The organism is Streptomyces sp. NPDC088762 (assembly GCF_044750905.1).
Taxonomy (GTDB): Bacteria; Actinomycetota; Actinomycetes; order Streptomycetales; family Streptomycetaceae; genus Streptomyces.
In genome coordinates this window covers 223,942-280,287 of the sequence record NZ_JBIVKT010000006.1, presented here as the reverse complement: position 1 = coordinate 280,287, position 56,346 = coordinate 223,942, and the positions used below count along the sequence as shown (strand labels likewise).

The 56,346-nt window shown below is 69.4% G+C and carries 47 protein-coding genes and 4 pseudogenes (1 of these 51 only partly in view); 26 read left to right on the top strand and 25 right to left on the bottom strand.

Annotation, left to right across the window (positions count from 1 at the left end):
* From ACIP5M_RS17500 to ACIP5M_RS17485, 4 genes are all read right to left on the bottom strand, one after another.
* A protein-coding gene (locus tag ACIP5M_RS17500) for an STAS domain-containing protein (RefSeq protein WP_401197786.1) crosses the window boundary here: on the bottom strand, positions 1-486 show its 5' portion. 402 nt of this gene lie to the left of the window's left edge; the window shows 486 of its 888 coding nt (coding positions 1-486); its start codon is at positions 484-486; the stop codon falls past the left edge of the window.
* 362 nt (positions 487-848) lie between these two features.
* Positions 849-1,274, bottom strand: a complete 426-nt coding sequence (locus tag ACIP5M_RS17495) for a DUF6003 family protein (RefSeq protein WP_401197783.1) — start codon at positions 1,272-1,274, stop codon at positions 849-851.
* Positions 1,275-1,552: 278 nt separating this feature from the next.
* Positions 1,553-1,915: an STAS domain-containing protein gene (locus ACIP5M_RS17490; protein WP_401197781.1), complete on the bottom strand. Its 363-nt coding sequence runs from the start codon at positions 1,913-1,915 to the stop codon at positions 1,553-1,555.
* 413 nt (positions 1,916-2,328) lie between these two features.
* On the bottom strand, positions 2,329-3,291 hold the full coding sequence (locus tag ACIP5M_RS17485) for a helix-turn-helix domain-containing protein (protein WP_401197780.1): 963 nt from the start codon (positions 3,289-3,291) through the stop codon (positions 2,329-2,331).
* 233 nt (positions 3,292-3,524) lie between these two features.
* Between ACIP5M_RS17485 and ACIP5M_RS17480 the strand changes: the two genes are divergently transcribed.
* Both ACIP5M_RS17480 and ACIP5M_RS17475 read left to right on the top strand, forming a co-directional pair.
* The gene (locus tag ACIP5M_RS17480) at positions 3,525-4,085 is read left to right on the top strand and encodes a quercetin 2,3-dioxygenase (protein ID WP_401197778.1); all 561 of its coding nucleotides are present in this window, start codon (positions 3,525-3,527) and stop codon (positions 4,083-4,085) included.
* Positions 4,086-4,342: 257 nt separating this feature from the next.
* A complete protein-coding gene (locus tag ACIP5M_RS17475; RefSeq protein WP_356891372.1) occupies positions 4,343-4,774 on the top strand; it encodes a VOC family protein in 432 nt (143 codons plus the stop codon).
* Positions 4,775-4,779: 5 nt separating this feature from the next.
* On the opposite strand, the pseudogene ACIP5M_RS17470 reads toward ACIP5M_RS17475, so the two are convergent.
* The 5 genes and pseudogenes from ACIP5M_RS17470 to ACIP5M_RS17450 all read right to left on the bottom strand — a co-directional run.
* A pseudogene (locus tag ACIP5M_RS17470) lies at positions 4,780-4,923 on the bottom strand (IS5/IS1182 family transposase); the annotation flags it as partial.
* 387 nt (positions 4,924-5,310) lie between these two features.
* Positions 5,311-6,309 (bottom strand): L-threonylcarbamoyladenylate synthase, encoded by a 999-nt coding sequence (locus ACIP5M_RS17465; RefSeq protein ID WP_401197776.1) that lies wholly within the window; start codon positions 6,307-6,309, stop codon positions 5,311-5,313.
* Positions 6,310-6,648: 339 nt separating this feature from the next.
* Entirely contained in the window at positions 6,649-6,891 is a 243-nt protein-coding gene (locus tag ACIP5M_RS17460) for a hypothetical protein (protein WP_401197773.1), read from the bottom strand.
* On the bottom strand, positions 6,888-7,760 hold the full coding sequence (locus ACIP5M_RS17455) for an oxaloacetate decarboxylase (RefSeq protein WP_401197771.1): 873 nt from the start codon (positions 7,758-7,760) through the stop codon (positions 6,888-6,890). Before ACIP5M_RS17455 ends, ACIP5M_RS17460 begins: the two co-directional genes overlap by 4 nt.
* A gap of 343 nt (positions 7,761-8,103) precedes the next feature.
* On the bottom strand, positions 8,104-9,294 hold the full coding sequence (locus ACIP5M_RS17450; protein ID WP_401197770.1) for a helix-turn-helix domain-containing protein: 1,191 nt from the start codon (positions 9,292-9,294) through the stop codon (positions 8,104-8,106).
* Positions 9,295-9,530: 236 nt separating this feature from the next.
* Between ACIP5M_RS17450 and ACIP5M_RS17445 the strand changes: the two genes are divergently transcribed.
* Positions 9,531-9,779: a hypothetical protein gene (locus tag ACIP5M_RS17445; RefSeq protein WP_401197767.1), complete on the top strand. Its 249-nt coding sequence runs from the start codon at positions 9,531-9,533 to the stop codon at positions 9,777-9,779.
* Between the two features lie 430 nt (positions 9,780-10,209).
* On the opposite strand, the gene ACIP5M_RS17440 is transcribed toward ACIP5M_RS17445, so the two are convergent.
* On the bottom strand, positions 10,210-10,662 hold the full coding sequence (locus ACIP5M_RS17440; protein ID WP_401197765.1) for a hypothetical protein: 453 nt from the start codon (positions 10,660-10,662) through the stop codon (positions 10,210-10,212).
* A gap of 697 nt (positions 10,663-11,359) precedes the next feature.
* Here ACIP5M_RS17440 and ACIP5M_RS17435 point away from each other — a divergent pair.
* A complete protein-coding gene (locus tag ACIP5M_RS17435; RefSeq protein ID WP_401197763.1) occupies positions 11,360-11,722 on the top strand; it encodes a hypothetical protein in 363 nt (120 codons plus the stop codon).
* Between the two features lie 134 nt (positions 11,723-11,856).
* Here ACIP5M_RS17435 and ACIP5M_RS17430 read toward each other — a convergent pair whose 3' ends face one another.
* Positions 11,857-12,486: an RICIN domain-containing protein gene (locus ACIP5M_RS17430; RefSeq protein ID WP_401197760.1), complete on the bottom strand. Its 630-nt coding sequence runs from the start codon at positions 12,484-12,486 to the stop codon at positions 11,857-11,859.
* 444 nt (positions 12,487-12,930) lie between these two features.
* On the opposite strand from ACIP5M_RS17430, the gene ACIP5M_RS17425 reads away from it, so the two are divergent.
* Positions 12,931-13,989, top strand: coding sequence for a helix-turn-helix domain-containing protein (locus tag ACIP5M_RS17425; protein ID WP_401197757.1), 1,059 nt, complete (start codon positions 12,931-12,933; stop codon positions 13,987-13,989).
* Between the two features lie 37 nt (positions 13,990-14,026).
* Here ACIP5M_RS17425 and ACIP5M_RS17420 read toward each other — a convergent pair whose 3' ends face one another.
* Positions 14,027-14,914, bottom strand: coding sequence for a hypothetical protein (locus tag ACIP5M_RS17420; protein ID WP_401197755.1), 888 nt, complete (start codon positions 14,912-14,914; stop codon positions 14,027-14,029).
* A gap of 469 nt (positions 14,915-15,383) precedes the next feature.
* On the opposite strand from ACIP5M_RS17420, the gene ACIP5M_RS17415 reads away from it, so the two are divergent.
* The 3 genes and pseudogenes from ACIP5M_RS17415 to ACIP5M_RS17405 form a co-directional block, all read left to right on the top strand.
* Complete coding sequence (locus ACIP5M_RS17415) at positions 15,384-15,638, top strand: hypothetical protein (RefSeq protein ID WP_401197753.1); 255 nt, start codon at positions 15,384-15,386, stop codon at positions 15,636-15,638.
* 140 nt (positions 15,639-15,778) lie between these two features.
* Complete coding sequence (locus ACIP5M_RS17410; RefSeq protein ID WP_401197751.1) at positions 15,779-16,207, top strand: hypothetical protein; 429 nt, start codon at positions 15,779-15,781, stop codon at positions 16,205-16,207.
* Between the two features lie 418 nt (positions 16,208-16,625).
* Positions 16,626-16,974, top strand: a pseudogene (locus tag ACIP5M_RS17405) (transposase); the annotation flags it as partial.
* A 102-nt stretch (positions 16,975-17,076) separates the two neighbouring features.
* Here the strand turns inward: ACIP5M_RS17405 and ACIP5M_RS17400 are convergent.
* From ACIP5M_RS17400 to ACIP5M_RS17380, 5 genes are all read right to left on the bottom strand, one after another.
* Complete coding sequence (locus ACIP5M_RS17400) at positions 17,077-17,379, bottom strand: protealysin inhibitor emfourin (protein ID WP_401197749.1); 303 nt, start codon at positions 17,377-17,379, stop codon at positions 17,077-17,079.
* A 55-nt stretch (positions 17,380-17,434) separates the two neighbouring features.
* Positions 17,435-18,646, bottom strand: coding sequence for a M4 family metallopeptidase (locus ACIP5M_RS17395; protein ID WP_401197746.1), 1,212 nt, complete (start codon positions 18,644-18,646; stop codon positions 17,435-17,437).
* Positions 18,647-18,834: 188 nt separating this feature from the next.
* Positions 18,835-19,914 (bottom strand): trypsin-like serine peptidase, encoded by a 1,080-nt coding sequence (locus tag ACIP5M_RS17390; protein WP_401197743.1) that lies wholly within the window; start codon positions 19,912-19,914, stop codon positions 18,835-18,837.
* 30 nt (positions 19,915-19,944) lie between these two features.
* Positions 19,945-21,075, bottom strand: coding sequence for a trypsin-like peptidase domain-containing protein (locus ACIP5M_RS17385; protein ID WP_401197741.1), 1,131 nt, complete (start codon positions 21,073-21,075; stop codon positions 19,945-19,947).
* Positions 21,072-25,196 carry an AAA family ATPase gene (locus ACIP5M_RS17380; protein WP_401197738.1) on the bottom strand — a complete coding sequence of 1,375 codons (4,125 nt, stop codon included), beginning with the start codon at positions 25,194-25,196 and terminating at the stop codon, positions 21,072-21,074. Before ACIP5M_RS17380 ends, ACIP5M_RS17385 begins: the two co-directional genes overlap by 4 nt.
* A 1,042-nt stretch (positions 25,197-26,238) precedes the next feature.
* Here ACIP5M_RS17380 and ACIP5M_RS17375 point away from each other — a divergent pair.
* Positions 26,239-27,093, top strand: a complete 855-nt coding sequence (locus ACIP5M_RS17375) for a caspase domain-containing protein (protein ID WP_401197736.1) — start codon at positions 26,239-26,241, stop codon at positions 27,091-27,093.
* An 828-nt stretch (positions 27,094-27,921) separates the two neighbouring features.
* Here the strand turns inward: ACIP5M_RS17375 and ACIP5M_RS17370 are convergent.
* The 3 genes from ACIP5M_RS17370 to ACIP5M_RS17360 form a co-directional block, all read right to left on the bottom strand.
* Complete coding sequence (locus ACIP5M_RS17370) at positions 27,922-29,073, bottom strand: XdhC family protein (RefSeq protein ID WP_401197733.1); 1,152 nt, start codon at positions 29,071-29,073, stop codon at positions 27,922-27,924.
* A 167-nt stretch (positions 29,074-29,240) separates the two neighbouring features.
* Positions 29,241-32,033: a molybdopterin-dependent oxidoreductase gene (locus tag ACIP5M_RS17365; protein ID WP_401197731.1), complete on the bottom strand. Its 2,793-nt coding sequence runs from the start codon at positions 32,031-32,033 to the stop codon at positions 29,241-29,243.
* Positions 32,030-32,854: an FAD binding domain-containing protein gene (locus ACIP5M_RS17360; protein ID WP_401197728.1), complete on the bottom strand. Its 825-nt coding sequence runs from the start codon at positions 32,852-32,854 to the stop codon at positions 32,030-32,032. Before ACIP5M_RS17360 ends, ACIP5M_RS17365 begins: the two co-directional genes overlap by 4 nt.
* A gap of 233 nt (positions 32,855-33,087) precedes the next feature.
* On the opposite strand from ACIP5M_RS17360, the gene ACIP5M_RS17355 reads away from it, so the two are divergent.
* The 8 genes and pseudogenes from ACIP5M_RS17355 (at position 33,088) to ACIP5M_RS17320 (ending at position 41,100) form a co-directional block, all read left to right on the top strand.
* Complete coding sequence (locus ACIP5M_RS17355; RefSeq protein WP_401197726.1) at positions 33,088-34,605, top strand: PucR family transcriptional regulator; 1,518 nt, start codon at positions 33,088-33,090, stop codon at positions 34,603-34,605.
* Positions 34,606-34,863: 258 nt separating this feature from the next.
* Positions 34,864-35,097, top strand: coding sequence for a hypothetical protein (locus ACIP5M_RS17350; protein WP_401197723.1), 234 nt, complete (start codon positions 34,864-34,866; stop codon positions 35,095-35,097).
* 277 nt (positions 35,098-35,374) lie between these two features.
* Positions 35,375-35,794: a molybdopterin-binding protein gene (locus ACIP5M_RS17345; RefSeq protein ID WP_401197721.1), complete on the top strand. Its 420-nt coding sequence runs from the start codon at positions 35,375-35,377 to the stop codon at positions 35,792-35,794.
* 210 nt (positions 35,795-36,004) lie between these two features.
* Complete coding sequence (locus tag ACIP5M_RS17340) at positions 36,005-36,400, top strand: molybdopterin-binding protein (RefSeq protein WP_401197719.1); 396 nt, start codon at positions 36,005-36,007, stop codon at positions 36,398-36,400.
* Between the two features lie 9 nt (positions 36,401-36,409).
* Positions 36,410-36,803, top strand: a pseudogene (locus tag ACIP5M_RS17335) (extracellular solute-binding protein); the annotation flags it as partial.
* A 615-nt stretch (positions 36,804-37,418) separates the two neighbouring features.
* Positions 37,419-38,498: a hypothetical protein gene (locus ACIP5M_RS17330; RefSeq protein ID WP_401197717.1), complete on the top strand. Its 1,080-nt coding sequence runs from the start codon at positions 37,419-37,421 to the stop codon at positions 38,496-38,498.
* A 44-nt stretch (positions 38,499-38,542) separates the two neighbouring features.
* Positions 38,543-40,333, top strand: a complete 1,791-nt coding sequence (locus ACIP5M_RS17325) for an Ig-like domain-containing protein (RefSeq protein WP_401197714.1) — start codon at positions 38,543-38,545, stop codon at positions 40,331-40,333.
* Positions 40,334-40,653: 320 nt separating this feature from the next.
* A complete protein-coding gene (locus ACIP5M_RS17320; protein ID WP_401197713.1) occupies positions 40,654-41,100 on the top strand; it encodes a molybdopterin-dependent oxidoreductase in 447 nt (148 codons plus the stop codon).
* A 383-nt stretch (positions 41,101-41,483) separates the two neighbouring features.
* On the opposite strand, the gene ACIP5M_RS17315 is transcribed toward ACIP5M_RS17320, so the two are convergent.
* A complete protein-coding gene (locus ACIP5M_RS17315; RefSeq protein WP_401197711.1) occupies positions 41,484-42,302 on the bottom strand; it encodes a hypothetical protein in 819 nt (272 codons plus the stop codon).
* Between the two features lie 243 nt (positions 42,303-42,545).
* Here ACIP5M_RS17315 and ACIP5M_RS17310 point away from each other — a divergent pair, with 243 nt between their 5' ends.
* Entirely contained in the window at positions 42,546-43,166 is a 621-nt protein-coding gene (locus ACIP5M_RS17310) for a LysE family translocator (RefSeq protein WP_401197709.1), read from the top strand.
* Between the two features lie 171 nt (positions 43,167-43,337).
* On the opposite strand, the pseudogene ACIP5M_RS17305 reads toward ACIP5M_RS17310, so the two are convergent.
* From ACIP5M_RS17305 to ACIP5M_RS17295, 3 genes and pseudogenes are all read right to left on the bottom strand, one after another.
* Positions 43,338-44,216: pseudogene (locus tag ACIP5M_RS17305) on the bottom strand (IS5 family transposase).
* 161 nt (positions 44,217-44,377) lie between these two features.
* The gene (locus ACIP5M_RS17300) at positions 44,378-45,145 is read right to left on the bottom strand and encodes a DUF1963 domain-containing protein (RefSeq protein ID WP_401197707.1); all 768 of its coding nucleotides are present in this window, start codon (positions 45,143-45,145) and stop codon (positions 44,378-44,380) included.
* Between the two features lie 480 nt (positions 45,146-45,625).
* Positions 45,626-46,024, bottom strand: a complete 399-nt coding sequence (locus ACIP5M_RS17295; RefSeq protein ID WP_401197704.1) for a hypothetical protein — start codon at positions 46,022-46,024, stop codon at positions 45,626-45,628.
* 733 nt (positions 46,025-46,757) lie between these two features.
* Here ACIP5M_RS17295 and ACIP5M_RS17290 point away from each other — a divergent pair.
* The 7 genes from ACIP5M_RS17290 to ACIP5M_RS17260 all read left to right on the top strand — a co-directional run bounded on the left by ACIP5M_RS17290 (position 46,758) and on the right by ACIP5M_RS17260 (position 52,810).
* Positions 46,758-47,795: a sulfotransferase gene (locus ACIP5M_RS17290; RefSeq protein ID WP_401197702.1), complete on the top strand. Its 1,038-nt coding sequence runs from the start codon at positions 46,758-46,760 to the stop codon at positions 47,793-47,795.
* Entirely contained in the window at positions 47,785-48,525 is a 741-nt protein-coding gene (locus tag ACIP5M_RS17285) for a formylglycine-generating enzyme family protein (RefSeq protein WP_401197700.1), read from the top strand. Before ACIP5M_RS17290 ends, ACIP5M_RS17285 begins: the two co-directional genes overlap by 11 nt.
* Positions 48,526-48,529: 4 nt before the next feature.
* On the top strand, positions 48,530-49,231 hold the full coding sequence (locus ACIP5M_RS17280; RefSeq protein ID WP_401197699.1) for an HAD family hydrolase: 702 nt from the start codon (positions 48,530-48,532) through the stop codon (positions 49,229-49,231).
* Complete coding sequence (locus tag ACIP5M_RS17275; protein WP_401197697.1) at positions 49,228-49,962, top strand: adenylate/guanylate cyclase domain-containing protein; 735 nt, start codon at positions 49,228-49,230, stop codon at positions 49,960-49,962. The genes ACIP5M_RS17280 and ACIP5M_RS17275 overlap by 4 nt, the downstream gene beginning before the upstream one ends.
* On the top strand, positions 49,959-51,392 hold the full coding sequence (locus ACIP5M_RS17270; RefSeq protein WP_401197695.1) for an MFS transporter: 1,434 nt from the start codon (positions 49,959-49,961) through the stop codon (positions 51,390-51,392). Before ACIP5M_RS17275 ends, ACIP5M_RS17270 begins: the two co-directional genes overlap by 4 nt.
* Before the next feature lie 184 nt (positions 51,393-51,576).
* Positions 51,577-52,080 (top strand): GNAT family N-acetyltransferase, encoded by a 504-nt coding sequence (locus tag ACIP5M_RS17265; protein ID WP_073492597.1) that lies wholly within the window; start codon positions 51,577-51,579, stop codon positions 52,078-52,080.
* A 61-nt stretch (positions 52,081-52,141) separates the two neighbouring features.
* On the top strand, positions 52,142-52,810 hold the full coding sequence (locus ACIP5M_RS17260) for a transposase (protein ID WP_401197692.1): 669 nt from the start codon (positions 52,142-52,144) through the stop codon (positions 52,808-52,810).
* Positions 52,811-53,222: 412 nt separating this feature from the next.
* Here ACIP5M_RS17260 and ACIP5M_RS17255 read toward each other — a convergent pair whose 3' ends face one another.
* A complete protein-coding gene (locus tag ACIP5M_RS17255; protein ID WP_401197691.1) occupies positions 53,223-54,170 on the bottom strand; it encodes an AraC family transcriptional regulator in 948 nt (315 codons plus the stop codon).
* A gap of 143 nt (positions 54,171-54,313) precedes the next feature.
* Here ACIP5M_RS17255 and ACIP5M_RS17250 point away from each other — a divergent pair, with 143 nt between their 5' ends.
* A complete protein-coding gene (locus tag ACIP5M_RS17250) occupies positions 54,314-55,030 on the top strand; it encodes an SDR family oxidoreductase (protein WP_401197689.1) in 717 nt (238 codons plus the stop codon).
* The last annotated feature ends 1,316 nt before the right edge of the window (positions 55,031-56,346 follow it).

Here is a 56,346-nt window from a genome sequence, read left to right as displayed (position 1 = left end):
CTGCCGGCTCTGCCGCCGGATGATGTCCTCGCGGCCTTCGACGTAGGTCGCGAAGGACAGTGCGCCGGCGGCATCCAGGAGCTGGTTGATCAGCAGCGCCGCGGCGAGCAGTTTGTGAGCGTCGTCGACGGTCTCCTGGACGACACCCAGGAGGACCTCCTTCAGCGCCAGTACGGACAGCGAGATCGCGGTCGGCGTCGCACCGGCCCGTGCCCGCCGCAGCGAGAGGTCCCGGACCGCCTCGCGCAGTTCGCGGTGCTCGGTGACGACCTGGTCGACCGGCGACGGGCCGTCCAGACCACTCACGATCGCAGAGGCCAGCGTGTCGGCCTCGTAGCGCAGGTCGCGCTCGTTGTTCGCAGGGTCCATGGGTGCGCGCTCCAGCTGGAGCAGAACCCAGCGGTCAGCTATGTCGTCGGCCCGGCCCTTCAGCGACTCCACGACGAGACGTCGGACATCGGCCGCACCGGCCGTACTGCTGACCACGCGGGTCTCCCTTCACTGGCTGTGCCCGGCGCCCGGCGTGCGCCCCAGAGTTGATGCACGGCAATAGTTGTCGTACGGCAAATATACGCACAGCTGTCCCCGCCTGGGAACTCCGACAAGCCATTGCCCCGGGGAATTGCGGCTAATCAGGCCTGATCAGGCCACTCCTCGCCCAGCCGTACATGCGGTCGGCAGGCCAGCCCTCAACGCTCAAGCGCACGCCCGGGCGCTGCCGCTCGGGGAGGGGTGGGAGCGGCACACGCGCGGTGGCGCACCGGGGCGCTGCAGCGGGGCACGAAAAACCAGGAGAGCGGCAGACGGCCCCGCTCCGGCTGCCGCAGGCCTGCTCTCGCGCTGCCCCGTCAGGCTTGAATGAGCCGGGCGATCTCTCGGACGTCGAGACCGGTGAGCAGAGCGATGCGGGGGGCGGGAATCCCCGTGGTAAGTGCCCGCTGTACCAGGGCTTCCCACCCATCGGTGGCGTTCCGGAACTCGAGGAGTTCGGCTTCCACGTCCGTAACGGCCGAGGGAGCGCACTCTTGTTGGACGCGCGCCTCTTCCACGCTGCTCAGCGGAATGGGCAAGCGCTCCGCGTCCTCGGGGATCAGTCCACCGGACCCGGCCGGTACCACCCTGACCAGTTCTGACGAGGCTGAGACGCCGTGCGCCTGCAGCCACCCCCGCACAGCGGGAGTTTCCGCACACTCCAGCGCCCCCACAGAGCCCAAAGCAGCCCCGAGGCGCGGAAGCCCGGCCGGAAGGAGAAACAGATACGCCTCATCAGCCATGGGGAAACTTGCCTTTCCTCAGTCAGGCAACAACGCAGGAGGCGCTGATGCTACAGCTGCCCTGGGGCCTCCATGGTGCCGCCGCCCGGTGCTGCGTGACGAGCCATCAGACCCATCAGGTCCCCGGTCGAGGAGCCGAGCAGACGGGCCGGGCCTCCCCGATACGGCGCCGTCCGCCCCGCGAGCACGGCCGAGTACATCGCCGACAAGCCCGGCCGGCTCGTGGACGGAGCGGACGGTGTCGCGGGACGTGGCGCTTGAACCCAGCCCACGACCGCTCAGCGACGCGTCCTCGGAAGCGTGGTCGCCAGCGCCTCGGCCATGGTCGGAGCGAAGGCGAAAGCCAGGTCAGCCCCCGTGATCTCGAGCAGACGGGCCAGCCTGTCAGGGACCTCACCCACCAGAACTACCGGCCTGTTCAGTGCGGGTTGCAGCATGATGCTCAGCGCGGTGGAATCCGCGAAAGTCACCCCCGACACGTCCAGGACAAAGCGCGCGATCCCAGGTGTCTCAGGATCCAGTGCCGCCCGTAGCTCACTTACATTCTCTATGTCGAACTCGCCCGTCATCACGACGACACGTGTCTCCCGCTCCGAGCGCATCTCCACGTGGCTGCGAGGTTCGGCGTTCTCCGGATCCATGCTTCCCTCCTGGGTCTGGCGACGCAGACAGGCCCGGTTGCCTCCTCTCCTCGGTGGAGAGACCTCGGTCATGGGCCGTCTGGGATGGACGCACGTGCATCGCCACGTCGCTTTCGGTGCAGGTTAAACCTTGTCAGATCTCCGGACCCGACAAGAGTGCGGGGCCGGCGCAGGTGTCCCGGTATCACCTGAAGACGGCTCAGGGTCAGACCGGTGGCGGTGGTGGTGAGGCATCCGATGAGAGGGGAGCGAGCTCTGATGTGCCGTAGGCCTCTGCGGAGCGCGGGGCGAGGCGTTCGCCGGCCGATGGCTGGGAGTACGCCCCCGGGGCCGACTCGACCGGCCGAGAGGCCGGCCCGCGCATCCCAGCAGCCGACTGTCGCCAGGAGCGGCCCTTCCGGCGGTGACGACCGTTATGCAGGTGACGCGTGTACGGTGCGGCCCTCGATGGTGCCCGAATCCCCGGAGGCGGGTGTGCCGGCGGCGAGGGCGCGGAAGCCGGTGGGGGTGGTACCGGTGTGCTGTCGGAAGAAGGCGCTGAAAGCGGTCGCGTGCGTGAAGCCGACGCGGTCGCCGATCGCGGCAGGGGTCAGGCCGGTGTGGACGAGGAGGCGTTTGGCTTCCAGAAGTACCCGGTCGTCGATGAAGCGTTTGGCTCCGCATCCGGCGGCCGCGCGTGTGGCGCGGGTGAGGGTACGCACGCTGTAGCCGAGGCGGGCGGCGTAGTCCTCGACGCGGCGAGTCCGGGGGAAGTCCTGCTCGACGGCCTCGCGGAAGCGACGGAACGGCTCGCCGGCCGCACCCCCCATGACTGCGGCACCGTCCAGGTGGCCGAGACGAATCAAGAGGACGGACAGCAGGTGCCGCATCGTCGCGATGTGGGCCGTCAAGGGCAGGTCGGACAGGTGGGCGTATTCGTCTTCGAGCGCGCCGAGGATGCGGCACAGTGACTCGGCCTGCCGGGCGGCGGGGGTCATGTGACCGGATCGGATGCTTCCGGCGTCGCTGGTGAGCGCGGTGGTGGTGTCGCCGAGAAAGCCGTCCGGGAAGACGACCGCGGTGCCCTCGGTGTCCTCCAACGGGGCAAGGAACTGCAGGACCTGCCCGGGCCGCACCCACAGCCAGTCCTCTGGCCCGATCGCGTGGGTACTGAAGTCGACCGAGCAGTGGATGGTGCCGACCCGGACGTGAATGAGCAGGTGGAAGACCGGGCGGCTGGGGCGGTAGGGGTCGATGCCGTGGCTGCGGGCCCGTTCGGCGAGCCGGTCAAGCGGCACGACTTCGATCCCCGGCGGGGTGCCCGGCGTCGGACGGTAGGGGACGGCCGCGATGTCCCCCGGGACTGAGCCCCGCAAATGTTGTCCGTTTTTCTTCATGACGTGTCCCGAGTGTAGGCGGTCGGGGCGGCGGCTGGACCTAGCGTGAATGCGGTCAGAGCGCGCCCGGCACGTGGTGCCAACGGAGCGGTACGGCGTTCCGCACGCGGGTGTCCGCATGCTCAGGCAGGCGCGAACCTGGCCGCTTCCCGCGCCACCACTGCGCGCGTACGAGCGCGCCCCCGGCGACTCCGCCCGCGGGCGTCCACTCCTTCCACGACCGGGAGACCGAGATGACGATCGAGTACACCACCCGCTACCGCACCCGCTCCCACATTCCCCCTGAGCCGGGCACGCCCTACTTCATCGAGAAGGGGCACGGTGACCGCGCCCACCTCTTCGGCGACCTGGTCACCGTGTATGCGGGCGGCGAGCAGACCGAGAACACCTTCAACTTCTTCACCGTCGAGGGGCCCAAGGGCGACATCATCCCGGCTCATTCCCACTCCGACACCCACGAGGTCTTCTATGTCACCGACGGCGCGGTCCGCCTGTTCGTCGAAGACCTGCAGGGCAACCAGCACGAGAAGCTGCTGACCCCGGGCGACTTCGGCTTCGTACCCAAGAACTGCCCGCACGCCTACCGCATAGAGCGCCACCACAGCCGGATCGTCGGCGTGGCCGCCGGCCCAGGCGGCACTTTCGAGCGGTTCTTCGAGAACTTCGGCGCCCCTGCCAACGCGCTCACCCTGCCCCGAGAACCCGTTGTCCCCGACCCCGGCAAGTTCCGCACCGTCCCCGAGCAATACGACGTGACCTTCCTGCCCGACCACCAGTGGCACCCCGGCAGCTGACCACCGCGCACCGCTCGCCCTCCCCCCGGGAAAACGAAACGGTCTTGGCTCCCCATGGCACCGTCGGCCTGCCGACGTTCAAGCCCACTTCGTCACCGACTCCTCCATCCGCCCGGCGGAGGCGGCCGACCACACCACACCCGACGGCGTCCCCGCCTGGCCGTCGGCTGGCGTGGAGTGACGGACCGGTACGGGTGGGGCACCGCGTCGATCCACCCGCCCGGGAAGATGAGCAGGGCCCCTGTTATCGTGCGCCGATGTCAACGATCAAACAGTTCCAAGTGACCTTCGACTGCGCGGAACCTGCGCGCCTCGCCGCCTTCTGGTGCGAGGTGCTGGGGTACGTCGTACCGACAGTCCCGGAGGGCTTTGCCACGTGGGAGGAGTACCACCACTCGCTGCCGCCTGAGGACGAGGTCTACTTCGCGTGCGCTGATCCCTCGGGTGTGGGCCCGCGCTTGCTCTTCCAGCGAGTTCCCGAAGGCAAGGTCGTCAAGAACCGGGTGCATCTTGATGTGCGGGTCGGCACAGGGCTCGTGGGTGACGAGCGCCTGGCCACACTCGAGGCCGAGTGCGCACGGCTGATGGCGCTCGGCGCGAAACACGTGCTGACGCAGCGCGCCGATGGCGTCAACGAGTCGTGCATCACGATGCAGGACATCGAGGGCAACGAGTTCTGCCTCGACTGATTCTCCTGTTTGTGCGAGCTATTGTGCTCGCGCTTCCAGGCCGGCAACTCTTCGCCCGGGGTGCGGCGGTGCGGTATGAGGAGGTCGGTGCCCGGATGGCCGCCGTCGGCCATCGTGAGGGTCCTGCCCACGGCGGCCTTCGCGCCGGCCATCGACGCGGCGGGGGTCAGGAGGCCAGTTCGTGGCGGAGCGTGCTGAACTGTCCTTTGGCGATGGTCCTCGGCCACGACTCTTGCGGTGCGGTCGCGGCCACCCGCTCCGCCGTGGAGGACGGGGTGGCCGCAACCGGGCCCGTACGTGACGTACCGGACAAACCGCTGTGGTGGGCCGTCCTACCGGCTGGTCGACGGCAGCGCCCACCTGGTCACCACCCGCGGCCTGGATGTCACCGTCGACTCCACGTGACCGGAGCTCCGCGGGCCTTGCGCAGCGACGTCACCCCGCGCATGGCCGGCGGAGCTCCGGTCAGGCTCCACCTCGTGCCGGCCTTAACCCTTACTGCGGACTGCGAGGCCTGCACGGGTGAGGAGCCGTGATCACTGACGAGAGGCGTTGCCGATGGAGGAGGGCCGGGGTCCGGCGGCGCGGCGGAGGCGATTGGCGATGGCAAGTCCCATCCCCTCCTCCACGGGCAAGGACGCGACGATGAGGTCGCACCCTTGCTGGTCGAGTTCGCGCAGGAACCCGTACAGCCCGCGCGCGTAGGCGGCCATCGAGCCGGGGACCGCAACCACGGCGTGCGCCTTCACCGGAGCGTCGGCGAAGGAGGCAGGCAGAAAGACGCCGACCTGGTGCCCCCGCTCCTGCGCGAGCTCCGCTTCGGCGACGACCTGCTCGGGCTCGACGAGGACCACCCGCGCCCGCGGCGCGTAGTGGGACGGATGCTGGCCCGGCACCCGCACGCGGCTCGCCGTAGGGACCGCAAGCGGGTACCCCAGCGCCGCCTCGAGGTCCTCGCGCGTCACACCGCCAGGCCGAAGGATGCTGGGGACCTCGCCGGTGACATCGACGATGGTTGACTCGACGCCGACCGCGCAGGGCCCGCCGTCCAGCACGAAGTCGACTCCATCGCCGAGCTCGGTACGGACGTGGTCCGCCGTGGTGGGGCTGACCGAGCCGAAGCGGTTGGCGGACGGGGCCGTCACACCGCCGCCGAAAGCCGACAGCAGCGCGAGCGCGACGGGATGGTCGGGCACGCGCACGGCCACCGTCTCCAGGCCACCCGTCGCTTCGAGGGGCACCCGGCGACCGCGCCGCAGGACCAGCGTCAGCGGACCCGGCCAGAAGCGTTCGGCCAACAGGCGCGCCGTCGCGGGCACCTCCTCGACCCAGTCGGCCAGCTGCTCCGCGCCGCCGATGTGGACGATCAGCGGGTGCGAGGGCGGGCGCCCCTTGACCTGGAAGATGCGTGCGACCGCGGCGGGATCCTCGGCGTTGGCGCCCAGGCCGTAGACGGTTTCGGTCGGGAAGGCCACCAGGCCTCCGGCGCGCAGCACACCGGCTGCCTTTTCGATGTCACTGGTTCTTGCCGTCACCCTCCCAATCCTCTCACTGATCCCGCTCCCTCTTTCCCCCTGGTCTCGCCGGCGCATGACAACGCCCGAAGGCCGACGGCGCCGCGTGAGCCCGGACGCACGAGAGCCGTCAGGTGGCGACGAAGGGCCGATCCGCTGGGGGAGCGGCGGCGGGCCAGCGCCCAGATCCTGGACGGGCTGATCGTCGCCGTGTTCCGCCACTACGAGGCCCGGGCCGCGCATCGCGGCCTCTCCTCCATGACCATGCGGCGGTGTCGATCCGGGGCCCGGCGGCCAGCCCTCGTGAAGAGGCCCGGCCGCGGTGTCGTCGTACGTCGTACGTCGTGCGTACGTGTGGTCCTAGCCGGGGTGGACGGTGCTCACGAGGGTGGTGAGCATGTCGACGGCGCTGCCGTCGTGGTCGCTGCCGGCGGTACCGCTGCCGCTTTGGACGTTGGCAGCCCGGTCGACCTCCAGGACGGAGTCGGCGTGGGAGTTGTCGATGACGGTGATCAGGCTTTCACCGGCCGAGGCGGGTGCGGCGCCGGCACCGATCAGGGTCACCGCCAGGTAGGCGGCGGCCCGCATGCGCGCGCGGTTCATGCCCGGGCGCTTTCGCGTGTGGACGGTACGCCGTGGTGGCGGGTGATGTTCTTGGCCAGGAGGCGGGTGGCCTCGGCGACCCCGATCTCTTCGCCGTTCTCGGCGGCGGGCAGCCGGCCGTCGGCTAGGCGGAGTTCGGCGAGGGCGGTGTCCATCGCCCGGTGGGCGGCGAACAGGCACGGCGTGCTGTAGATCGCGACATCGACACCAAGGTCGGTCAGTTCGCTCAGCGACAGACGAGGGGACTTGCCGCCGGCGATCTGGTTGAACAGCAGGGGCTTGCCGTCGACCACCTTCCGGATCCGCTTGATCCACTCCGAGCTACGGACCCCGTCCACCAGGACGACATCGGCATCCGTCGCGGCCAGGGCCTCGGCGCGGCGCAGAATGTCGGCCTCTTCCGTGGCGTCGGTGCGCGCGACGACGACCATGTCCTTGCGCGTGGCGAGCACCATCTCGAGCTTCTCCAGGTACTCCTCCAGCGGCAGCACCAGCTTTCCGTCCGCGTGCCCGCACCGGCGCGGTCGCTTCTGGTCCTCGAGGATGACGCCCGAGGCGCCGCTGCGCTCAAGGCATTGCACGACGTGGCAGGCCACTTCGGGGTCGACGTAGCCGTCGTCGATGTCCACCAGAAGGTGGTGGCGGGGGAAGGCGCCGCGCAGCCGCTGGACGAAGGCCACCATGTCGGGCCATGCGATGAAGCCGATGTCGGGCAGACCGTAGTAGGAGGCGGCGAAGCCGAAGCCGGAGACGAACATCCCGTCGTAGTGGCCGGCTGCGACGGACGCCGAGTACATGTCGTACACGCCGATCAGCGGCGTGGTACCGGGCTTGGCGATCTGTTCGCGCAGCAGGTTGCCATAACTCATGATCAGGCTCCTCAAGGTGCGTTACGCATCGAAGGCGGGGCGACCGCCGCGACACGGCGGCGCTTTACCTAAACCGGATCATTTCCTGACTGTTTCCGGGGAATGGTTACTGCGCTGCTGCGCTCATGCCAATGGCGTAAGAGGTTCATCACGGAAACGTCTCTGCCGACCGCATTCCCCGCCCACCTTCCCGCCCACCTCCGGACCGCCCGGCCCAGCCGGCGCCCTTTGTGCTCCTCCGGCAGTGGACGTCTCCTGCACCGCGTGGTGCCGAACGGCCCGTACATACCGCCCGCCCAGAGGCCGTTTACGTGCCGCATCGACGTGATCGCCGCCCGGCGCCTCAGTTCCCAAGGAGGCGGGAGCCGAGGAGAACAGCGATGAGCGCGGCAGCTGGCAGCGCTCCCGCCCTGCGCCTTGCCCGAGCCGTGTGGTGTGACCGGGCGGCCGAGGCGAGCTCCGGTGTTTCCTTGCCTTGCCGGTGATCGGAGGGCGCGGGAGTCCGCTCATCGCAGTCCCGCATGTCGCAGAAGGCGTCCGCCCATGCGTCATGGCCGTATGCGTCCTGTCGGCCGTAAGGGTGCGGGGCCGCGTATTCCTGGTAGCCGGTCGGGGCGAGCAGGGTGTCTGGGGCGCCGCACGGATCCGGTTCGCCGTACGGGCGGACGTCGAACGTCCAGTTCCAGTAGTCGTAGTGATCTTGCTGGTGGAGGGGAGTCCCGTACAGGTCGTCCGCCCCGAGAACCGGAAACTCCTGCGGAAGCGTTTGCCACTGGGGAAAGGTGGCTGTTTCGGTGACTTCGGGGGCTGCCGTCACCGTCTCGGCGGCGGGGGCGGGCGCAAGCGGGATGTAGACGTACTGCGGTGTGCACGCGTGACTGAGCTGCGTTGCCGGGGCGGCAACGGCGGGCTTCTCCTCGACCAGTCGGCGGTTCTGGTCGCGCAGGACGCCGACTTCCTGCCCGAGCAGGCCGGCCTGTTCCTTCTGATGTGCGAGCTCGGCTTCGATGCCGTGGTTGTAGCGCTGGGCCCTGAGTAGGTTCCGGCTCTCAACGGTGAGACGCTTCCGAAGGATCGTGTGTGCGGCCTGCGTGCTCCGAGTGCGGAACAGGGCCAGCTCCAGTTCTTCGCTGAGGCGGCCCGCCTCCCGCTGCAGGCCCTGGAGCTGCTCCTCGGCGATCCCCTGGAACCTCAAGTGTTCGGCCCATGCACGGGTCAGCTCTTCCTTGAGGTGGTCGCGCTGGACGGCGGCGGCACCGCTGGCGAGATGTGCCTTGCCGCACAGCTCGTCCAGCTCGTCCCAGACCCCGTCGGGGCAGGGAAAGGACTGCGCTTCGAGGAAGGCCTTGATGGCATGCAGCTTCTCCCGCGGCGCGATCCGATCCCCACTCAGGTACCGCGAGAGGCTGCTCGCAGTGATGCCCGTGCCGGTGCCGAGCGCCTTCTGGGTGCCGCCGCCGGCGAGGTAGCCGTCCAGGGCCTTTCGCAGCGCGGTCGCGTACGCGTGCGCGGCCGTTCCCTCGGGTGCGCCCATTGCCTGCCCTTCCTCCGGAAATGCGCTGTCCACCAGCGCGATTGCCCGATTGTCACGCAGGCCGTGACACCCCTGAGACGCCCGACCGAGGCGGCCGGATCGTTGCCGATGGCGAGGTAACATCCGTTCCCTCTCCCGCAAGATCATCGCCTCCGCGAGGCTGAAACCGGCTCGCGGATCCGACCGCGAACTGCCGTCCGCGGACCGCCCGCGGGCCCTCCCGGGAGCGAACCCCTATGACCGTCAACACCCCACAGCCCCAGCCCGAACCCCAGCCCCCAGTACGGCAGTCGTCAGCGGGAAATCCGGGCGCCGACCCGGTCGTCCTGCTCCTCCTGGCCCTCGTCGTCACCCTGCTCCTGGGCGCCGTCGCGTACGTGGTCTTTGTGCACCCGAGGCTGGCCAACCCGGTCATGGCCGCCGCTGCGGTGGCTGCCCCGCTGGTGGCCGTCCTGATCGCGGTACTTGTGCGCCGCCGTCGTTGACGGCACCGGCCCAAGAGCCGAGGGGGCGCTGCACGCGGCGCCCCCGCCCGTGGCGCGGACGGCACGACGTCCGCAGCGCAGCAGCAAAGGAACCGGCGCGGATCGCTACCACCAGCGGCCCGCGCCTTCGCATGCGCGGCCGTGGCCACCTGAACTTCACCCGCATGGGTGGATGTGGACGCTGACGCCGTGTACCCGCACGTGGCTGACACGGCCGAGTTCATGGGCGGGGCAGGGGTCCGCCGACCCGCACACCTCAACCTGCAGGCTTTAATGACCGGGCTTCGTAGGACCCCGATGCAATCCGGAAGGAGATCAGAAGCGCGTGCTCGAAGAGGAGCGAACAGGAGGCGCCCCAAAGCCGGCCGCGCACCCGACTGCGCCGATGTGACTCAGCGGTGTAGTTGACCAGTCTCGCCCGGCCGAGTGCTCAATGGAACCAGACGACAAGGCGTACGTTCTCGGCTCCATGGACTTCGCTGAGGATGCGCATGACGCTCCAGACCCGGCCCCAGTGGGTGTCGATCCCTGCGGCTGAGGCGCGGGTTCGTGTGCCTGAGGCGTCGGTCTCCTGCCAGTCCGTGGTGTCCAGCTCGGCCCAGGTCAGCCAGGTTGTCCCGTGCACATAGCGGGGGCCGCCGTAACCGGCGAACTCACCTCGCAGCCCATCCGAGGCGTCATCGGGGAAGCCACGGTCTTCTGCCAGGGGGCTGAAGCCGTAGGTGTTTCGGACTCCGAAGAGGCAGGCCAAGCCGTCGTAGGCATTACCGCTGTTGAGGAGGAAGAGATCGATGGCGACCTCCCATATGGAGTCCTCGTCATCGGGGCCCCATAGGCGGGCCCCCGGCCGGCATTCGATCATTCCGCTGACATCGGTCGACATGGGTGCATCCTGCCTGCGCAGGTCAGAAGGCCGCATCACCTTTCTCACGCTTCCGCGTGGCCGCCCACACGGTGAGGCTGCGGTGGGCTGCCGCCCAGGGCCTCCATGTCGATCACTGGCAGACGGCCGGGTCTGTCCGAAGCAGCTCTTGGTCTCGGGTCGTGATCGGCGGGTGGTGTGCCCGCGTTGACGCGCAGCCGGCCGTCGAGGGCGGGGCACTGTAGTGCGCAGGGCGATGCGGCTGTTGGGGGCCTTCCTGATGGTCGGCGATGTCGTCGTGGAACCCGTAGGTCTCGGCGGCGAGTACCGGAAGGAGTGACTGCTTCGCGGGGCAGTGCGACGGTGAGGGCGCGGTGCCCGCCCTGGCGGTCCTGGAGCGTGTGGGTGCCGGGCTGGCCGGCTATTGAAGTCGACACGACGCTGACCGGGTCGGCGGGCGTCTGCGGACAAGACGAAATTCCCGGCGCGCACTGATGACCACGAGGCGTGTCCCTCCGCTACTGCCCTTGCGTATACGCCCCGGCAGGCCTCGTGGGTATAGGGGGGCGTCAGAGGTGCCCAGGTGGGCACACGGACATGCATGTTTGGACAACAGTCGCGTCCTACGATCACGGCGTCCCGCCCGGCCCGGGCCAGTGCCCCATCGTCGCCAGGCCACCGGGCGAGGCATGGGCGCTGCGGACGAATGACGGGGCGCTTGCGGCGCCGGCTCCTCGCCTACCGCGAAGTCGAGTTCCTGTCCACGCGCATCCCCGGCGACCCGGGCCCGGGCGAGGAATGCCTCCTCCTCGTCCATATCCGCAAGATCGTCGGCCGAGTCCACTACCGGATATGCCTGGACTGCGCTGATGCTGTCATCACGGGCATCGTCATCGAGGAACGCTTCCTGTCGACCGGCCTGGGAACCCGCGCGCTGTCCCACCTGCGCTCCCGCCACCCGGGCATTTCCTGGCGCAGCACCCTGAGTCTGCGTATGACCCGTGATCTCCTGCGCCGTATGCGCATTCCGGTGATGACCGCCGACGAGCGATGCCCGCACGCGCAGCCCAAGCCCACCTGATCGGCCGGTTGCGGGTGGCCTGGAACGGCCCGAGCTCGGCGGGCCGATCCTGCGAGATCCGCTCCCACATCACATCGGTGACCCGCTGATCGGACGGATCCGATCAGCGGATCAATCCATCAAGGGGAAACGCTCTAGGCCACGGCTTCGAGGTACCAGCGCTGGTTGGTCTGGGCGGTGCTGAGGCAGGTCCACTGGAAGACGTTGGCGCCGTCTCCTGTGGCGGAGGTACCGCCCTCGACGTCCAGGCACTTCCCGCTGTGCAGGGCGCGGATGTAGTACGTGTACTTGCCGTTCTGGACCGCCTCGGTGTTGAAGTACCAGCGCTGGTTGGTCTGGGCGGCGCCGAGGCAGGTCCACTGGAAGACGTCGGCGCCGTCGCCGGTGGCGGAGGTACCGCCCGCGACGTCCAGGCACTTCCCGCTGTGACGTGCCCGGATGTAGTACGTACCGTCCCCCGCGTCCGTCAGATACCACTGCTGGTTGGTCTGGGCGGCGCCGAGGCAGGTCCACTGGAAGACGTCGGCGCCGTCTCCTGTGGCGGACGTACCGCCGGCGACGTCCAGGCACTTCCCGCTGTGGACCGCGCGGATCCGGAAGGGGCCGTAGGTCGACTGGGCCGAACGTGCCTGTGGGGCGCCGGCGGCCGTTCGGGGGACGGTGGAGCTGCGGGGCGGAGCGGCGTCAGCCGTGGGAGCGAAGAGCAAGCCGCTGAAGAGCAATGCCGCGGCGGCGGTTGCCGCCTTGCGGATGGTTGTGGCCATGTTCATGTTCCTCTCGTGGATGGTGGACGAAACGGTCACCCCGGTGGGCCGGGGTGTGCGGCAGCGGGACAGTGGTTGCACCGCCTCCGCCTTAGGGCGCTCGAACTCTCGTCTGATCCTGGTGTCTCGAGCCTTCGCAGGCTGGGCGCTGTTGATCCGCCCCACTGGGCATGTAACAGCTCATCGAGAGACCCGGTTTGGGCGTGAGACCACATCACGTGCCGAGGTGTCCGGCGATGGGCGCCGGGCGGCGTGCACGCGGTGTGGCCACGAGTATCACCAGGACTCCGGTGCCCGCGCTTTAGCTGTCAGCGCACGCCTTTTTGGCGTGGAGTGCGCTCCGAACCTGACCGGCAGGTTGCTCGCGCCCGCCCACCGGCGGCCTGAGCATGAATGCGGACCTGGTGTCGGACCGGGCTAGGGGGTGCGATGACAGCTACAGGGGTGGAATCGGAGCCGTCCGTCTCCGTCTCGACCAACAACGTCAGCGAGGGCGACGCCTTCGAGTGGTGGCGCGGGATGGTGAGCGAAGCGGTCATGCCGGTGTCGATAACCAGCGAGCACGCCGACCGCTTCAGAGGAACGGCAACGTCGCTGCGTCTGCCGCAGGCAGCCGAGGTGGCCTCGTTCTCCTTCTCGCCGTTGCTGGCTCGGAGGGCACCCGCACACATCCGGCGTTTCGATCCGGAGTGCTACTTCCTCTTCCTGGTCCACAGCACCCCGATCGGGCTCGAACAGCGCCGCAGTAACACCCTGCTCAAGGCCGGCGACATGGCCCTGTTCGACACCTCTCACTCTTTGGGCTGCGAGTTCGAGGATCACAGCAGACTCTCGCGGATCACATTGCTCAAGCTGCCCAGAGCCGGCCTGCCGCTGCCACCCGACCGAGTCGATGGACTTCTGGGCACACGCCTGTCCTCCCGCACCGGAGCGGGTGCGCTCCTGGCCGGCTACCTGGCCGGGCTGCGCGAGAACACCGACACGTGCGAAGCCGACGAGCTGCAGCGCCTCGGCGCCGTCGCGGTAGACCTGGCCACGGTCTTCCTGGCCGGTCGGCTCGACAGCCCGTCTGCCCTTCCCTCCGAGACTCGCCGCCAGGCCCTGCTCGCCCGGATCGAGGCTTTCATCGACCACAACCTGGCGGACCCCGATCTGGGTCCGGCCACGATCGCAGCACACCACCACATCTCCGTACGCCTGCTGCACCAGCTGTTCCGGCAGCAGCCGGAGACGGTCGGCGCCACGATCCGCCGGCGGCGACTGGACCGCAGCCGCGCCGATCTGGCCAATCCGCGGACCGCACACCGGAGCATCGGCCAGACCGCGGCCCGATGGGGCTTTCGCCACCAGGCAGACTTCGCGCGCGCCTTCCGCCTCGCGTACGGAATGTCTCCCAGCGACTTCCGACGCACGATCGGCGCGCGGGGAAATGCAACCGTCGACGTCACGCCCGCATTAGGAGCGACGCCGAGCTCGCTGAAGTCGGTACGGGTGTGTCAATAGCCTGCCCATCGGCATCGGCATCGGGAGCCGGGGGGCCTCATTGCCCGGGCTGGCCAGCCGTAGCGCTCTGGAGCCACTGCGTCAGTCGGAGCACTCCGTCGAGATCTGACTGGTGGACGTCGGGTTGGTGGGCGGCCAGGGGACGGTAGAGTTCGGCGGACTCCTCGGCCGCGACGAGCGCCGCTGTCAGAAGGCGCGCTTCTTTCAGGCCCGTTGCCAGGTGGTACAGGGTCAAGGCCAGCTTCGGGCGGTAGACCTCCGGCTGCTCCTGCGCCAGCTGCCGGTAGATGGAGACCTCCTCGCCCAAAGCGCCGACGGCTTGACCGTGTTGACCATGGGCGAGCCGCAACTGCGCGATGAAGTGGTACGTGACAGCCAGGTCGGACAGGTGGGCTCTGGATCGGAGAGCCAGGCGGCGCCGGATGGCGAGAGCCTCCTCGGCCGCATGCAAAGCCTCCCCCCTCCGCTCGTCGAGATCGTCCAGATGATCGGCGAGAAGGTACAGCGCGCAGCCCAGCTCGGTCAGGCAGTAATCCTGGAGAGACGCGTCCTGCGGGCGAAGGGTGGCGACGGCCTCCTCAACCGTGGCGAGAGCCTCCTCGGGCCGGCCGCACCCGGCCAAGTCGAGCGAGAGAGTCCGCAGGGCGGAGCCCAGATACGCCACATACGGGGTCGGGCGCTCTGCGGCGAGTTGCCGGTACAGCCCAACGACCTGCTCGGCGAGGCTCCGGCTCTCCTCGTACCGGCCCTGCTTGTGCAACACCACGGCCTGATCCCGCAGGGACTGCGCCCTCTGGGCCATCTCTGCAAGGGCTTCCGGGATCGGCTCGGCCTCCTGGCGGCCCCGCTGGCGGCGCCTCCACAGACGCGACAGTCGGCGGGGCTGGTGCTCCGGGGCGGACGGGCCGGTGGAGCGGTCGGTCATAGCGGAGCCCCTTCCGGTCGGCATCGGCGCACCGGGGCGCCGCCCCCGCGCGCGCAGACACGCCCGTCACCGCCCCGGCAACAGGCTAGCGGGCCGCCTCTGTCACTGGCCAGATGACGACGACACGGTCGGGCGTGCGGAGACCCCGGGCCGGGAAAGGCGCCTCTTGGTTCCGACGCGGGCCCCGGCTCACCCCGCGGGCGCGACGTCAAGCGCATCACCGCCAGCATCACCCCCTGGACCCGCCCCGGTTGGCGCCCTCGCCCCGATCTTCGTTCTTGTGACAGAAAGCAACGATGCGGACGCAAGAGTTCGTGTCGCGCGTATGCTCCGGTGAGGCGTCCGTGATCGCAGTGGTAGAGCTGCACCGCATCAGTCGGCGGGTGGCGGTGTTCGAGCGGTGGTCGGCCCGCGTGTAAGCGCGCAGCCGAGTCGAACAGACTGGGCAGAAGGAGTAGGGGGCGGACTGATGCAAGAGAAGCAGGACCAGAAGGACCCCAAGGACGCATCCTTGGTCTCGCTGGTAACGGAGCTGGTGGTTTGGGCCAAGACCCGCGGTGATCTTTCCTGGGAGAGGCAGAAAGACGGCAGCTTCAGTGCAGGGTTCACCGTCAACGGACGCAGGGTGGAGATCGAGAAGACTCCTGCAGGTCTAAACGTAAACTTCCCCTCCTCCAAGGTTGTCCCGGGTGAGGTGAAGGGGAAGCCCCGCAGGAAGCGCTGAGAAGGACAGGTGTTTCGTCTCCTGTCTGACCGTGTGGATCGCCGCACGGGAAAACCCGTTCAAGTCCGCGCTCAGCGCCAGCTCACCGACCCAGCTTGGTGCAACTGGCTCGCCCCGTCACATGGATCCGGACGGCCTCCGTGCGCGGGATCGTCCTACCCGCCTCTGATCCGCTGTTGAGCGTTGACGGCATAGCCCACGACCAGCGGGCATATCGGAGCGACCATCTCGGCGAGGCTCAACGGCACTCGCACCGGACGGGCCACATTTGTATCGGCAAGGACGGTGCCGGGCCAGCCGGAGGTAAGTTCGGCAAAGCCAGGGTCGTAGTTGCGGCCGGCGCCGGCGTTCTGGCCACCACCATCGGGGTCCTCGCCTGGAAGTACAAGGGGATTCAGGAAGAGCACGAGGAGCTTCAGAGGAAGCACGAGGGGCTCCTGTCGACGGCTGCTGGACTGGTCGTGCAGTTGGCGGAGTCGACGGCAAAGAACGAGAGCCTGAAGTCGGAGAACGACTACCTGAAGTCGGCCACCGGTGCCTCGAAGACGCTCAAGAGCTATGACTGCTGAGCTTGTTATTCATCTTCGACGGTCTGCGGCTGGGTCGGGCGGGCCCATGAAGGCGTCGAGCTCTTCGATGATCTTGCGGAGCTCGCGGGCTCCGCGAGGCGACATTGCTCGGATCACGCCGTCGAGTAGGGCACGGCCTTCGAGGGGGTTGCCGCAGCAGTACCAGTGCACGTTGCCGAACTCGTCGTCGTGCCAGAGCTCACGCGCGGGCCTGTGGACATAGTCCTTCCACAGGCGCAATGCCGCGCTGATGTCTCCCGGTTGGAGGTAGTTTCGCGTGCGTTCAAGGCGAACGATCTCGGACAGCGCTCGCGAGGAGAGGCGGCCGATGGCCGGCCTTGATTGCTGTGACTGCTGTCGGTCCGGGGTTTCAGCCCGGATGCGTCCTGGCCGTCTACGCGGCATGGACCTTTCGGTTGGTCGTCATGCCGCACATGGTGCCACAAGGCCGAACGGTGTCTCGAACGGGCTGCGGACGCTAATGGCCGGACTGCCATTGCCCCGGTTTGCGGGCGGGCGCATGGTGCTGGTGGTCGATGTGTCGCCGCGGTTGCGGTCGGATGTGCCCTGCTCGGCGGATCGGCTGTTGCCACGTCTACGGGCGGGCGAAGTCCGCGACGCAGTTGATCCCGTGGACCGGGATCCTGGACGTGGTCCGGCTCGGGCCCGAGGACGACGCGACCGCGGTCACCGTCGTCCAGCTGAGGGCCGTGGTCGGGCGGCTCATCGCTGCCGGCCAGGGGATGCCCGGAGACCCGGACACCACGACGCAGCGGGCCAGGTGCATGCGTCCGATCTCCGACAGGGGTGCATGAGGGACCGGGGGCCCCCGATTGGTGTAGACGTCATGAGATCCAACCCGTCGGGCGTCACTGGTGCTCGAAGTGTTTCTGAAGCCAAGTCAGCAAGGCCGCGAACGCGGGGGTCATGGTGGCGTCCGACTGCTTGAGGGCCGTCAAACGGCCGCCGTCCTCCACCGTGATCGTGTAGCTCATCGCGTCCCTGGCGTGGCTGGGCTGGTCCGCCTTGAGCGTCGGGACGGCCGCCGCCACCAACTCGGCCAGCTCCGAGGCGGCGTTTTCGGGCAGGGTGCCTGTGTCCAGCACCTTGGGCGGGAGGCGGAGGTTGATCGCCGCCGCCAGCCCGCCGTGTGTCGCGAGAGTCACCTTCATTGCGTGCAACCTCGTTACGACCGGCCGAGGATTGGCCGGCGGTGAATTCTGGGGCTCACCTGGCTGCCTTCAGCGCGTTCACATCCTTGGCCAACCTCGTCATCTTGGCACTCAGTTCCGCTACTTGCCTGGTCAGCGCTGCCAGGCCGTCCTGGCGGCCCACGCCACCGTGCATGTTGGCCGCAAGGCTCCGCGCCCGGACGACGCCGGTCGGGACGCCTCTGATGGGGATCTCTACCTCCTGCCAGGCCGCCAGCACGGCCGACTGCTCGGCACTGCCGACGCCGAACAGTTCCCCGGCCTTCTGGAAGGTGGTGTGGGCGAAATCCTGGAACTGGGCCTCGGCGGTGGATGCTTTGAGCGATTCATACCAGATGAGCCCGGCAGCCTCCCATGCGAATCCGCCGATGCCCACGGCCGTCAGGAAGAACGCCTTGTTCGGAATTCCGGAGTTGAAATGCACCCCGCCGTTATCCCCTTCCTCGGTGTCGGGCAGGTGGATGAATTTGCTCATACGATCGGGCTGGGGGTCCATTCCGACCAGCGCATTGTTGTATGCATGCCCGGGGGCCTTCATCGATCGCAGGGCGTCGGCATCGATTCCCGGGGTCCACACGTCAGCCCCGATCAGCCAGTCCGCCTCCTCGGCCGACTGCTTAAGCGACCACTGCTTGACCAGCGACCCGAAGACGTCCGACATCGACTCGTTCAGGGCCCCTGGCTGATCGTGGTACTCGAATCCGGCGGTGTGATCCGTGACCCCGTGCGTCAACTCGTGGGCAATCACGTCGAGGGATCTGGTGAGGTTTCCAAACTGCTTTCCGTCCCCGTCGCCGAAGACCATTTGCCGTCCGTCCCAGAACGCGTTGTTGAACTTCACGCCGAAGTGGACGTACCCGTCCAGGCGCATCCCCCGGCCGTCGATCGAATTGCGCTGCAGCACCTCCTTGTAGAAATCGCGCGTCAGGCCGAGTCCGTCGAACGCCAGGTTGACGGACTCGTCCGCGGACTCCGGCCCCTCTTCCGGCCTGGCCAGGACAGCGACTGGGAGGAAACTCCCCTGCTCACAGTCGAAGACGGTGCGCCGGCCGTTGCCGGGGGCGGCCGCGCCGGCGAAGGACGCCCGGACCGCTCGCTCACCCCGCAGGCGAGCAGTGGTCAGCATGGTGTCCAAGGCGGCTTGGCGCACCTCACTGTCTTCGCTCTCCAGGAGCTTCTTGAGAAGGTACGGGGGAATAATGCAGTTGAGTCGTGAGGTCCTGCTCATAGGACGCCTCCTGAATAAGAGGACCGGCGGTTAAGCCTTCATCAACGCGCGGAGGCCGCCGGTAGCGACTGGCAAACGCAACCAGACGGAGCCTTTTCATCCTGCTTGCGTGGTCACGTGCCGGCGGTTTTCCACCGGGTGGCCTGCCTGATGCACACCCCGAAATCGATCACAACTTCGGAGGCGCCCTACACCCAGTTGACTTCCGCCCGCTTCAGCAGAGGGTCGTCCGTCAGTTGGAACAACGGCACGGCGAAGTTGCCCGACCTGAACCGGCCGCCGAAGTGCAGGCCGAGCACCCGGTGGTCGGCCAGGTCGAAGACCGGGGAGCCGCTGTTGCCGCCGAGCGTGGAGCAGTCGTGCGTCATTGTGAACCCGAGTCCGTCCGGGACCAGTGCCGTCGCGGTGCCCGGCTGGAGCCGCTTCACGTTGTAGATGTCCATGAAGATTCGGCTCATGGCCTCTGGCTCGTTGCGGCGGCCGTCCGCCGCCGGGTAGCCGACCACGTACACGGGACGGCCCGGCAGGTCCGGCGGAGCGTCGGCCGCGACCGGCAGCGGCGTCGGCAGCGGCCCGCCACCGCTCGCCGACGGGGACACCCGAAGCAGTGCCATGTCGACGTCCCGGTGGATGCCGATGACCTCGGTGACCTCGAACTCGAACGATCCGTCGAGGGCGGGCGCGCCGAGTTCCTCGGCGGTGTCGATGCGTGCACCCATGCCCTGGCGGAAGGTGAACCCGCCCTCGCCGTCCGCACGGCTGAACTCGGCCGCGACATGGCGGTTGGTCATCACGGCGAACGGCGAGACGAGGAAGCCCGTGCCCAGCCAGTCCAGTTCGGCGTGTCCGGAGACCTCCACCCGGCCGACCCGCTCGATCGACTTCCGGATGCCCGGCCGCTGCCCGTCCAGCAGGGCCCAGTCGCCCGGCTGCGAGGCGAAGTCCTGGCCCTGGACCAGGATCGCCGGGCGGCCTTCGAGCAGAACGATCGCCTCCACCCCGAAGTACTCATCCGCGTCGACATCGCCGGTGCGGCCCGACGCCAGCTTCTCCAGCCCGCGCACCCCGGCCTCCAGCACCCTGGCCCGCTCCTCCCGGGCGGCGCGGCCGATCTGCGCGGCCGCCTCCTCCTCACGGGGAAGCTCCTCGGCGGACTCGAGGACTTCCGCGTCCGCGTCCAGCCCCTTGCGTACGCGTGCGGCCACCTCCATCAGGTCCTCTCGGAAGACCTGCTCGGGTCCGGTCGCCACCGGTGATCCACCGCGCATCTCACACCTCCTGTGGTCGTGCCCGCCGCGTCAGCGTGACTGGGCCGCGGCGATCTCGTCGTGGACCTGCGGGCTGTGCTCCTGCAGGTGCCGCATGATGGCGCTCAGCTGCGTGCCGACGTTCACGAAGGCCGTGCTCTTGCCCTGGAAGCTGACGTCCGAGACGCGGCGCGTGCCGCGGTGCAGGGCCACCACCGTCCAGTCGTCGGTCAGCACCGGCGAGCCGGAGGAGCCGCCCCGGGTGTCGGTGAAGTAGCGCACGTCCCGGTCGTCCGCCTCGAAGGCGAGGTTGTTGCGCAGCGCGATCCGCTTCGGCTCCCCACCCGGGTGCTGAATGATGTTGAGCGCCACCGGGGTGTCCTTGGCCACCGTCAACGGTGCGGTGGCGACGCGGAGGAAGGGCCGGGGCGGCGCGCCGGTCAGGCGCAGCACGGCGTAGTCGAGCTCCTCGTCCCAGGCCACGAGTTCGCTCGCCCGCGCCTCTTCTGCGTCCGCGTCGTCCTCGCTCAGGTAGTCGAACCGGGAGCGTGATCCCTGGGCCTGGAGCCGGAGGTCCGCCGGGTCCGCCACCTGCTGCCGGCCGTCGGTGCGCTTGCGGGCGTTGACCACGTGGTGGTTGGTGACGAGCAGGTCAGGGGCGATGAGCCAGCCCGTGCCGTTGTGGGGCAGCGCCAGCGGCTGGAGCAGGGCGCCCCCCTCGTACGGCAGCACCTTGATGCGGGCGACCGAGGAGCCCGCCAGCGCTCCGCAGCTGAGGAAGTCGAAGGGCACCGTGTCGTCCCGGAAGACGATCTCTTCCTTGGTCTCCCCGGTGGGGACGTCGGGTGCCACGTCGGGTTCACCGGCCGCGTCGCGCGCCACCCGGTCCAGTGCCTTGAGCATCACGTCGCGGGCGGCGGCGTCGGTGAGCTGGTCGGCGGCGTTCCGGAGCCAGACGGCCAGCGGCACGGTGCCGTCGATCAGCCGCTCGACCCGGTTCATCTCGTTGAGGTCCGAGTGGACCTGCTGGCCGGGCGCCGCGAGGAGCGGCAGCGAGCCGCGGTACTTCGGGAGGATGCCCGCGAACAGCAGATTCCGCAGTGCCGGGTCCGTCAGTCCTGCCTCCACCGCGGTGTCCCGTAGCCGCACGACGTCGTCCTGGGAGAGATACGTGTCGCTCATGGTCGATCAGGCCCTCTGTGGCCGTTCCCTTCGGCTGGGGTCTCTGCTGAGGGTTTCGCCTCGCCCGGCTCCGAGGTGACCGGCCGTGCGGCCGTGGGAACGTCCGGGCCGGGGGCGACGGCACCGGCGCCCATCACCGCCGCCACGCCCGAGACGAGCTCGCCGCTCCGGTCGTCGAGGGCCAGGAGGCGCCTGGCGAGCCGGTCGAGCGTCCCGAGCCGGCGCGCCTCGCGCAGCATGCCCTGCACCCCCTGGTGGGTGGCCCCGGTCGCGGACCTCCGGTCGGGCGGGCCGGCGGAGTCCTCCAGAAGGCGGCGCATCGAGGCCCGCAGCTCGGGCCGACCGGCCACCGCGCGGGCGATCGCCTCGCCGAGTGTGTCCAGGACCCCGTCCTCGGTCTCGGGCAGGCCCACGACGTCCAGGGCGTGCTCCAGGAGCCGCGGGTGGTGGCGCGAGACTTCGGCGACCGCCGCACGCACCAGGGCGGGCTGCCGGACGAGCTCCGCGTCGGGCAGCCGCCGCAGTCGCTCGGCGAGCCTGCTCTCGACCTCCTGATCGTGTTTCTCGGCGCCGGACGCCAGCTGTGCGCGCGTCAGCAGGGCGCCCAGCGCCTCGAAGTCCTTGCCCAGGCCCGTGGCGATTTCCTCGGCCTCTGCCAGGTCGTCGTCGGCCTCGGCGAGGTCGCCGTCCGCTTCGGCCAGCCGCGCCGAGAGGAGCAGCAGCTCCAGCTGCAGCCCGGGGAAGCCGTCCTTCTCGGCGCGGTCCACGGCCGCGTCGGCGGCCGCCCGGGCTTCGGTACGACGGCCCAGCCGGTCCAGGGTCTCGACCCACAGCGGGTGCAACGGGCTGCCCGAGGTCCAGGGGCGCCGCCCCTCGAGCCGGGCCGCGGCCGCGTCGGTGTACCCCTGCGACAGCAGGTCCTCGACCTCGCGGGCGGCGATGCGCTCCCAGTCCTCCTGGTCCGCCTCCGCCATCACCTCGTCCGAGGTGTGGCCCCCGAAGCGCCCGGCGAGGTACGCGGCGGATCGTCCCGCCATGTCCTGGTCTGCCCCGACGAGGAACCGCTCGACACCGGGCAGCCAGCGCAGCTCCACCTCGCGCGGGCTCTCGTTCAACCGCAGCCGGTGGTAGATCTCCTCCGCCCGCGGCTCCAGTCCTTCGCGTGCCGCGTAGTAGGCGACGGCCCGCCGAGCGACCGCTCGCATCACGTCCGCACGGGCGCGGTCGGCCAGCCGCAGCATGATGGCCCGCAGATCGGCCCGGTGGCGTACGGTCCCCGGACCGGCGGATTCCACCATGTCGAGCCGGGAGAACAGCTCGAAGAGGCGCTCCGCCTCCAGGTCGGAGTCCACCGTCAGTCCGCTCGGCCCGGCCAGGACTTCCCGGATCAGTTCGGGGGTGATGGTCCGCAGCGCCATTCCGGCCTCGGCCAGGGCGCGGACGCCGTCGTCCCCGATGCGCCTCAGGATCCGCTCGTAGAGGGTCCCCTGGATGAGCATCTGGTCGACCTTGCGGAAGAAGTGGCGGCGGCGCCGGGGCAGGCTCTCGATCAGTTCGTTCAGCGATTCGGTCCGGTTGCCCTCCTGCTCGGCTGCGCGAGCCGCCAGCTTCAGGCTCAGGGGATTCCCGCCCACGCGGTCGGCGAGCTTCTCGGCGAGCCGTTCGTCGGTCACCCCGCAGGAAAGCAGGAGGGCCACGGATGCCTCCGGGCCGAGGTCGTTCAGCTCGATGGTCAGCGGCTCCACCACCCGGGCCGGATGCTGCTTCAACAGCCGTCCGGCGACGACGGTCCGCAGCCGCGGGTGCACGCTTTGGAGCGCCGACCAGACGCCCCACATGCGGCCGAGCTCCGGGGAGCCGCTGTACTGGACCTCCTCGAAGGAGTCGATCACGAGCACCAGGGGCGGCTGCTCCCCGGCGGGCACCCCCACCGCCTGGACCACGAGCGTCGCCAGCTGCGCCGCCAGCATGCCCTCGCGCGCACCGGCCAGGGCGTGCACCCCCGACTGGGAGAGCCGTGCCATCGTCGCCCGGGTGGTGGCGAGCCCGTACAGCTCGTCGACCGTGCCCTCTTCGGCCCGGTGGAGGCCGACGGCCTCCTCGCACGCATGGGCCAGGGCATCGAAATCGGCGTGGTGCTGCGGGAACTGGACGCGGAGCTGTCGGGCCATCTCCGCGATCAGGGTGGCCGGTTCGTGGGCCGAGAGGGTGGGCCGTTCGAAATCGACGTACGCGAAGGGGAACGCGGTGGGGAAGTCGCGCAGGCTGTCCCGGAGGAACGTCGCGAGCAGAGCGCTCTTGCCGGCGCCGCTCAGCCCGTGGACCAGCACCGGCCGCTTCGTGCCGGTGCCGACCGCCCGGGTGAACTCGTCCTGGAGGGGAGTGGGCAGCCCGATGTAGGCGCGCAGCCGGGCCAGTTCCTCGGCACGTCCCTGGAAGGAGCTGCGTGCGAGGCGTTCGAGGGGCTCCATCAGCCGTGCCCGATCCAGCAGTTGCTGGACCTCCCCGCTCTGCGGGATGCCGGTGATGCCCGGGATCTGGGCGAGCCACAAGACCGCCTGCAGTGTGTGCGGCAGCTCGTCCAGCTTCTGGTGGGCGAGGTCCGGGGGCGTGCCGGCGAGGTAGGCCAGCGCTGTGCGTTCGGGGCCCGGGCCGGGCGGGATCTGCTCCAGGTTGGCCAGCAGGGCCAGGCGGGCCGGTTCCGGACCGGCGAAGCCGCGCAGCGCGGTGTCCCGGATCTCCGACTTGAGCACCCAGGTGAAGGTGTTGGGAGCGCCTACGGCCCGGCAGTCGTGCAGCAGCTCGAGCCCGGCCGCCCCGGAGGGCTCCTCCTCGCCGGGCAGCTTCAGCCGCGCCGGGTCGAACCGGCTCAGCAGGGAGGCCGCTTCCCGGTAGGCCTTGCACAGGTCCGACACGTCTGCGGAACGGGGGGCGGCCGCCGCGGCGCGCAGCCGCTCGCTCAGGCACCGGCCGAAATCCTCGCCGGGGGCGAGCGCGCCGTAGAGGCGGACCGATATCGCTGCCGCCGTGCAGACCTTGCGCATGTAGCTGTCCGGGCCGGAGGCCTCACCCGCCTGCAGGACGGCGGGGACGGTCGTTTCCACGAGGGCGGAGATCCGCTGCGGGTCCAGGGGTGTCGAAGCCTCTGTGAAGAACTGCCGGAAGAACTCCCGCAGATCGTCCGGGCCGAACATCCGGGCGGTGTCCCTGACCTCGTTCTTGCGTATCTCGTACGGGAGCTGGCGCATCGTCGGGGAGTACCCGAGCAGTACCAGCCGGGGCGGTACGTCCGGCGGCGCCGGCCTCTGGTTGTAGATGGTCAGGGCCAGCTTTCCGATGCAGTCCCAGACATCGGAATTGGCGTCGAGCTTGTCGCAGTCGTCCAGCACCAGCCAGTATTGCCCGCGCGCGGTGGTGGCCTGACTGACGACGCGGCGCACTGCCGCGTCGATCTCAGGTAGTGGATCGTTCAATTGTGTCGGATGCAACGGCGGGAGGGCCGTGTCCGAGAGCGCCGGCGGGGCCGTGTCCGGGTCCCAGACGGACTCGGTGAGCCGCTGGACCACCTGCTCGGCGGTCGAGGTCCGGTTCAGTGTCACCCGCACCGGGCGGAAATTGCAGTGCTGGCCCACGTGCCGGATCAGCTTGTAGCTGTAGGAACGCCCGCTGTCCGGCTCTCCGTCCACCACCAGAACCGTTTTGTCGGGATTCTCAAGGAAATGGCGGAGCCGCTTCCTGAAATCCGCCCGGTCGATGAACACCTCGGTGCCGCTGCCGAGCACAGTGCTGAGGAAGAAGTCCTCGGGTGAAAGGTGCAGCCGCGCGGCCTCTTCCAGCTCGCACTTGAGGCGCAGGGCCTCTTTTCCGGCCGGGATGGAGGTCAGTGAATCGATCCGCACGAGCGTGCTGAGCAGCTGGAGTTGGGTTTCGATACCACTGTTCCGCACTGCCTCGACCAGCGCGACCGAATTGTCGCTGCTCACGTAACTCAGTGGGATTTTGCTCACGAACTCGGGTGAGAATCCGAACTGGACCAGCTTCGGGCGGGGCTCGCCGGAAATAAAGAAGTGGTCCCGCACCATTTCGGTGACGAGTCCCCATTCGGTATCCTTGGGAGACATACCGCACCTGCACAAGCCGCCGTAGCGGCGCGGAAAGACGGATTGCCTGATACCTGTCATGGTTTCACTCGGTCTGGTCCGTCGCAACGCGGCCGGACAGCGCGCGGACCACCTGCCGGATGGGCGCGCTGCGCAGGTACTCGGCGATGCCGTGGTGGTTGCCGCTGTCGGCCCTCACCAGGTGGTCAAGTGACGAGGCCGGGCGGCCCGTATTCCTGGCCGCAGTCAGTGGTCCAGCGTCACTACGTCCCGCAGGTCCGAGACATTGGACCAGGCCGCCGCACCGTCTGGACCGCCGTCGGGAGCGCGAGCCGGTCCTGGACCCCGGTGATGCCGAGAGGAGATCCCGGGGGCACGAACGGGGTGACGCCCCGTCGCTCCTCACGGAGCACCTCGTAGGGTTCCTACCAGGCCTGCGCCGAGCGTCTCCCGAGCACCGGACCTGCCTTCCGGCGCGCCTCGCGGAACGTGTGCTCGATGAACTCCTCCGGGGTCGAAGGGGACCCCGTATCCGGGAGCTCCCGGACGGGCGGCCGGCCGCCGGAGAGCGGGTCGGGCTCGCCGCCGGGCAGGGGAGTGCCATACCGGACCGGCGCCCCGCAGGCCATCCGCGACGCCGTGCCCCTGTCCGTGGAGAACAGCGCCGTGTCCCACTGGAATTCGAGCAGTTCCTTGCGGACCGTCCAGGCGGCGGACCAGGTGCCCGGGTCCAGGGAGTTGTCGCGGCAGACGTCGTTGCGTCCTCCACGAGCCGCTCGAGGACCACGGTCGTAGCCGGTACGGTCGGCGAGGGCGACCTGCCGCGCCTTGGCGCCCGCAGCCCGGTCCGGCGGCGTGCCAATTGCGTTTATATGATGGCAATACCGCGCGCAAGTGATCGTTTACGATCCGGCGTCACGGGCCACCCGAACAGCGGCCACCCCCCGGGCTCCCACCGGCAGGCCCGATCGGGCGGCGTCCTCCACGTCACGATTCAGGCGGGGGCCGCCGCGGAACCGATGCTGTCGAGCCCCCTGTGCCCGCCACGCCCCGAGGAGTACCCGTGCCCACTGGCCTCTCCATCCACGTCGGTCTGAACAAGGTCGACCCCGCCGCGTACGACGGCTGGGACGGCAAGCTCCTGGCCTGTGAGAACGACGCTCGCGACATGGCGGCGGTGGCCCGCGCCGGCGGGTTCGGCGACACCGTGATCCTGACCGGCGACGGCACGGTGGAGAACATCACCGGAGAACTGCGCAAGGCGGCCGGACGGCTCAAGAGCGGGGACATCCTGCTCTTCACCTACTCGGGCCACGGCGGCCAGATGGACAACGTCGTCGGATCGGACGACGAGCCCGACCGGCTGGACGAGACGCTGGTGTTCTTTGACCGCCAGTTCCTCGACGACGAGCTGTACCGGGAGTTCCGGCGGTTCGAGGAGGGCGTCAGGATCTTCGTCCTGCTGGACTGCTGCCACAGCGGCAGTGCCATCGAGTCCCTCCAGGGACTGCTCACCACGGAGGCGCTGCAGTCGCAGTTCCAGACCCGTGACCCGGGCCAGGTGGAGGCGGCGTCCCGGCTCATGCCGATGCTCAAGCAGCAGCAGATCTTCGCCCGGGACCGGGCGTTCTACGAGGGCCTCCAGCGCGAACTCAAGGACGACAACGGCGGCCGCCCGGCGCCCGGCGCGGTGCTCATCGCCGCCTGCCAGGACAACCAGGTGGCGTCCGACGGAGACGTCAACGGACTGTTCACCGCGAACCTTCTCAAGGTGTGGGGGAAGGGCGCCTTCCAGGGCGACTACCGCACCTTCCACCGCGACATCCAAAAGCGCATGCCCGCCATCCAGAGCCCGAACTTCTATACGACGGGCAGTCCGGCAGACGGCTTCCTCAAGCAGAAGCCGTTCACCATCTGACACCGGCTGTCGTACGACCGCCCCCGGCAGCCTCCGGTCACCGAGCCCCGCGCCGGCGCCTCGTGAATCGGTAGGAGACAGGCCTCCGGGGGCCCGTCGGTGCATGGGCACTTACCAGTCGACAAGCAACGTACCGGACCCGGGCGGACCGGATCGCGGCCCTGAGGGGTTGGTGGGCCCCGCCCCTTGGGAAGATCGGAAGGGTGCCTAGCGACTCGGCTGGCCTCCGGCGGTGCCGTCGACGGCTTCGGGTACGCCTGGGCCTTCTCATGCTCGCGAGAGCTCGGTAGGTGCCGGCCACGGAGCGACTGTTCCACTTGCGTTTGCCGGTGGGGCTGATCAGGTCGGCCGGAATCTGCTCGACGCATTCCCGAGCGCCCGGCGCCGCAGCACGGTGTGGAGCATGTCCTCGGTGTAACCGGTGGCCGGCCACCGTGCCTGCCTGGTTATGCCTCGTATCTTGCCATGTCCAAGCCGACCGGCTCGGTCATAAAGGACCGGTCGTATGCCTCGATGGCGTATATGCGATGGGCTGGTTGGAGGACAGCACATCGAACGCCTCCTGCCACGACCAAGCGAACGCCGACGATCAGCAACCGGGCCGGGCCCCGTGCCCTGGCCGACTCGGCTCTGGTCCTGGACTGGCACGGCTACGGCCGGGGCCGCGGACGCCAGGACTGCACGGCCTCGCCCACCGTACGACCGGGCAGCGGTGCGGGCCGCCGCCTGCGCCGGGTGGCGGTCACACTGCTGCGCTCATTTCTCCGGGGTAATGGTGAGGCGGGGGATCCGGTGGGGAGCCGCGGGACATGACCGGCCGGACAAGGTCTAAGCGACTTCGCCGATCCTCAGGGCGTGCCCCCGCACCTCGTGGTGGTGGATCGGGGTGTGGGCGCCTCTCAGCGGCACACCGGAGCCGCCGTGCCGGGCGGCCACGATTTCCGCCGCGATCGACAGCGCCGTCTCCTCCGGTGTTCGTGCGCCGAGATCGAGTCCGATGGGCGACCGCAGCCGGGCCAGTTCCCATGCTGTGACGCCGGCCTCCCGCAGGCGCTCGTTGCGTTGCAGGTGGGTGCGGTGCGAACCCATCGCGCCGACGTACGCCACGGGCAGCTTCAGCGCCTTTTCGAGGAGGGGTACGTCGAACTTGGCGTCGTGAGTGAGGACGCAGAGTACCGCCCGGGAGTCCAGCTGCGTCGCCTCGAGGTAGCGGTGCGGCCAGTCGACGACGACCTCGTCCGCTTCGGGGAAGCGTCCCCTTGTGGCGAAGACGGGGCGGGCGTCGCATACGGTCACGTGGTAGCCGAGGTACTTTCCCATCTTGACGAGAGCCGAAGCGAAGTCGACCGCGCCGAAAACGATCATGCGAGGGGCGGGAACCGTGGCCTCGACGAAGAGGGTCAGCGGCTGTCCGCAACGCGAACCGTCCTCCCCGATGACGACGCTGCCCGTCTGGCCGGCATCCAGCATGGCGTGGGCCTGCCCGGCTGCCGTCCGGTCCAGGTCCAGGTGCCTGCCGAGCCCGCCCTCGTACCGACCGTCGGGGTGTACGAGAAGGGCGCGGCCAAGCAGTTCGGCCGGTCCTTCGGTGACCCGGACCAGTGCCGCCGCCGACCCCTGCGCGGCGGCGGAACAGGCCGCGGCGAACACCGCGCGGCAGGGTGAGTCGGCCAGGACCGGTGTGACGAGAATGTCGATGACGCCGCCGCAGGTCAGACCGACGGCGAAGGCGTCCTCGTCGCTGTAACCGAAGCTCTCCAGGGTGCTCTCGCCGTCGGCCAGGGCTTGCCGGCACAGGTCGTAGACCGCGCCCTCCACACATCCACCGGAGACCGACCCGATGACTGTGCCGTCACTGTCTACGGCGAGGGCCGCGCCGGGCTGCCGGGGCGAGCTTCCGTTCGTGGCCACGACCGTGGCGACGGCGAACTCCCGTCCCTGCCGGGCCCACCGGTTGAGCCCTGCGGCGATGTCAAACATGGCGGTCTCCTTCGCATGGGGGATTCAAGGGATCAAGGGATCAGCAAGGTGCAGAGGGGGCGTACGGGGCGGTGGCGGGCGGTGGCCGGTCGGCGCGGCTGCCTCATGCCCGGGCCCGTGGGTGCCGTATGCGCCGGTGCCGACGGCCACTGGCGCGCAGAACTCGGTCAGGGGGAAGACTCGCTCCGCCGAGCCGCCTGCCGGCGCATCGCCAACCAGACGCGGTCGCGGGTCAGGGGCGTCTCGGTGAAGCGGATGCCCGTGGCGTCGTACAAGGCGTTGGTGAAAGCGGGGGCCACCGGATTGAAGGGGCTCTCGCTCATCGACTTGGCTCCGAGCGGGCCGGTCGAGTCGGACGTCTCCATGAAATGGACCTCGGTGCGCGGCACGTCGGCGTACTGCGGGAGGCGGTAGCGGCGGAAGGCCGCCGTCGTCACCTCGCCGCGTTCGTCGATGCGTACCGCCTCGAAAAGCGTCGCACCCAGCGCCTGGGCGACTCCTCCTTCCACCTGGCCCCGGCATTGCAGGGGGTTCATGACGTTCCCCGCGTCGGCGGCATGCACGCTGCGCAGAATCCTCATCTCGCCGGTCTGCGGGTCGACCGCGACACGGAACCATTGCGCGTTGAAGGCCACGGAGCGCGGGCTGCCGCCCCAGTAGCCGTCCGCGGTGAGCTCGGCCTCCGCTCCCTGTGCGTGCGCTGCTTCGTACAGCTCCTTCAGGGTGACCGAGCGGCCCGCGCAGTCGACCGCCTCCGCATCGAGCGTGCACAGGTGGCGGGGTACTCCGGTGTACCGGGCCGCGAAGGTCTTCAGTCGTCCGGCCAGGGAGTCCGCGGCGAGTATCACCGCCTTGCCCGCCACGACGGTTCCGGCGGAGCCGAAGGCTCCGGTGTCGTGGCGGACGACGTCGGTGTCGGACTGGCGGATGCCGATCCGGTCCACGGTGGTGTGGAGGGCACCCGCGGTGATCTGCTTGTGGACCGTGGTGGTGCCGTTGCCGAATTCGGCCGTACCGACGGCGAGGTCGTACGTGCCGTCGGCCAGGAGGGTGACGGTGGCATCCGCGTAGTGTCCGTTCGGCGGGGCGGTGGCGATCATCGCCAGGGCGGTGCCCTGACCGGTGAGCCACCCCTCTGGCACCTCCTCGGTGCTGCGGTCCTTCGTGATGGCGCTGCGGACGATGCTCAGGCACTGGTCGAGGCCGTACGAGGCGATGTAGAGGTCCTCGTCGTGGCCGATCGGTGTGATCATGTGGTCACCCGGGCCGATGACGTTCTTCTCCCGGAAGTCCAGTGGGTCCATGCCGAGGCGGCGGGCGACCTCGTCCATGGCGGACTCGACGGCGAAGGTGGTCTGGCTGAGTCCGTAGCCTCGGAAGGCCCCGGAGGGGACGGTGTTGGTGTAGACGGAATAGGCATCGACCTTCTTGTGCGGGGCACGGTAGATGGCGAAGGACTCACCGACACTGTGGAACATGACGCCAGGTCCGTGGTTTCCGTAGGCGCCGGTGTCGGCGACGACGCGCATCTGGATCGCGGTCAGGGTGCCGTCGGTGCGGGCGCCGACTTTGATGCCGATCGTGAAAGGGTGTCGGGTGGTGGCACCGTAGAACTGCTCGGCGCGGGTGAATTCGAGCTTCACCGGGCGGCGCAGCCTGAGCGCGGCCAGGGTGACGATGTCCTCGACCAGCACTTCCTGCTTGCCGCCGAAGCCGCCGCCCACCCGGCCTGCGACGACGCGGACCTCATCCTCCGGAAGGCCGAAGAGGGCGCAGAGCGCACGGCGTGTCAGGAACGGGGTCTGGGTGCTGGAGCGCACAGTGAGCCGCTGCCCCGTGCCATCCTCCTTCGGCTCGAAGTAGGCGACGCAGCCGTGTGTTTCGAGGCTGGCGTGCTGCACGCGCTGAGTCCGGAAGGTCTCCTCGTAGACGACGGCGGCTTCGGCGAGCCCGTCGTCCACGGAGCCGATCTCGCCGTGCACCTCACCGGCCACGTTGTTCTCGACGCGGGCGATCCGCTCCTGCGAACCCTTGCCCGTGTGGATGACGGGCGCGCCGGGGCGCATGGCCTCCTCGGGATCAGTGACATACGGGAGTTCCTCGTACGTCACCTCGATCCGCCGGCAGCCTTCCTCGGCGGCCTGCTCGCTGTCCGCGACGACGGCGGCGACCCGCTGGCCGACGAAGCGCACGACATCGTCCAGGACGCGGGTGTCGTCAGGGTCCTCGGTGGGGTGCTCGTGACGGGCGCTGGAGTAGAGCCTGGCGGGGGCGTCCTCGTGGGTGAGGACGGCGTGCACGCCGGGAACGCGCAGGGCTGCGGAGGTGTCGATGGCGAGGATGCGTGCGTGCGGGTGCGGGGAGCGCAGCAGCTTCATGTGCAGCAGCCCGGGGACATCGACGTCGAAGGTGTAGCGGGCGGTGCCCGTCACCACCTGAGGGCCGGCCGGGGCTCCGAGGTTCTTGCCGACTGCCGCACCTGCGCCCGGCCGCTCGGCATGCTTGATGCCGCGGACGGCGTCCTCGATGGCGCGGTATCCCGTGCAGCGGCAGAGGTTGCCCTTGAAGGCACGCGGCAGGTCGCCGAGCTTGCCGTCGTCATGGGTGCGACCCTTCTCCTCCTCCAGAGCGGCCGTGGTCATCACGAACCCCGCGGTGCAGAATCCGCACTGGAAGCCCTGCGCGTCCAGGAACCTCTGCTGGACGGGATGGAGTTCGCCCTCCGGCGAGGCCAGGCCCTCCACGGTGGTGACCGAGCGGCCCCGTGCGCGTACGGCCGGATAGAGACAGCTGTGCACCGGCTCGCCGTCGACGTGCACGGTACAGGCCCCGCAGTCGCCGGCGTCGCAGCCCTTCTTCACGCCGAACCAACCGCGTTCACGCAGATAGGTGCGCAGACACTGACCGGCGCGGGGCTCCGTCTCGAACGGCCGACCGTTGACCTGGATGCCGAAGTTCATCGCCCACCGCCCACGGTGAGTTCCCGTCGGACCTGCTCGGCGAGGTGGAAAGTCATGTGCCGCCGCCATTCGGGCAGCCCGTGGATGTCGTCGAACCAGTCACCGTCGCCCACGGCCGAAGCGATCGCCCTGCGCAGCGCGGCCCGGTCCGGCGGCAGGGCGAACCAGATGCGGAACGGCCTGGTGGTCGCGGCCGTGATGGTCACGGTCAGCGATCCGTCCACCGGATCCAGCGTCCCGATGACGAGGGCACCGGAGCGCCCGAGACCGTAGAGCGACACCTGCATGAAGGCGGTACGGCAGCGCAGCGAGCGCGCGGGGATCGTCACCGAGCGCAACAGGTCACCCTCAGCGAGATCCTTGCGCCCGGCGCCGGTGACGAAGTCGGCTGCCTTCACCCGCCGAAGCGAGCCGTCCTGGGCCCGGAGCAGGCACTCGCCGTCGAGAGCCGCGGTGAGGGAGATCATCGGTCCGGCAGGCAGGCCGTTGCAGAGGTTCCCGCCGACGGTCGCCATGTTCCAGATCTTGAACGAGGCGAGGAAGGCCCGGCAGCACTGCTCGATGAGCGGGGCCGCCACCGCGTCGAGCGTTCGGCCGAAGCGGGAGAGCTGCGCGATCGTGCACGTGGCCGCGATCTCCACCGAGCCGTCCGGCAGGGTCCGGAGCGGCTCCCACCCCATACGGCTCAGATCGACCAGCCGACGCAGATGCGGCTGGGGCTCGGAGAAGAGGTACGTACCACCGCCGAGCCAGGCATCACCCGGCCGCCAGGGCTCGTGATGTCGTGCGTCGCGCACATCGAGCACCGTGTTCAGATCCATGTCCCCACCACCCCGTCGGCTGCTGCTTGTTCCTTCAGTGAAGCCGCGTCACAGGCCGAAAACGACTGGTGCCGAGCACGGAAAACCCTCAGCCGCCCCGGTCCTGCCCTGGTGAATCAACCAAGAGGCACCTCACCTGCTTAAACCTTGCATTTACGATGGGCGCTGACAGATTTGCCTAGTGGATGCGAGAAGCCGGGAAGGCCCTCCGTACCCGTACAAGGAGCCAGCACATGCACGTCGGAGACCTCCTTCAGATCGAGGGGCTCGATCTGACCCTCGTTTGGGGGGGCGGGAATCTGCTCAGCCAAGCGATAGACGGGGTGACCGCCACCGACCTGGAGGACCCCACTCGTTTCATCCAGCCCGGCGACATCGTGCTGAGCGGACTGATGTGGTGGAGCGAGACGCACGGCCGGGCCAGAACCGAGCGGTTCGTCTCCGCGCTCGCACGGGCCGGAGCCTCGGCACTGCTCGCCGGAGAGGAGACCCACGGAACCGTGCCCGTCGGGATCGCCGACTCCTGTCGCGCGCACGGCATCGCGCTCCTGGCCGTCCCGGCGCACACCAACTTCCGGGCCATCACCGAAGTCGTGTACCGGCGCCGATGGGGAGACCTCAGCCGCCGCCAGGCCGGCCACTCCCCTCTGCCCGAGAACGTACGCCTCGATCTCGGCCGTCTCGTTGATCAGGGAATAGAGGCGGATGAGCTGCTCGGGCGCGCGCTCGCTCCCTTCGGTACGCCACCGTGCTACCTGCTCACCAGCAGCGGACGCACGATCGCCCGCACCGCCTCCGCCCCCGAACTCCCGGCGGTGCGGACCGTGGAGCACCTGCGTGGCCTCACCGGGGAAACGCTGCGCATCCAGACCGAGTCCACTCCGTACGACGCCTGGTACCTGCATGTGCCCCAGGCCGGCGGAGCACCTCCCCGCGCCCTGCACGAGATAGCCGAGATCATCGGCCTGTACCGCCACCATCATCACCACGGGGGCGCGGCCCGACGCCGGACCGGGCAGGAGCTGATCGCCATGCTCGACAGGGGCGACACCGATACCGGGGCCCTGGCGAAGACCCTCGATGCGTGCGGGCCGCTCGCCGAGGGCCCCTGGAGGGTCGTCGTCACGGCCGGCCCTGGACGGCTCGCGGACAGTGGGGCGGAGGAAGCGCTCAGGGAAGCACTTCAGCACCTCCCCTCCACCGTCTTCGCCGTGGGTGCGGCATCGGACGGGGAGGCCGCGGCCGTCGTACGGTGCGGCGGCAAGGGCACTCTCCGACTCAACGAGCCCTGGTCCCTGCTGAACCGCTGTCGCCCCGAGACACCCCTGCACGCAGGCGTCAGTGCGCTCACCGCGGAGCCCGCCGGACTCCATGCCGCCCTGACTCAGGCCCGCTTCGCGCTCACGGCGGCGCGACAGGGCTCCCCGGCCACTGGTCGCGTGACCCACGTCGAGGAACTCGCCTCTCTGGAATCACTCCTGGCGGGGATCCCCGCCGACGTACGAACCCTCTTCAGCCGCACGACACTCGGCCCGCTCGCCGACAGCGAGGCTGCCTCACACCACATGCTCCGGGAGACCCTGGAGGTCTTCCTCCACCACAACTGCTCCTGGGTCCGCACCGCCGAAGCCCTGCATCTGCACGTCAACACGGTCCACTACCGCATCGAGCGCGTTCAGGCCCTCACCGGACGGGACCCGTCCCGCCTCGACCACAAGCTCGACCTACGCGCGGCACTCCTGTGCCTATGAGCACCGGCAAGCGAGCGTCGACGTGTGAACGGGTGTCCTGGACGCCCGCAGTGTGACCCGGGGCAGCAGTGCGGGCCGCCCCGGCGCGACGAGCCTGGCGGTCCGCACTGCTGCTGCGCACACGCCCCGTCGGCGTGGACCGCGACCGTACGGATCGCCTCAGGGCTCCGGAAGGTGGCACTGCCCTACGGGGCGGGCGGGCTCGGCATCAGGGTGAGTGGCCGTTTCACCGCTGTGGGGTGGTTCGTTGTCACAGGCATGAAGAAGACCATCACTGCCGCCGCGCTGGTCCTGGCCACCGTCGGCGCCGTTACGCCTGCCCATGCCGCTGACGGCGACTTCGGCGGCGAACTTGCCTCGGGCGTCTGGAACGTCGGCGCCACGGCCGTCTGCCTCGCCGAAGTCGCGGTCGTGCCCGTCCTTGGCGACTGGGCGGGCGACCACGTCGACAACTGCTCCGCCGGCAACGTCATCAGCCCGTCCCGCAAGTAGCACGCCGCCTAGCACCTCCACATGGCAACGGTCGAGTGTGCCCCGCGTACTCGACCGTTGCGTCCCAGAAACTCCTGGGGGTACACCAGACCAGGCGGGATCGCGCGCAACACCCTCCGGGGGTTTGGTCTGTTGGAGCTTCCCCAACGGGTCGCAGCCATTCGCCTGCCATGCGGCGCCGCGGTCCGCTCGTGATCTTTTGTCCGGTAGTGTCGGTCGTGGCGCGCAGGACTCCGAAGTACTTGCTTTGTCTTCCAACTTTGTGAGGCGTGTTTCCATGAGCCTGTCCATCCGCAACCAAATCGCCGGCACCGTCACCGGGGTCACCACCGGCGAGGCCATGGCATTGGTGAAGGTGCGCTTGACCGGCGGCCAGCACATCACTGCGGCCATCACCGCCGACGCCGTCAAGGACCTGGGCCTGGCTGAAGGCTCCTCCGTCAAGGCGCTCGTGAAGTCCACCGAGGTCGCCCTCGCGACCGGCCCCGTCGAGGGCATCTCCATCCGTAACCAGCTCCCGGGCACCGTCACCGATGTCTCTACCGGTGGCGCCATGGGCTCGGTCAAGGTCTCCGTGGATGGCGGCGAACTGACCGCCGCCATCACCAAGGATGCCGTCGAGGCCCTCGGCCTGGCCTCCGGCACCTCCGTCGTGGCACTGATCAAGTCGACCGAGATCTCCCTCGCCGCAGCTTGATCATTCCTGCACCACCACGAGGGCCGCGCACGATGGCAGTGGGCGGCCCTCGCCGGACCGTGACGGTGTCGTCCGCGCCGATGATGCGTTCCGCGCGGTTCCTGGCTACTGGGTGATCACTGGGTGAATTCTCCAAACGCACCTCATGTGCCATGGAGATCTCCAGTAGGAGCTTGCAGAAGCGAGCCGCAGGGCCCTACGGTGGCGCGCATGCAGTCCTACACCATCGGACAGGCGGCGCGCCTGCTCGGTGTCAGCCCCGACACCGCACGCCGCTGGGCGGATGCAGGCCGCGTTGCGACCCATCGCGACGAAGGTGGCAGACGCCTCATCGAGGGTCGCGACCTGGCGGCCTTCGCCATCGAGGTGGCATCGGGCGGTGTGGGTGAGGACGACTCCGCCCACACCTCCGCTCGCAATGCCTTCCCGGGGATCGTCACCGCCGTCAGGATTGGTGATGTGGCAGCACAAGTCGAGATCCAGGCCGGCCCCCACAGGCTGGTTTCGCTGCTCACCCGTGAAGCCGTTGAGGAACTCGGCCTCGAGGTCGGGATGCGGGCCACAGCCCGCGTGAAGTCGACCAACGTGCACATCGACCGCACGTGACCCGCAGCCCTGTCCTTCACGCTCACCCGACGCCGCATCGCAGAAGCCGTCGGTACCGTCCTCGCCCTTTCCCTTACCGCCTGTGGCGCGAACGACGGCAAGCAGGACGGCGGGGCGAAGGCCGATGCGCCGTCCAGCACCGCCCCCCAGGTGAACCTCACCGTCCTGGCTGCCTCTTCGCTCACCGACGTGTTCAAGAGCGCGGGCGCCGCCTACGAGAAGTCCCCCCGGTACGAAGATCACCTTCTCCTTCGCCGGTTCGCAGGAACTCGCCGCGCAGGTCAAGCAGGGCGCCCCCGCTGACGCCCTGGTCACAGCCGACACAAAGACGATGGACGGCCTCACGGCGGAGACCGGTACTCCCACGATCATTGCGAAGAACCGACTCGTCATCGCCGCAGGCACACAGAAGATCCTCCAGGACGCCGGCTTCCAGAAGCCGTAACCTCACGCCTCTCCGACAGCTCGCCCCCAAGGAGGGGCCCGTGTCGGCATGTTGCCCGTCCGGCTGCTTCCTCTGCCGGGCGGGCTTCGTATGTTCCGGCTCGACGCCCCGCTTGTCGTGTCCGTACGGAGGCGCTTCGCCGCCATGGCAGAGCGGCGGGCCAATTGGCGAGGCGCGGGCGGAACTGACTGTTCCTCGCCGGGGGCATCTGCTAGGAAGTTAATGGGAAGTAGCGGTAGATGCGGCCTGAAGCACTGGCTATAGTCCGCATGTGCGATGAGCCGCGGTACATGCTTCCATGTCCCGGAACCGGTGAGTCCACCGGCCGTCCCATCCCGAGACCCGGGCCTGTTCGGGCGGTGAGGACATCCGTCGGCGGAGTGACTTCCCTGTGACTCATCTACGCACCCGCTCAGATCTCCACAAGCGCCCCTCGACCGCGGCTGCCGACACGCGGCCCGCCTGCCCCAAAGGACGGCGCTCCGCGGGCCGACTGCCGGCCGCACCCACCACCATCCGCTTCGCGCGTGCACCGGCGAATGACGAACCCACCCCGAAAGAGGGAGACTCCCCATGAGATTGACAGGTCTGCGGCGCGCCGGCGCCCGGAAGGCCCTGGTCGTAAGTGCCCTCCTGGTCCTCGTGGCGCCTGGGACCGCGTACGCCAACACCGTGGCGGTGACCGTGGAGACGCCCGGAGCCACCTCGGGCCCACCCTCCGCGTTCTCCGAGATCTCCACCTCCGCCCACTGTGCGAGCGGGCTGGTCGCCGGGGGCGGCATCGACCAGGCCGTCGGTACGGGCACGTCCTCCAACGGCAATAAAATCAACGGAAGTTCACCCAGCCCCGACGGCAGCACCGAGTACACCGGCTCGACCGGCGTGGTCGGCATCGACGTGACCTACTGGCTGGGCATCGGCGGCAGCGGCGGCGCGGTCAACGCCTCGTTTTCCAGTACGCCGTACGCCATGTGCTTCACCAGCGCCCTGATCAACCACACCCAAGTGGTCATGAACAAGACCGCCGGTCCCACCACCAGCGGCACGGTGGCCCTCGCCACCGCGACCTGCCCGGCCAACACCCGCCTGATCGGCGGCGGCGCACGCATCACGCCCGCGAGCGTCGGCAGCCTCAAGCCCATCGCCGGCTTCCCCACGTTCAACGACTCCGCGCACAGCTACGGCCAGAAGGCCGCGGCCAACGGGGAGACGAACCCGGACTCCTGGTCGGCGGCCGGCTGGAACGGAGGCGGCGGCAACAGCAACAACACCACCTATGCGTACGCCATCTGCAGCGGCAACAGCATCGACGTCAGCGGCGCCACCGTGACGGTCCGCCACAGCGAGGTGAGCGGCCCGACCGCGGCGACCACGGGCCAGAAGGTCACGGTCGGCTGCGGCCAGGGCGACGGGAGGCTGGTGAGCGGAGGGGCCGCGATCAGCGGGGGCAACGTGACGACCACCGACTTCACCGGCCCGGGCTCGGTCGGCGACCACCTCAACGGCAGCTACCCCAGCGACTCCGGTGGCAGCGCGGTGAGCGACGGAACCACCACCGCCGCGTACTGGACGGCGTACACCCACACCGGCGCCGGCAGCTCGCCGAGCACCTACTCCGACACCTGGGCGCTCTGCGCCGACGACGGCGCCTGAGCGGCGCCCCACACCTTGCCTCCCTCGCACCGACGGGACATTCGTTGAGCACCTTCACGACCAGGATGCTGCGGGCGGCCGGCCTGACCGGCCTCGTCGCGGCCCTGCTGACACCCCTCTCCGCCACCGCCGACCAGAGCGAACCCGGCACGCCCTGCGGGACGGGCGGCCTCTTCACCGCTTCACCGCCCAGCTGCACCTACCCCACGCCCGGCACCGACACCTTCACCGTCCCCGCCGGGGTATCGGTCGTCAGCGTCGACCTCTACGGCGCCGAAGGCGGCAGCGCGGCCGGCTTCGTCACCCCCAACCCGCCCAACGCCGGCGCCCCCGGCGGCCTCGGCGGACGCACTCGGGCAACCCTGCCGGTGACCGCGGGCCAGAACCTCCAGGTCACCGTCGGGGCGGCCGGCATCCCCGGCTCCTCCCGCCGCGGCGAATACGCCCGGCCGGGCGGCCTTGGCCACGGGGCCGGCGGCGGTGGCGCCCACGGCGGTGGCGGATCCGGCGGCGGCGCCTCCGACCTGCGCACCGGTGCCTTCGGGAAGGCCGACCGCCTGCTGGTGGCCGGGGGAGGAGGCGGGGCCGGCAACGGCGGCCCCCTGCTCCGCGGTGGCAACGGCGGCGGGCCCGTCGCCGAAGCCGGCGGCGAGGGTGGCGGTCCGGAAGGGTCCGGGGTCGGCGGAGGCGGCGCCTCGCAGACCGAGCACGGCGCCGGCAGCCCGAACTCAGCCGCAGGCGGCCCCGGCGTCGCCGGCAGCGACACCGACCCGAACACCGGGCTCCCCAACCCCGGTAGCGGCGGTCCGGGCGGCAACGGCGCCCGCGGCGGCAACGGCGGCGGGGGAGGGGGTGGTGGCTACTTCGGCGGCGGAGGGGGCTCCGGTGGCGGCAACCCCGGCAACTTCTACGGCGCTGGCGGAGGCGGCGGCAGCAGCTATGCCGCACCCTCCGCACGTGACACGGTGCTCGACGCCGGTGTCAACCCGGGCAACGGCAAGGCCGTCGTCTCTTTCCGCTACGACACCACTCTCGCCCTCGCGGTGGACACCCCGGCCCCGCTGTTCGGCCACGACGTCACCGTCACCGCGACCGTGACCTCGGCCAGTCGGACGTCCTCGGCAGCGAGCGGGACCGTGACCTTCTTCGAGGGCCAGGTCGCCTTGGGCGCCGCGCCACTCGTCGACGGCCGGGCACGCCTCACCACCGCCGGCCTCCGTCCCGGCGCCCACGCCCTTACCGCCACCTACAGCGGCGACGGAACCTTCACCGCAAGCGACTCGACCGGTCCCGCCGAACTCACCGTCGGATTCAGCGCGCCGTGCATCACCGGGACGCGGACGGGCGCTCTGACGGTGGGCGCGGGACAGTCGCTCTGCCTCGCCGCAGGTGCCGTGCAGACCGGACCGGTCACCGTGGAACCCGGCGGGGCGCTGGCCATGACGGGAGCTGCGATCAACGGACGCTTCAGCGCCGACCGGGCCCGCGCCCTCAGCGTGTGCGGCTCACGCCTCGACGGTGCGGTCACCGTGGAGGGCGCGAGTGGCCCCGTACTGGTCGGATCGGCGAGCCCCGCGGTGGACTGCGTCGGCAACACGGTCGTGGGACCGGTGACCTTCACCGGGAACACCGGCGGTCTGGAAGCCGGCGCGAACACCCTGACCGGTCAGGTGAGGATCAACGGGAACAGCGGCAGCGGCCTGCCGCCGGCCCAGCCCGTGCCCGCCTTCACCCACAACCACCTCACCGGACCCCTGCGCTGCGAAGGCAATGCGCCGGAACTGCGTCAGGAGGCCAACGAGGTGGAGGGTCCGCGCTTCGGTCAGTGCCGCTGAACGGACTTGCTCGTAGGCCCTGACCAACAAGGGCCGGGACCTACGAGCCCCCCGGTTGAGACCGGGACCGACTCAGCGCCCCGCGGCCACGAGCGGTTTCCCCACCGCTCGTCATCGGCCCGAGGGTCTGCGGTTCGACCGGCAGACCCTCGGGCCGCTTGCGTCGGGTGCAGCAGGCCTCGATTCCACTTCACCCGCGAACTCGTAAGGCAGAGGATGCAATCTCAGACCGGCCAATAGCCCGAGATTTGCCACCTGTTCATTCATCCAGACCTTGCAGATGAGGTTCCGTCACCAGCCCGGCCGGGCATCACTTCAGCATGCCGAAACTCATGCTGCACGGAGACCTGGACCAGCCGACGACCCTCAGCGTCGAGGACCTGCGGGACTGGCCGCAGCATCGAGCCGCCGTCACCTTCGACTGCGCCACGAACGGCCCCCAGCATCACGTGTTCGAGGGTCCGCTCCTTCGCGACGTCATCCAGGACGCGCGTCCCACCTTCGACGCCCACCGCCGGAAGGACCGGTCCCGCTTCCTGCTGACCATCAGCGGAGGGGACGGCCACCACACCGTGCTGGCGTGGGCCGAGCTCGATGCCGACTTCGGCGACACCCCGGTACTGCTCGCCACCCGCCTCGACGGGAGCGGCCTGGACGAAGCCGGAGCGCAACTCGTGGTCCCCACCGACCGGTGCGGCGCCCGCTACGTCAGCGCCGTCACCCACGTCTGGTTCGGGACGCTGCCCTTCCCGAACCGCGCCCTCTGATCGCATCTGCGCTGCCGGTTCGGCTGTCGAGCCTGCTGGCGTGGCCCGCCTTGCGGCCCTGGGCGAGACTGGTTGCCGACCTCTTGGACCACCTGGGAGGCGGTTCCTCAGGGTCACGGTTAGGGTGGCGTGCTCCCGAAGGCGTTCGGGGTTCTCAGGCCCTCCGCCATCTGGGACGTCTGACCCCGTCTTCTGGACCGTCTCCCAGGGTGCCGCACGGTGCCCCGCGCCGCGCTCAGGGCCCTGTCGGGCCCTGAGGACGAAATTGCCGGGCGCCCTTCGGGGGCGTTCACCGGCAATTTCGGTCCGGCGGCGGCGCGGACCGCGCCGGGGATCGGTCGGCCTGTCTGGATACGCCAAGCCGCCGACTTCCTTAAAATCCTTCAGCCGACTGGCAGGCCCTGGAACTTCGCCGGAGCCAGCGCCAGGAACTTCGACATCGCGGTGGCAAGCCGGGCCGCCTCGGGTCCGCCAGGCTCACCCGCCAAGCTGCGGAACGTGAGTTCCAGCGCACGGTCACCGTCACGCACCAGAAGGGTAGTGATCTGGGCCTGCTGCCCAACCGGACCGGCGAGCATGGTGCGCATCAAGGCCTCGTCACCGAACTTCCGCTCCACCTTGAGCGGCTCGCTCGGATCACCGGCCGGGTCCACCACCTGGACGGGGATCTCCTGATCGCCGATGCTCATCGTCCAAGCCGCGCACCGGGCGTACACCTGCCGCATGTCGGCCATCCAGGCCACGGCAGCCCCCGTTGCCCGCTCTGAGACTCCCTCGTCGACGACGATCGAGGAGTCGGCGTTCGCGAACGAGGTCCTGACCTCCCTCATGGCCTTGTCGCTGAACGCTCTGTTCAGCAGGGCGGTGAGTTCCGGGGTCGGGCCTGTCATGGGAGGCGGGTCTTCGTGGGACGAGGGCGATGCCAGCTCGGTGAAATCGCCGAGGCAAGCGTCGGCCAGATCTCCTGCCGTGACCAGCAGCCGCTCGAGGCCACCAGGCCGGGAGGTCGGCGCCGATGGGGAATCGTCACGCGTGCTCACAAGTAACCCTTCGTCAATTGGTGTTTGCGCGGTCCGCCGGCCGCGGCGTGGGTATGGAGGAGGAATCTGATGCCCGACGATCAGGAACGGCAGGACGAGCGTGACGGCAAGGCCGTAGGCGACATAGGTCCTCGGGTTCTTCTCATCAAAGCTGGGTGGCATCGGCTTCGGGATGTCCGTAGGGGTCTCGACGGCCTCCGTCCCCCTTCAGGCGCAGTCGTCAGGGAACCGCGGTCAGAAGCTGCTAGGAGCTGTCCGGCCCATCATGGGCGAAGCCAGATGACGATTTGCTGCAGCGGTCGTGGTGCCGAGGTAGACCACGCGCTTGCGGGGGCGTCCGGATGGTGGACGAGTCCTAGCCCTGGGACGTGCTGATCTTTAGGCTCCGGTGCTATGTGGGGTGTCGTGCTTTCCTTCGCCGGTGTGGCCTTGATGGCATCGCTGATCCCGGGGCCGGATGCCGCGGTCGTGCTGAAGAATGCGATGTCCCGCGGGCTTTGGGCGGCTATGCGGACGGCGGCTGGATGCAGCGCGGGCCAGCTGGCCTGGGGGCTGGCATCCGTGGCCGGTATCGCCACTGTTCTGGCGACCTCCGTGATCGCCTTCACCGTCGTGAAGTTCGTCGGCGCTGCCTATCTGTTGTTTCTGGGAGTCAGGTCGTTCGTGCAGGCCCGCAAGGCTGGAAGTGCGGTGCAGACAGCGCGGCTGGTGACCGCGTCCGAGTACAGGCGGAGTGGGTCGGTCTTTGGCGAAGGACTGCTGACCAATGCGCTGAATCCCAAGACAGCGCTGTTCATGTCCGCACTGTTGCCGCAGTTTCTGCCGGTGAGTGGCCCCAGCTGGCTGGCGCTCGTGTTCGTGGCGATCACAGCGGTGATCTCGTTCGCCTGGATGTCCGCGTATGCCGTGATCTTCTCTCGGTTCGGCAACATCATGCAGAAGCCGGCTGTGCGCCGGACGGTGGATCGCGTGATGGGGACTGTGCTGGTTGGCCTGGGCGTGCGGTTGGCGGCCGAGCGCGCCTAGGAGCTGTCCGGCCGGCCTGGACGGCGGAGGGCCCGTACCTGTCCCTCGGATATCGGCACGGTGCAGGTGGCGTCGAGCGGCATCTCGGCCCTGACATCGACACACCGGAGTCCTGGAATGAGGGCCTCTCGGAACTCCTGACCGAATGGGACGACGGCACCGGCAGCGGCGTCATCGGTCTTGAAGCCTTCCTCGCGGCCTCTGGCCTGGTGTTGGCCCCAGGCGCAGCGGTGAGATGACGTCGTGAAGGCGCGGTCGTGTTCGGAGCCAGATGACGACGGCTGCCGCCATTGCGGTGCCGAGGAAGACGTAGCCGCGCTTGTCGTACCGAGTGGCAACGGCTCGGGCGTGCTCGAGCTTGTTGATGGCCCGTTCGACGGTGTTGCGCTTCTCGTAGCGGTCCTCGTCGAAGCCTGGTGGTCGTCCGCCTCGCGAGCCTTTGCGTAGGCGGGCGGCCTGGCTGCCGGTCTTCTCCGGGACGGTGTGTCGGATGCCGCGGCGTCGCAGGTAGTCGCCGCGCCCGTTGCTGTAGGCCTTCCGCGGCGAGACTGTCCGGCTTCTTGCGGGGCCTGCCTGTCCCGAGTCGGGAAACGCGGATCTTCTCCAGGACCGACTTGAACTGGGTGCAGTCCGCTCGCTGCCCTGGCGTGACGACCAGGGACAGCGGACGGCAGCGGCCGTCTGCGCTCAGGTGGAGCTTGGTTGTCAATCCGCCGCGCGAGCGGCCCAGGCCCTCGGTTCCGGCACCACCTCCACCAGGCGGGCGACGAGGTCGATCTCACCCACCGCATCAGCCTCGGCCTGGACCTGCCGGAGCAGGTGTTCCCAGGTCCCGTCAGCCGACAACCGGCGGTGTCGTTCGTAGACCGTCTACCACGGCCCGAACCGTTCGCGCAGGTCACGCCACTGCACGCCGGTCCGGCCGGCTGGGTGAAGGATCCCGTCGATCACCTGCCGGTGGTCCCGCCACCTGCCGCAACGCCTATTGCTGACCGGCAGGAACGGCCGCAGCCGTTCCCACTCGGCGTCACTCAGATCACCCCGCCCCATGTCCTCGTCAACGACTCCGAGACGGAGCAGTCACATGACCGGCCGGACAGCTCCTAGTTGGCCCGGGCGCATTTGCGAGCCCTCGAACAACTGCAGTCCGTGATCCGTGGTCCCGGAACGCGGGCGGCGAGGCGGTGGTCGTGTGGGAGGGCTCAGGGCGGTCAGCACGAGTCGTACCAGTGATCGAAGGGGCGATCCGGGCAGGTACGGCACTCGAAGATGTACACCGAGCCCACACTGCCCACATCAAGCCCGGTGGGGTCCACAGGGACTGCCCGACCGCCCTCCTCGTCCCGGTCCTCCAGGGGCAGCCAGATGCGCCACGAGGCCCCGTCGCATTCCCAGCTGGCCACGGTGAGCAGGTGGTCCATCCGGCCGCCGCATCCCGCGCAGTTCACCCATCCCGGCCCGGTGAACCATGACGGATACCCGCCGAGTTTGATGCCCGGCGCCTCGGCGAAGTCGGAGAAGGACAGCAGCGGCATGGCCTCCTGCGGCGGGATCGTCTCCCGCAGCCGGCGGAAGTCGTCCCGCCACTCGTCGGCCAGGTCTTCCGGCAGATCCCAGGTCGGGTATTCCGTCACCCGCTCCGGGTGGACCACGCACGGCGCCGGAACATGCCGACGGGCCGCAGCCGGATCCGTTGGCGGCGCCGGGAGCACGGCCTGTACCGCAGCGGAGTCGCGCCAGAACACCGCAGGCCACGGCGACGCGGGAAACTCGTGGGTGAACGGGCACCAGAGCACCTGCAAAAGATCCGCGCCCTCAGGAAATGGCACCACGCCGGACGGCAGATCCGATCGGAAGGCCTGCACGACCGGCACCATCGGCACCATCGAGCTGCTCGGCAGGTCGTTGCCGAAGGCGCTGTGCGTGTGCGTACATACCGGCCATCCCTCGTCTGCCGGCCACAGCAACGGCCCGCCCACGGAGCTCTCGGTATACGACGGCGCACCTTGCCTCGGGTGCAGACGCACCGTGTCCCGCGCCCACGCGGCGAGCCCTGGGACCAACCCCACCACGTCTACAGGACGTGGCGGCGTCCGCCGTCTCGCCACGCCTGCACCGGCCGGCGGGCCCTTCAGATGATCATTCATAGACGGGAGCCTGCCAGACGGTGACTGATTCCCCATGACCGCTGCCAAGCGTCGGACGTGCCTACTGGGTCCTGCCGATCGCACGCCGGAACCTTGCCCACGCAGACTCCCCACGGCCTCCAGCCAGGGCCCCGGGTCTGCGCCCGCCGGCACTGGGACCGGTATGTAAGTCCCGTTATCGGGCAGCCGGCTCCCACCCGTCGCAACCCCAGAGCTGATCCCCGTCTGTCCGTCGCGGCGATGCGGGCACGAACGACATCGCCGATTCGCCTCGCAGCACAGCAACTGGTGCGAGCATCTGCCCCGCGCGGGTCAGTTGTCCGGGTTGCAAACGCCGTCGCCGGGCCGCTGACGGGAGTACCGGACGATGGCTTCCTGCGAGGTCGATGACGCGCTGCCGTCGGCCGGGGTGAGTGTGTAGAAGGCGATGATGGAACCCTCGGTGACGGCGTCCAGGACGCCGTCCCAGGGGATGGTGTAGCCGGCCGAGGTGGTGTCAGCGGTGATGCTCGCGACACCCTGGATCTCCGCAGCCGGCGTCTGCCCGGAGGCGTCACTGCAGACCGTGATGTGGAAGGTGACCTTGTCGCCGGTCTTGAAAGGGATCTGGTCCACCGCGACGAGGACGCCATTCCAGGGCCTCTGCCAGCAGGTGATGCCGCCGGGGGGTTCCGCGTAGGGAAATTCAGGGAAGTCGAGCTCGATGGACATGCGGGCTCCTGGTCGGTCGAAGCGCGGGGGGCGTGGGATCGGATTCCCGCTCCATGATCATGGATCAAACGCCAGGCCGTGAGGCCGGATCATGAGGATCACCGGACTTGTCCGCCGCCAAGAACCCGGTCAGGAATACGACACGACTCGAATGGCGTTCCCCGCCAGCTGGTGCAGGCTGAGGGAGTACGACGCGGCGGGAGGCGTACGCTGACGACCACCAGTCGCCGGACACGCTGATCGCGGTCTCTGCTGCCTCGAGCCGGAGTAGGGCGGACCCCGGCGCTGCCTTTGGACGCTCCTACCACTGCACATACGTGGCGACGCGGGTGGGTACGAAGCTGCGGTGGGGCCTGTCCGCGGATAGGGCCGAGCGGCTGGCGCTGCCAGAGGTGGCGGAGGACCGCCCGGACACCACCGTCGTCTACGAGCCGCCCCATGACGGCAGCCGTGGGCGAGCTCCATCTCGCCACCGTCACCCTCTCCCCGACCTCTCCCGGCGAGGCATGCTGCGCGCCTGGGGCGCCGACACCGTCCTCTTGACACTCGGCGCCTGCCGTCCGCCGTCGACGGCGACGCGCCCGCCGCCTCGTCAGGCCCCCGCCGCAGAGGGACCCTGACCGTCGCACACGGAGTGGACTTCACTCCGGCCCCGCTCACCGGTTCGGTTCCCGGACGGGCGGCTTCTCGGCCCATTGGTACTGCCGCGACAGTCCGTTCACACTCCCAAGAGATGATCTTTACCGGATGCCGGCCCGCACCTTGGAAGCCGCGTCCGAGGGGGCGGGAGGGGACCGTCGGGGACCCGCCCCGCCGAGGGCCACCAGCCCGGAGCTCCGCACCGACCCGGGCCACCGATCACGACTTCCCCCGCAGCGGCTTCGGGACACCGACACCAGACTTCGGCGGCCGAGCCGCCCTCGCGAATCCAGGGACCAACCAACCGATGCAGCGCAGTGCGCCATTTCTGATCATTGGCCACCACCGATCCGGAACGAACTTCCTCGGAGAACTGCTACAGCGCAACGCGGCCGTCGCCTGTGCCAACGAACCGTTCTCCATGCACACCGACTTCTTCCGGGACAACGACCTCAGGCCATGGTCCTCAGCCGAATACGACCAGGCCGTCCTGCACCCGGAGTTGTACTCGTCCCCGAAGATCGTGCTGTTCCTCCAAGAGCTGCGGAAGTGGCTCAATTCCTCGCCCGAGGGCTGTCGGCGCGGATTCAAGGAGACGCTGCTGTACGAGAAGCTCCCCTGGCTCGGTGAGTTCCTGCCCGGTCTGCGGGTCATCCACCTGGTGCGCGACCCGCGAGCCGTCGCCGCGTCGGTGCTGAACGTGCCGGAGGCCGAAGAACTGTGGAAGTACAGCGTGACCGTCACACGCTACCTGGAGGAGGAGCTCGGCCACCCGCCCGGCGACGGGCTCGACCCCTTCGAGCTCTGCCTGCGCAGCATCGACATCCGCTGGGGGCTCGCGCGGCAGTCGCTGGCCGCCTTCGAGCACATCACCGTCCGTCTGGAGGACGTGGTCGAGCACCCCGAGGACACACTCGGTCCGCTGATGAAGTTCCTGGACCTCGAACCGACGAGCGAGCAAATGGACTTCATCGCCGACTCCCAAAGGGAAAGCCGGGGCGGACGGTACTCCAGCTACCGCTCCCGCGACTCGGTGCTCAACTCCTGGCGCAGCCGGCTTACCGACGCACAACAGACCCGCCTTGCCACCGGTCTCCGGTCTTTCTTCGAGGAGTACGACTATGCCAGCTGAGCTTCGTCGCGCCCTGCGCGCGACGGCCGTGACCGTGCCGGCTCCCGCCTCCGTCCTCGTTCCGTCCCCCGGGCCCGCTACCGCACCGGAAGGACCGGATCGGCCCCCGCTGCTCGTCATGCGCACCCTCATGACCAATCACCACTACGCGACCCTCCTCAACGCGCTGGAAGTGCCCGACGAGGGAGACGGCATTTCCCTGTACATCAACGCGAAGAACCCCGCGTTCCCGCTCCGCTACGACCCAGCGGCCGGGCGCTACCGGGTTCGGCCCGGGCGGGAGGACCACCCCGTCATCGGCGTGCCGTGGCTGGGGGCGCGGCTTGCGGCCGAGGCCGTCGGCGGGAGGCTGCTCTCCGAGGACGAGTGGGAACACTGCGCCACCGCGGGGATCGTCGGCCGGACGTACCCATGGGGCGAGACCGAACCGGTCGAAACCGCGGCCAACTTCGGCGAGAACGTCGGCAGCACCACCCCCGTCGGCGCATACCCCGCCAACGACCTCGGTTTCACCGACATGGCGGGCAACGCGGAAGAATGGACCTCCGACTGGTTCACCCCGCACCGCCGGGACCGTGATACCCCATCGGCTGCCGGGACGTACGAGAAGGTCGTCAAGGGCGGGGCCTGGAACAAGTCCGCCGCCCTGCTCGCCTGTTCCGCCCGACGCGGCAGGTGGTACATCGCCGGTTCGGCGTCGATCAGCTTCCGCGTGGTTTGGGAGGGCTGAACGGATGCTTTCGGTGATCTTCGACCTGGACGACACGCTGTGCGACTACGGGGCCGCCCGTCAGCGCGCGAAGCGGAAGATCGACCTGCTGCTGCGTGAGCACGGAGTGCCGACCGGCGCGCCCTACTGGTCGCGGTTCGACGAACTGGACCCCGTCCTGTTCGCCCGGTTCACCGCCGGTGAGCTGGCCCGGGACGAGTACCGCCGCTTGCGGTTCGAGATCCCGGCGACCGACGCGGGGGCGGACCGCGCCACGGCCTCCGCGGCCGCCGTGCAGGCCAACGCCGTGTACGTCGCGTGCGCCAACACAGACATCGAGTTGTTCGACGACGCCCTGCCCGCTCTCAGCTCTCTGCGCGCCGCCGGGGCGGAGCTCTCCCTCTTCACCAACGGGCCGTCCGACGGTCAGCGAGCCAAGATCCGCAACCTGGGCCTGGCGCCCTACGTCGACCACGTCTTCATCTCCGAGGAATTGGGTGTTGCCAAGCCCAGTCCCGCGGCGTTCGCTGCCGTTCTCTCCCACCTCGGAAGGACCGCCCGACAGAGCGTCATGGTCGGCGACTCACCCACGACCGACATAGCCGGTGCCCGCGCCGCCGGCATCCGTGCGGTTCTGGTCGACCGCGCCGGCCAGTGGAGCGATCCGAGCGTCGAAACCATCACGGGCCTGGCCGGCCTGCCCCTTCTCCTGACGGCCGCCCTGTGAGCGCCGGCACCCGGAGCTCCGAACGGTACGACGGAGGCCCGGGGAGCTTCCTCGACCCGGCCCTCTCCGCCGCGCTGGCCCGCGACCATTCGGCCCTGGACCTGCGCACGACCAAGGCGGCCGTCGTCTTCTGGGACATCTCCGGCTACTCCCGGATCGCGGATGCCCTGCAACACGGTGGCACCGAACTCCTGCGCAACATCCAGGAGTTCCTCACCACCGCGGCCCAGGCCGTACAGCGCAACCACGGCGTCGTCCACAAGTTCCTCGGCGACGGCCTGATCGCCGTTTTCGGGAGTTCGCTCGGCGGTCCGGCCACAGCGGTCAGCCAACCTGAGTCCGAGCTCGCGCGGCCTGCGCTCACCGCCGCGGCCGAGCTGCGCTCGGACTTCACCGGCATCGCCGACCGCTGGGTGGCGTCCAGCGGCGCACCCGACCCCGGTATCTGGCGGGTCGGACTGCGCTGCGGCATCGCCATGGGTGACGTGCACCACGGGCGGCTCGATCTCGGACCCATGTCCTCGCTCGCACTCCTGGGGCACCCGGTCAACCTGGCGTCCCGCTGCTGCGCGGATGCCGAGCCCGGGCAGGTTCTGGTGTCTGGGCGTGTACGGGCAGCAGGGGCCCCGGCGTTCGGCTTCCACCCCGCAGGGCCGCCCCGGACGCTCAAGAACATCTCCGGCGCGCAGCAGCTCTGGGCCGTCGGCGCTCCGGACGAGGAGGTCGTGTGACCAGCGCCGGCACCGGCTCCACCCGCCACAACACCCCGGCTCGCCCGAGCACCGCCGGGCGGGCCGTGACCGCGGTTCTGCTGACCGCTGTGACCGCCTACGCCCTGTCGATATCCCTGGTCATGCCTGCCCTGCCCCGGCTGGCCACCGACCTGCGAGCTTCCGGCACCGCCGTCACCTGGGCCCTGACCGGCTTCACGCTGTCCGCCGCCGTCACCACCCCGTTGGCGGGGCGGCTGGGCGACCTCTGGGGCCACCGGCGCGTTCTGACCGTCGCACTCGGTACTTGTGCCGTCGGCCTGGCCCTCGCCTCCGCGGCCGACGGACTGGCCCTCTTCGTAGCGGGCCGCGTGCTGGCGGGCGGCGGCGCCGCCGCTCTGCCGCTTGCGTTCGCCCTGGTCCGCAGGCTCAGCACCACCGACGAGGTGGCTTCGCGGATCGGCGTTCTGTCGACTGCCATCGGCCTCGGCGCCTCGGGCGGCTGGGTCCTGGGCGGCCCCATGACGGCCCTGATCGGAACACGTTCGCTCTCCCTGCTCCCGCTGGCGCTGTGCGGAGCAGCGCTCGCCGGTACGCTCCGCGTCATCCCCGCCGACCGGGCGCCCTGCCGCCCGGAGCGGTCATGGCGGCGACTGGACGTCGCAGGGGCCTTCGGGCTCGCTCTGTGGCTCTCCGCACTCCTGCTCGCCTCCTCCCAGGGCGGGCACTGGGGCTGGGGCTCGCCGGGCACCCTGGCACTCACCGCCGGCGGTCTGCTCGGCGCGATCGGCTGGGCTGCGTACGAACTGCGCGTTCCACAGCCCGTCATCGATCTCCGGGCCCAACGTGCCCCGGCGCTGCTGGCGGCGGGCGGGTCTGCCCTCACCTGCGGCTACGCGTTCATGGCAGCCGGCATCGTGATTCCCCTGCTGGTCCAGGCCCCGCCGGACACCGGCTTCGGCCTCGGCGGATCGGCTACCGCAGCGGGATTCGTCCAACTTCCCACAGGGCTGGCGCTGATGGCTGCCGGCGCACTGGCCGGACGGACGATCAAGCGGTACGGGACCGGCCGGGCACTGGCCATCGGCTGCGCCCTGGTGGGCGTCGGATACCTCGCGGCGATCCTGGCCCACGGCAGCCTCGTCGCGCTGGCCGCCATGAACGTCGCACGAGGCGCCGGCCTGGGCCTCGCCTACGCGGCCATGGGCGCGCTGGCCGTGCAGTCCGTACCCGCGTCGGACAGCGCCGCGAGCGCGGGCGTCAACGTCCTGCTCCGGAACCTCGGCACCGCGGTGGGTGCGGAGGTCACCTCGGTCCTGCTCACCGATGGCTCTCCCGTCTCGGTCACCACCGCTTTCACGGTGCCGGCCGTCCTCATGGCCGTCACCTTGGCCGGCCTGTCGGTGGCCGGCCGCCGGCGGGACACGGCCGTTGGGAATGCCCCTGCTTGAGACGCTCCAGGGCCTGCGTAACCCAGCCTCGGTGAACGCGACCAGAGGAGTCTGCCTCGCAGGGCGGACGGCGGACCGGCCGGCGTACGCCCTGGGTTCTCCACCCGGCATGAGAGCAGGGCCTGGCGGTATGCGGGGAAAATCCAGGGGAGCGGACGACCGTGCGCTGCTACGGTCGGGCGTCATGAGCTGGCTTCCCGATGACTTCGTCCACCCCGTCCTGGTACCGCTGCCGGGCGGTGGCCATCACCTGCGGCCGATCCGGGAGGCGGACACCCCGCTCGACTATCCGGCTGTGATGGGTTCGCGCGAGCGGCTGTGGACCATCTTCGGCCCGGCCTGGGGCTGGCCCGCGGCCACCATGACCTACGAGGCCGACCAGGCCGACCTTTTGCGGCACGAGAAGGAGATCGCCGCACACCAGTCCTTCAACTACGCGCTGTTCGACGCGGCGGAGACAGCTCTGCTCGGCTGTGTCTACATCGACCCCCCGGAGAGGGCCGGCGCGGACGGCGAGATCTCCTGGTGGGTGGTGGACGAGCTGGTGGGCAGCAAGGTCGAGCAGGCCCTCGACGCGTTGGTGCCGCAATGGATCGCCGCCGACTGGCCGTTCGAGCAGCCGCGCTTCCTCGGCCGTGAGATCTCCTGGTCGGACTGGCTGGCCCTGCCGGAGCATCCCGACACGTAAGCGGACGTTGCCCGTACCGAACTCGCGGGCTGGCGTCCGGACCGGGTGCGCCGGTACGGACATGACCGACGCGGAGTGGGCGGCCGTCCGGCCGTCGCTGCGGGTGCCGGCCTGGTTCCAGGGGCGGGGTGGACGGCCCGTGGGCTACTGCCGCCGGCAGTGGTTGGACGCGATCCGCTACCTGGTCGCGGGCGGGATCTCGTGGCGGGCGATGCCCGCGGACTTCCCTGATGGGGGCCGGGTCTACGCCTTCTTCTTTCACTACAAGCAACGGCGCCTTCCCACGGGCAGACAGAGCCGGCCGCAGGGCGGCGGCGAGACGGACGGTGTCCTCGGCGAACCCGAATCGGTGGCCCACGATTGGTCGGCTGTGTTCATCGATGAACGCGAACAAGTACGTCTTGCGGCCGCCGATCTTCGGTCCGCGGAGGGCGTCTCCGGTCAACAGCTCGTCCCGGGTGGCCTCGAACCGGCCGAGTACGCACCTCTCGTCGCAGGCGCCGGTCAGCCCGGCGTCGGCGAAGTACCGCTGCAGAGTTCGGTCGGTCGGCGACCAGCCCTGCGTGGCCCGCAGGATCCGCTGGATCTGCGCGGCCGTGCGGGCCGGGTTCTCCTTCTGCAACGCGGCCGCCAGGTCGAGATGTGGTGGTGGCGCGACCCTCGTCTGCTGGTCGGCGATTGCGGCCGCTCGCGCCGCTCGGCGGGCGTCACGAACTGGTCTTCGCCATGAATCGCGGCTGGCGGCCGCATCACCTGACCAGCGGCTCAGCCAGGAGGACGACTAGATCGGCCTCGACATCGGAGCCGAGCACCGGATGCCGCCCGCCCTCTCGGCGCGACCCGTTCTCGCGGCCTCCGCAAGGCGGAAGGCAGCATCGGCGCCCGGCTGGGAGGGTGTCGCTGCACACTTGATCATCTGGCGTTGGTCGCTCCTCGGGCGTCGTCCTGGCCGTCGGCACCCTGGACCTTCGCCCCCCGGCACATCCGCCGCCTCACGCGTCGTCGCAATCCCCGCATCGCTCAGGCTCTTGGACACGATCCGCCCGGTGCTCCACCACATCGGGGCCATCGCGAGGCCGGGAACGGCAGCGACCACCGCTTCCACTTCCCGAACCGCGGCGGTGATGTCCTGGCCCTCACCGTCAGTTGTAACCGCGTGCTTCGTCGCCTGCTGGCTTGACCTGCTTGCGGTAGGCCCCTGGTGGAGATCCGAAGTGTCGTTTGAAAGCTTTGGCGAAGGCGAACTCCGACGTGTACCCCGTGCGCTGCGCGATGGTGCTCAGCGGGGCCGGCGATCGGTGCAGCAACCGTGCCGCGGTCGCCATCCGCCAGTTGGTCAGGTAGGTCAACGGCGGTTCGCCGACCACCGAGGCGAAACGGCGGGCGAACGCCGCGCGGGACAGCCCGGCGCGGGCGCCCAGCGACTCCACGGTCCAGGGGTGGCCGGGGTCGTCGTGGATCGCTTTCAGGGCCGGGGCGACTGCCGGGTCGGCAAGCGCGGCCGTCCAACCCCGGGTCCGCTCTCCCGGTAGTTCGGCGTACCACGACCGGAGGATGTACAGCAGCAGCAGATCGATGAGCGCCGTGACGACCGCGTCCGAGCCGGGCTGCGGCGCGTGGAACTCGGCACACAGCTGATCGACCGCCGAGCGCAGCACCGGGTGGCGGCCCGGAACCGCGGGCAGGTGGATGACCTCCGGTAGATCGCTGAACAGCGGATGCGGGCGATCGACGTCAATCGCGTATGCGCCGCACACCAGCACCGTGTGCGGCCCCGGTCCGTCCACGGTGACCTGGCCGATCGGCGAGGAACGGTCCACGCGCTCCGGTACGAAGTCCACCGGATCGCGGCCCGGCACATCGCACAGGGTGTGTCCGCTGCCGCGCTGCAGGAACACGATGTCACCGGGTCCGAGCGCGAGCGGTTGGCCGTGTGGTGGCAGCAAGTGGCAGTGCCCTTCCACGACCACGTGGAAACCGGCTCCTGAGATGGGCTGGAACGTCAGGGCCCATGGGGCGTGCGCGTCGGTGCGAGTCACCATCGGGCGTCCCGTCCGCAGGACTTCGAGGGTGTCGCTCAGGATGTCCATAGGGCCACTCTAGTAGCCACGCAGCGAGACGATATGACAGGGAATCGAGACATCAAGTCATTCACCGTCTCGATGGGGGAGGCGTACGTTCTTGTCATGGCGGTCGCCGAACCCGGCACTGCATCGACGAAGGAATGGACCCCATGTCTCTGGCCGGCAAGAAGATCGTGATCATCGGCGGAACCTCCGGCATCGGCTTCGCGGTAGCCCAACAGGCCGCGGCGGCCGGCGCGGACGTCGTGGTCGCCTCCAGCAACCCGGACCGCGTGGACGCCGCGACAAAGCGGTTGGGCGAGCCGGCTCAAGGCCGCCGCCTGGACGTCACCGACGGGAACGCCATCGCCGCGTTCTTCGAGCAGGTCGGGGAGTTCGACCACCTCGTCTACACCGCGGGTGAATCTCTGCTGATCAAGCCGCTGGTCGACACCACCCCGCAGGAGGCCAGGGCCGTCTTCGAGCGCCGGTTCTGGGGCGCGTTCCTCTCCGCCAAGTACGCTGCACCGCGACTGCGTGACGGCGGTTCGATCACCTTCAGCTCCGGCGTCCTCTCGATCCGCCCCCTGTCCGGAACGGCGCTCACGGCAGGTATCACCGGCGGCATCGAGGCCCTGTCCCGGGCACTCGCCGTCGAACTCGCCCCTCTGCGCGTCAACGTGATCCAGCCCGGCGTGATCCGCACCGAACTGTGGGACGGCAGCGTCCCGGACCCGGAGGCCTTCCTCCAAGGGGCCGGGTCCGAGCTGCTCACGCGGCGCGTCGGCACTGCCGAGGAAGCCGCGGCGGCCTATCTCTTCGTCTTGTCCAACGCCTACGTCACCGGCACCACGCTCGCGATAGACGGCGGCGCGGCACTGGTGTGACACAGGCGCCATGCCCCACATGACAGCCAACGCCGCACCGACGTGACCCGTTCCCTGCCGAGGCGGTCGACGCGGTACGCGTGCGACCCCCTGGGACGTCCCATGACCGTGCAGCCGGTCGCCTACATCCCTACAAGGCGGGCCGCATGTCGCTGCGACGCAGGAACTGCCGGGCACCGCGCAGCGTCGGTTGGGTTACCCGGCTGTCGAGACGGACGTCGAGGGCGCCGGGGAGTGTGTTGTCGGCCCGGAGTGCCATGGGCAGCCGGGAGGCGTCGAGGCCGTCACGCCGGCCACGCATACTGGGCAGCGGCTGTCATCGGTCCAACAGGCTGCCGTCGCGAGTACCGGCGACGAGTTCGTGCACAATGCGCTCATGCACGGAGCGCCCGTGGCTGATGATCAGCGATGTGCGGGCGACGACTGCTCCCGGATGCACGGCCCGAACGCCGTTCTCAGCTGCCGCTTTTGCCCCCTGTAGGGAGTGATGGGGGGCAGGAAGGCTTGTCTCGTCGTAGTGGACTCGGGCACCGGAACTTGCGGGCACACCTGGGTCGTCACCGCGTCCAGGCTCGAGGCGTAGACGATCCGGAGCGCGAGATGCGCCGTTGCATCATCGACCAAGTTCTCCAAGCGAGCGCAAAAATGAACGGCCTTCCAGAAGTCGGGATGCCGCAGCCAGAGCAACCGCAAGTGATGCCCAAACGGATAGGAAGGCGCAAGCGATAGAAGGCCACCTCCTCCAGGTCCTGGGGCTCGACGAATCGGCAGACGACACGAGGTGAGACAGCAGCCCGGGGCTTCACCCGTTCACTCTGAATCCCACCATGGACGTGGCCCCGTACCCCGGGGTTCTCGACCTTCGGCTGACTGACTGTGGGGGACCACCCCCCGGCTCCGATGGGGGCCGGGGGCTGGCTCCGACTCTCAGAACGGACTCGGTCGACTCGCCACTTGTACCGGATCGGTGTCGCCTGCGGCGGTGACCGTCGTGCACGGGCGGCTCGGCCGGGAGGTCGTCGGTATCGGCGTTCGTTGCAGAGGAACGTGAGGCCAGCTACTCGTGGATGCTGTCGGTCTCCAGCCTGTGGCCCCGTCGCTGGCCGTGCATGCGTTCTTCGTGTTCACCGTGTCGTCGCACACGAGGAGCCGGCCAGGCCCCAGACATGACCACGACCCGTGTGCAACGGGATTGTCGCTGTCACCCACGTCATCACCACGCGGACGGTCGTCTAACACCCACGCCGTCCCAGTCCCAGCCACTGTCGCCTCTGATGAAGCCGACACCGTGCGCTTGCACTTCAGGCCGCTCTGTC

What these genes read in the sequence shown, in the direction of transcription:
- ACIP5M_RS17420 (WP_401197755.1), bottom strand. Translation starts at nt 14,914, where the DNA reads ATGACCGACCGCTCCACCGGCCCGTCCGCCCCGGAGCACCAGCCCCGC.
- ACIP5M_RS17285 (WP_401197700.1), top strand. Translation starts at nt 47,785, where the DNA reads ATGCCAGCTGAGCTTCGTCGCGCCCTGCGCGCGACGGCCGTGACCGTG.
- ACIP5M_RS17265 (WP_073492597.1), top strand. Translation starts at nt 51,577, where the DNA reads ATGAGCTGGCTTCCCGATGACTTCGTCCACCCCGTCCTGGTACCGCTG.
- ACIP5M_RS17485 (WP_401197780.1), bottom strand. Translation starts at nt 3,291, where the DNA reads ATGAAGAAAAACGGACAACATTTGCGGGGCTCAGTCCCGGGGGACATC.
- ACIP5M_RS17260 (WP_401197692.1), top strand. Translation starts at nt 52,142, where the DNA reads ATGACCGACGCGGAGTGGGCGGCCGTCCGGCCGTCGCTGCGGGTGCCG.
- ACIP5M_RS17475 (WP_356891372.1), top strand. Translation starts at nt 4,343, where the DNA reads ATGTCAACGATCAAACAGTTCCAAGTGACCTTCGACTGCGCGGAACCT.
- ACIP5M_RS17355 (WP_401197726.1), top strand. Translation starts at nt 33,088, where the DNA reads ATGCACGTCGGAGACCTCCTTCAGATCGAGGGGCTCGATCTGACCCTC.
- ACIP5M_RS17450 (WP_401197770.1), bottom strand. Translation starts at nt 9,294, where the DNA reads ATGGGCGCACCCGAGGGAACGGCCGCGCACGCGTACGCGACCGCGCTG.
- ACIP5M_RS17495 (WP_401197783.1), bottom strand. Translation starts at nt 1,274, where the DNA reads ATGGCTGATGAGGCGTATCTGTTTCTCCTTCCGGCCGGGCTTCCGCGC.
- ACIP5M_RS17315 (WP_401197711.1), bottom strand. Translation starts at nt 42,302, where the DNA reads ATGCCACCCAGCTTTGATGAGAAGAACCCGAGGACCTATGTCGCCTAC.
- ACIP5M_RS17385 (WP_401197741.1), bottom strand. Translation starts at nt 21,075, where the DNA reads ATGAGCGACACGTATCTCTCCCAGGACGACGTCGTGCGGCTACGGGAC.
- ACIP5M_RS17295 (WP_401197704.1), bottom strand. Translation starts at nt 46,024, where the DNA reads ATGTCCATCGAGCTCGACTTCCCTGAATTTCCCTACGCGGAACCCCCC.
- ACIP5M_RS17345 (WP_401197721.1), top strand. Translation starts at nt 35,375, where the DNA reads ATGAGCCTGTCCATCCGCAACCAAATCGCCGGCACCGTCACCGGGGTC.
- ACIP5M_RS17445 (WP_401197767.1), top strand. Translation starts at nt 9,531, where the DNA reads ATGACCGTCAACACCCCACAGCCCCAGCCCGAACCCCAGCCCCCAGTA.
- ACIP5M_RS17290 (WP_401197702.1), top strand. Translation starts at nt 46,758, where the DNA reads ATGATCTTTACCGGATGCCGGCCCGCACCTTGGAAGCCGCGTCCGAGG.
- ACIP5M_RS17350 (WP_401197723.1), top strand. Translation starts at nt 34,864, where the DNA reads ATGAAGAAGACCATCACTGCCGCCGCGCTGGTCCTGGCCACCGTCGGC.
- ACIP5M_RS17395 (WP_401197746.1), bottom strand. Translation starts at nt 18,646, where the DNA reads ATGAGCAGGACCTCACGACTCAACTGCATTATTCCCCCGTACCTTCTC.
- ACIP5M_RS17330 (WP_401197717.1), top strand. Translation starts at nt 37,419, where the DNA reads ATGAGATTGACAGGTCTGCGGCGCGCCGGCGCCCGGAAGGCCCTGGTC.
- ACIP5M_RS17280 (WP_401197699.1), top strand. Translation starts at nt 48,530, where the DNA reads ATGCTTTCGGTGATCTTCGACCTGGACGACACGCTGTGCGACTACGGG.
- ACIP5M_RS17250 (WP_401197689.1), top strand. Translation starts at nt 54,314, where the DNA reads ATGTCTCTGGCCGGCAAGAAGATCGTGATCATCGGCGGAACCTCCGGC.
- ACIP5M_RS17360 (WP_401197728.1), bottom strand. Translation starts at nt 32,854, where the DNA reads ATGGATCTGAACACGGTGCTCGATGTGCGCGACGCACGACATCACGAG.
- ACIP5M_RS17430 (WP_401197760.1), bottom strand. Translation starts at nt 12,486, where the DNA reads ATGGCCACAACCATCCGCAAGGCGGCAACCGCCGCCGCGGCATTGCTC.
- ACIP5M_RS17490 (WP_401197781.1), bottom strand. Translation starts at nt 1,915, where the DNA reads ATGGATCCGGAGAACGCCGAACCTCGCAGCCACGTGGAGATGCGCTCG.
- ACIP5M_RS17440 (WP_401197765.1), bottom strand. Translation starts at nt 10,662, where the DNA reads ATGTCGACCGATGTCAGCGGAATGATCGAATGCCGGCCGGGGGCCCGC.
- ACIP5M_RS17370 (WP_401197733.1), bottom strand. Translation starts at nt 29,073, where the DNA reads ATGTTTGACATCGCCGCAGGGCTCAACCGGTGGGCCCGGCAGGGACGG.
- ACIP5M_RS17460 (WP_401197773.1), bottom strand. Translation starts at nt 6,891, where the DNA reads ATGAACCGCGCGCGCATGCGGGCCGCCGCCTACCTGGCGGTGACCCTG.
- ACIP5M_RS17480 (WP_401197778.1), top strand. Translation starts at nt 3,525, where the DNA reads ATGACGATCGAGTACACCACCCGCTACCGCACCCGCTCCCACATTCCC.
- ACIP5M_RS17390 (WP_401197743.1), bottom strand. Translation starts at nt 19,914, where the DNA reads ATGCGCGGTGGATCACCGGTGGCGACCGGACCCGAGCAGGTCTTCCGA.
- ACIP5M_RS17400 (WP_401197749.1), bottom strand. Translation starts at nt 17,379, where the DNA reads ATGAAGGTGACTCTCGCGACACACGGCGGGCTGGCGGCGGCGATCAAC.
- ACIP5M_RS17365 (WP_401197731.1), bottom strand. Translation starts at nt 32,033, where the DNA reads ATGAACTTCGGCATCCAGGTCAACGGTCGGCCGTTCGAGACGGAGCCC.
- ACIP5M_RS17320 (WP_401197713.1), top strand. Translation starts at nt 40,654, where the DNA reads ATGCCGAAACTCATGCTGCACGGAGACCTGGACCAGCCGACGACCCTC.
- ACIP5M_RS17415 (WP_401197753.1), top strand. Translation starts at nt 15,384, where the DNA reads ATGCAAGAGAAGCAGGACCAGAAGGACCCCAAGGACGCATCCTTGGTC.
- ACIP5M_RS17380 (WP_401197738.1), bottom strand. Translation starts at nt 25,196, where the DNA reads ATGTCTCCCAAGGATACCGAATGGGGACTCGTCACCGAAATGGTGCGG.
- ACIP5M_RS17340 (WP_401197719.1), top strand. Translation starts at nt 36,005, where the DNA reads ATGCAGTCCTACACCATCGGACAGGCGGCGCGCCTGCTCGGTGTCAGC.
- ACIP5M_RS17455 (WP_401197771.1), bottom strand. Translation starts at nt 7,760, where the DNA reads ATGAGTTATGGCAACCTGCTGCGCGAACAGATCGCCAAGCCCGGTACC.
- ACIP5M_RS17255 (WP_401197691.1), bottom strand. Translation starts at nt 54,170, where the DNA reads ATGGACATCCTGAGCGACACCCTCGAAGTCCTGCGGACGGGACGCCCG.